The organism is Geobacter sp. SVR (assembly GCF_016865365.1).
Classification (GTDB): Bacteria; Desulfobacterota; Desulfuromonadia; order Geobacterales; family Pseudopelobacteraceae; genus Pelotalea.
In genome coordinates, this window is record NZ_AP024469.1 from 2,644,560 (window position 1) to 2,700,150 (window position 55,591).

Here is a 55,591-nt window from a genome sequence, read left to right on the forward strand (position 1 = left end):
GCCGGTCGATGGAACGGGCGCCCCCCAGGCAGAGAATGCTGCGGCCGTCGATGGTGTAGCGCTCGCCCCTCTGCAGATAGTAGACGTTATCGGCAGCTTTCCCGACAGTGCCGCCAAAGCGCTGCTCCAGGGGGAGCGAACGCAAGCGGGGCATGTGTTCGTGGTTGCCGTCAATGAACAGTGTCGTCCACGGCCTGCGCGACAGCCAGTCGAGCTGCACCTGCTCCTGCCTGGTAAGGCCCCCGTGGGCATAGATCATCTGGAAATCTCCCGCAACGATGATGAAGTCGTCACGATCCAGGACCTCCCCTTCGGGAAAGGATTCCGGGGCAAAACGATGGATGCCTCGTTCACCATGCAGGTCGCCGGTAAACAGAAGTGCCATGCATAATTCCATACCATGACAGGCGTTTCCTTGTCAAAAACAACAGGAGTGCCGGGGATCGGTGGGCAGCCAAGCCGGAGAAATAGCCTGTTCACAATAACCCCCGCCCGGCGTCCCGGGCAGGGGTTATCAGACGGCAGGGATGCAAAAGCCAGTCTACCCAAGCTTCCGGGCAGTTCCGTTATTTGGTCTGCCCGGCCTTTTCCACTGCTACCGCCAGGGCCTGGTAATAACTGATCTCCACCTGATCCCCCTTCTTGATTTCGCCTTTCCGGATCTTTTCCAGGTTCTCAGGGTCGCGTACCTTGACATCCACGCTATTGCCTTCCGGACCCATAAGGGTCACCATGGTGCCGTCATCGGAGATCTTATCGATGGTGGTAACGGCGGTCACCAGCCGCTGAATCGATCTGCCCGGCATCTCTGCTTTGGGCTCACGCCCGGTCGATTCCTGCACCGTTATGCTCGGTGTTGCCTTGGTTTTCCTCAGCTTCACCGTAATCGCCTCCTGATAGGTCGCTTTCACCAGATCGCCCGGCTTTACCCGGTCAAGTGTGGTAACGGACCTCTCCAGGGTTAAGGTGCGCTCCTTTCCGTCGGGCAGAGCCAGAGTGATGGTGCGCTTCTCCGGATCCACCGCCTTCACTGTGCCGGTTACCGATACCGTATCCCGGGAGATAACCTTGCCCGGGTTTTCCTGCGTTCCGTCCGATGCCATTGCAAGGACCGGCAGCGCCAGGATTGCCGCCACACAAAAGCCAGCCGTCAGTGTTTTCATGATTTCACTCCTTTCATTGCCGGGTTTATTCGCGATGAAATTTTTTGACACATGATGTGCATTCCCAAATGCGTGCCAACGCTGCAGAGAAGGAAAAAAATCAGATAATCAATGGATTGGAAGGCTTTGTGAAAGGAGGGAGAAAGAAAGGGACTCTGGCTGGGACGGGATATCGTCTTCAGGACGACATCCCGTCTTCAGCAGCGACAGATGGGTTCCGACCAGCAAGGAGGCATCTTTGCTCGAAGATGGAGATACGAGCGGCACCGGATCAGCGGCAGTCCTTCCGGTTCGCAGTTCAGCGGCCTACAATTCTTCGCCGCTGGTCGTCATCACCAGCTTCCCGTGCTTGACCCCTTTGACACCGATCAGCTCATTGGCGATGCGCTTGACGTCCCGTACGGCGCCCCGCAGCACCAGCACCTCCAGACAGTTATGGGGGTCGAGGTGAACGTGCAGGGAGGAGATGATCCGGTCATGATGCGAATGTTGGTGTTCGGTCAGCTTTTCCGAGAGGTCGCGCACATGGTGATTGTAGACCAGGGTAATCGTGCCGACAGCCTCCTGGTCCTCTGCCTGGCAGTGCTCGTCCACCAGCGAGGCCCTGATCATGTCGCGGATTGCCTCGGAACGGTTCATATAGCTCTTCTGCTGGATAAGCTGCTCAAAACTCTCCAGCAGTTTTTCATCCAGCGACACTCCGAAACGTACCGTTTTCCCCATTGCGACTCCCTCCTCGTTCAATCTCACGGTAAATGTGAATCCATCCGGAAACGATACCGTACCATCGTCTTTTTATATAGCAGGGTCGGGTAAAAAGAGTCAAAGGTTCGCGTTTCGCTTGTAATACTTTTTGATCCGGTGTATGAGTTCAGTGTTACCAATTTCAGTTTCGTAACATTTATATGATATAATTGGCGTCAGATGCCGTGCATCACCGGGCATGTCACCCGATGATTCCGGTTCTATGCGCACCATTTTCTTCTGGGAGGAAACAACGACATGCATATGGCAGACGCTCTCCTGTCACCAACCGTCGGCGGAGCAATGTGGGCGGCAACGGCTGGCGCCATAGCTTACAGCTCGGCCAAGGTCCGCAACGACTTCGACGAGAAGAAGGTCCCGCTGATGGGGGTGCTGGGCGCCTTCCTGTTCGCTGCCCAGATGGTGAATTTCACCATTCCTGCCACCGGCTCCAGCGGGCATCTCGGCGGGGGGCTGCTGCTGTCGATTCTGCTCGGTCCGCATGCCGCACTGCTCACCATTGCCTCCGTACTGGTGGTGCAGGCGCTGTTCTTTGCGGATGGCGGCCTGCTGGCCCTGGGGTGCAACATCTTCAACATGGGCATTGTTCCCGCTTTCATAGTCTATCCCCTCTTCTACCGGAAGTTTGCGGGCACAAGCCCGGGTCCCGGCCGCCTGAAAGCGGCCATAATCGTCTCGGCCCTGATCGGCTTGCAATTGGGCCCCTTCTGTGTCGTGCTGGAGACATGGCTGTCAGGGGTCTCCTCATTGCCCTTTGGCACCTTTTTGCTGTTGATGCAGCCGATACACCTGCCCATCGGCGTGGCCGAAGGGATCATAACCGCCTCGATCGTCTCCTTCCTGCACAAGGCCCGGCCCGAGATCCTGGCAGACTCATCCGGGGAACGGAGCTATTCCTTCCGCTCAATCGCCCTGACCCTTCTGGTTGCTGCCCTGCTCACCGGAGGCGTGCTGTCCTGGTACGCATCGAAGAATCCCGATGGTCTTGAGTGGGCCATCGCAAAGGTGACAGGCACGGAGGACCTCAAGGGGCCGGAGCAGGGGCTGCATGGTCTGCTGGCCTCCATCCAGGAGCGGATCGCCTTTCTCCCTGACTACACCTTCAGAAAGCCCAAGCCGGAGACACAAGGAGCTGCCGCATCACACGGACCGGACAGGAACGGCGAAGGGAACAAACTCGGTACGAGTGCCTCCGGAATCATTGGTGGAATCATCACCCTCACCATCGTTTTCCTGGTAGGGTTCGTGCTGAAGAGACGCTCGCCGGCCCTGTAGTTCCAGCAGCGAGGGTGCCGCCGTCCCCTCCACTGTTTCGCTTGAAAATAAAAGGACCCGGTCGTGTCGGCCGGGTCCTTTTTCGCGCGGTGCCGGATGGCCCCAGTCCAGCCGATCAGCAGGAAAACTTTCGGCGAATCGGAACCAGGCCACTTGAAAAGCGGAGGAAACGCAGTAACCTTTGAACAATCGGCATCAAAAACGAACGTTGGAGGCTATGGATGGCTACCTGCGAATATTCATCTACCTGCTTCTTCTTCAATGAAACAATGGACGAAATGCCCAGAACCGCCGACTTTTTCAGGGAAACCTTCTGCATGGGCAAATCCGCCCGATGCGCCAGATTCAAGCTTTCCAAGTCAGCCGGCATCGAGAAGGTGCCCGACTATCTGGCCCCCTTTTCACTGAGGGGCCCCAAATGCTTTTGCGGGCTGCACTAGTTCCCAATCCACCCGAACAATCCGTCACGGTCCAGGGGGGCGGTTGCTCCCCTGCGTAATTCCCACCTGACCGGAATAAGATTCCCCTCCCCATGTATACCTTCGACAGGCCACAGCTAATTCCCCACGAGAGGCCCGGACATCCACCCATTCAGCGCCTGCCGTTTATCGATCCGGATAAGTAGACCACGCTCACGAAAAGGACCGGCACGGAAGATTTTGCCTACCGTGGCGTGCCGGGTCGCAGAAAAGCAGATTTCAGGTACCCGGACGGAGTCGTGAAAGAGGCGGCCTTGCCCGGAAAAGGGCTGGTGGTATACTAGTTTCAGCGGAGTATCTGTGATGGCACCATATCAGGAGGCGTGGAAGGAGGTCGTCATGAGTCACTCCAGACGGGAAGGAGCCAGGGTCAGGTATTACGAGCAGTACGTGCTCAATTACCATGGTAAAAACTTCAACTGTTTCCTGGAGAACTTCTCAACATCCGGCATGCTGGTGATCTGTGAGCAGATCAGCGATGAAAGCATCGTGCCGGGAGACGACTGCACCGTTACCCTGTCGGTTGCCCCCCCCAGCGAAATCAGATGCAAAGTTGCCCGTCAACACCATAACCAGCTCGGGCTCGAATTTTCCCGGTAACTGCCCGATCATCCCGGAAGTCCGGACAAGGGACTGTCAATCGCCATCCTCGAGCAGGAACGGCGGGCACGGGTACTCGATATCGTCTTCGATGAACTTGATGCCGATACCGGGGATCCGGTTGTTTTTGCCCCAGGGATGACGCCAGCAGACCTCTCCGGACATCACCCGCTCCTGCCCCTTGAACAGAAGCCATACCCGTTCCCCGACCTGCCATTGGCAGGCGCTGTAGACGAAACATCCCCCGTTGGAAATATTCAGCGTCACAACCTTTTCGAAAGGCTCGAAATCGCTGCGTTTCGAGATATACACCCCGGCATGGATGACCACCCTGGGGCTTCTCCGGATAACCCGGGGCTGAATGGACAGGCACTGCCGGAGAAATCCGTCCAGGGTCATGTTCCTGCCCAGCATCTTGATCTCGTTTTCGACCACCTTGAATTTCGCATGGGCATAAAGCTGGATCAGATCGTTGGTTTCCTGCTTTTCTGCTGCCGTGGCTCGAGCGGAGGTGACCATTTCCAGCAGGATTCCCGAGACGGGAGTTTCCCTCAGGAGCCCGGGCAGCTCTGCCAGGGAAGAGAGCGCGATTGCCGCGCCTCCGGCTGCCTCCACCGCCCGCACAACAATCTCCCTGTTCAGCTCGCTTTTTGCTATTACGACCAATGTCGTCATTCAGGCTATTCCGTTTCCAAAACGATGCTGAGGATGAACCATTCCGACTGGACGTCGAACAGGAGCGTGAGCGTATCCTGCGGGTTGCCGACGGATATCACGTATTCCTTGCCGTTCACGACCGACGGGGTGGACAGTCTGACGTCGTTGCCGGCCCGGGTAAGGTGCTGCTTGAAGGAGCCGGCCAGCATATTGGCAATCTCGCCCAATGCATCATTGACATCCGGTCCTATTTCCGTCACTTCCATTCCCAGCATCCGGGAGGTGAAGCTCATGGCCAGGCTGTGCGTTGCATGCAGGCTGACCATGCCGTTATAGGCGCCGGCCAGTCCAACCATGGCAGTGACACAATCGTTGAAATGCTTGACTGGATCGACCACGTGCGGCACATGCAGCACATCATCGATATCCACCATGGTGGTGAACACTTCGCTCACATCAGCCGTTACAAGCCTGATGAGCTCATCTTCGCTGATCCCCAGTGCTGCGGTTATCAAAGGATTGAAACCCATGCCGTTCTCCTTTTCGGTTTGCTGCCCTCGTGCTTTTCAACTGCAATCCGCCTGTTTGTAGCACGAGTTGGTGCCTTGTATCAATATCTGGCGTATCGTTTCCATCAAACATATCATTAAGACAACATACCCATTCGGAGCGCCATGTCGGGTACGGCAGCGCGACGGGATGCTTATGCCGAAAAAAACAAGAGAATGTAGGCTTGGGTGAGGTGTGAGGTGCCGGACCGGGAGTAGTTCGTCACACACTGAAGCACCCCCTGGCCCGGCCTGAACAGCCTGTACCATCGCATCCCCTGTTCAGGGGCACAAAAAGAAAAAGGCCCGGGGTTGCATCAGTGGGCTCTTTGTATCACATCGGATGTTTTTTTTATTTTCAGCTTTGCTCTTGACCACCTCGGAGATTATACGCTATAGTGCCGGAGTTCATCCGTTACGCCGGAGTGGTGAAATTGGTAGACGCACTGGACTCAAAATCCAGCGGGGGCAACCCCATGCCGGTTCGACCCCGGCCTCCGGCACCAAAAGATAGACCAGACAAGGGATCATACAAAAAAAGATTGACACTGCAGAACCGATCTGGTAGTAATAGGTTTCCTTTAAACGTGGGGGTGTAGCTCAGCTGGGAGAGCGCTTGAATGGCATTCAAGAGGTCAGCGGTTCGATCCCGCTCATCTCCACCAAAAATCACAAGGGTTACGCTGACCAGCGTAACCCTTTTTTTTGTGGAAATTATCCATACACCATCACACCGCTTCCACTTCCCTCAAGGCCAATGCCCGGGAACACACTCTTCCCCGGCTTCCGAAAAAACCGCCAAGACAATTCACAACTCAGCTCAGTATATCAGCAGATGCAGCAGGCCGCGTATCACGATCCCCGCTGCCGCTCCGACGATTGCCGGCCGCACCACCGAGGCACAGCGGGCGCCGGCCGAGACGAGCACAGCAACACCGACCAGGTCGCAAGGATTGGTGAGAAAGCCGGCCATGCGATTCAGTTCAAGAGGGGTTATGGCGCCTTCCTTCAGGAGATTCAGCGTGACCCCCATCATGGCAGTGCCCCCTGCCAGGTATTTGGTGGCAAGCGGCAGCACGGCCACGGCCGGGAAACCGATCAGTGCGAACAAGGGAGACAGCACAGTCTCGATCAGTGCAATGGCCCCGGTGGACTTGAGGATGTTCACCAGAAATATGGCCAACACCAGCATCGGAACAGCACCGAGAATCACCTGCACCGCCTCCTGCCCCCCTACGATCATCAGGTTCAGGATTGACGTCCTGCGTCCCGTTTCTCCGGAGGATAAAGGGACACCGGCAGCGACAGCGTCATCGCCCGCCGACCGGGCGAACCAGTAGTAGGTCAGAGCGGCGGCGGCCAACCCGCCGGCAAGGGATGTCAGCAGGATCGTACCGAGGTCCAGCCCCACTGCTATCATGGGAAACACGACATTGGCCTGGGACATGGTCAGGACCATGGCCAGAGTGGCGGCGATCTGCCGGCGGGGGGTGCCGTCCTTCTCCATGATCGTCAGGGTGGCAAGCGGAGCGGCAAAACTTACGAACAGCAGCTGCAGGATCGCAAAGGCTCCCGCGCCGGGAACGCCGAACAGCCGCAACACCGGCCGCACTATCCGCGCGATCAGAGCCAGAAGTCCACGCGCCTCGACCACCTTCATCAGGGCCATCATGACTACCAGCATCGGCAGCAGTATGTAGAGAGCCAGATCGAGGGCCGACTTTCCCGACTGCAGAATTATCTTGATCGCTTCTTCCAAGGCCTTACGACTCCTGCTGCCGTTCCGGGATCTGCATAGACAGCATCTCTTCAGCGCATGTCATACAAAACGACCGATTCGTTGAAATGCCTGCTTCTGATAAAGGCCATCTCCAGGTCGCAGGCCTTGACGTCGAGAGCGGTCATGGCAAGAATGCGCAGCCCCCCATCGATGGTGTTCTCAATGATGCTGAGCGGTCCGGAATGCTCATCGAGTCTCTGTTTCGGCGTCATGCCAAGGTGTACGAAGGTGTTGTCGTACATGATCCCCTTGACGTTGAGCTTCGGATTGGCTGCCTGTTCCGAGCGGTTGCGGATGGCAATCAATCGTTCCGACAGTGCCATTGCCCCCTTGCGCAGCTCTTCCAGCTCCAGGAACGAACAGGCCTGTTTCATGCGAGCGCTGTTTTCCTCCTGCTCGTGAAGCAGCCGTTCGAACTCGGCCATTTCCCGGTAGTCGATGCCTGCATTGAAGGTGGTCTTGACCGATGCCGGCGATCCTGCCTTCTTGGTCTCAATCCCTCCCAGGGCGGTATAGCAGCCCCCCGCAACAGCCCCCCGGTTCACCATGATTTTTCCGAGGGTGCTGACCTGACAATTATGGAGTTCCACATCGATGACCAGGTCCCCGGCGCACTCGACAGTGCAATCGTGTATGAAATTGGCCGTAATCGACCCGCCGCACCGGATGGAGCCCTTCTCCTGCCCGGCCATCCCGCAGAAGGCGATGTCCCCTTCACTGACGATGGAGCAGGCACCGATATTGCCGTTGACGCGCAGTCCTTTGATGGCGGTGATGTTGAAGCCATCGAGCACATCCCCTCGCACCTCGACGAAACCGTTGAACACGATCGAGCCGACCCGGAAATCCACGTCACCCGCAACGACGTACTCCTGGGCAACTGAAATTTCACCCAGAGCAAGACATACCCGGCCGGCAATTTCGGCGATGAGCAGGCTGCCCTCTTCGCTGGTGCGAATGCCGTTGCCCACCTTGAGATCCAGCGCTTTTCCGGGCTGGGATGCAAGCATCTCCCCCGTCACCCCTTTGCCAGGTGTTCCGGGCTCGGGCGGGATGATGCGCGCAATCTCGTCACCGGGCATGACATTAATGAAGGTCTGAACATTATGGAGATCGATGTTGGCGGAATCGTCACTTTCATGGGTATCGACCACCGACGGTTGAGCCAGGTAGGAGAGCCAGCCGTTTTCACCCTTCTCCGGCGTCACCCCTGCGGCTATCAGCACCATGGAAAGCGTACGCCCGGCGCCAGCCTCGGCCAGAAATTCCTCCAGCGCTTCAGGAATGACCCCTTCGGTAATGCCCGCTTCGGTGAGATATCCCAGCAGGGCATCCCTGGTAATACCGCTGTCAGGCCCCTGGGGTACGTAACTGCAGCGGCACTCCAGTCTGCTGCCTGAAATCCAGACATACAGGCGATAGCCGGAGCCCTGGAATTCCCTGCCCGCAATGCTCCTCCGCAGGGCTTCATCCGTATCTGAAAAGGTAGCGGAGAATGGAGTATCCATGAAAGCTCCTTGTGCGGATCTTTGACACGATTTAATTAGCACCAACGACAGCAAAGAAGCAAATTTTTTCGGTCTCAGGCCGGGAGAAACCGAAGCAGCTCCCCAGCCGGGAAAATATATCCACCCACCTCAAATCTAGCTTGACTTGGTCCCATGTTTCAGTATATAGAAAGGGACTCGAATGGTGGCTATGGTGAAGCGGTCAACACTTACGACTGTGACTCGTACATTCGAGGGTTCGAATCCCTCTAGCCACCCCAAAAAATCGAAAGCCACGTCAAACGACGTGGCTTTTTTCGTTTCAGGACCTAGCCCACCTCGGCATAGTCCCGGATGCGGAACTCGGCTCCCAGCGAGTCGGCCAGCCTGCGGCAGGCCTCGATGTCGATTCCCGGCACAGTCACGGCGCTGGCCACCACGGTCGGAATGTGTTGTTGCGCCTGGCGAATGAAATCGCACATTCCTTCGAACCCGGCCTGGCCGAACGGGGTGTTGCACAAACGTTCGTAGGTCTCCGCGTCAGGCGCATTGAGGCTGACGGAGATGCTATCCACCAGCCCCGCCAGCTCCGGCAGGATATTGCGGCCATGCACCAGATTGGCTTGTCCGTCGGTATTGATTCGAACGCGATAGCCGCGCTGCTTCATGGCAGCGGCCACCTGCTTGACCAGATCGAGCCGGATCAGCGACTCGCCGTAACCGCAGAAAACCACCTCGTCGATCCCCTGCGGCTCCCCTATGGCCGCCATCACCTCCTCGTAGGAAGGTTCCCCGTCCAGCAGCAGGTTGTGCCCCTTGACGGTGAAATCATCGAATTTTGCGCAGAAGGAGCAGCGGTTGGAACAGCGGTTGGTGATGTTCAGGTAGAGCGAATTCCTGATCATGTAGGCGATCTTGGTGGACTGGTCCCACAGCCGGATGCCGAACAGGTCGCGCACATTCTTGGTGGTGATGCGGGCCACGTCGGACAGGGTCAGCCCCTTCACCTCGGCCACCCGTTCCGCTGCCAGACGCACGTGGGCCGGTTCGTTGCGCTTGCCGCGATGCGGGACCGGCGACAGGTAGGGGCAGTCGGTTTCCACCAGCATGCGATCGATGCTGGTGGCCCGCACCACCTCCCGCAGCGCGTCGTTGGCGGGATAGGTGACGGTGCCGGGGATGGAAATGTAAAACCCCATTGCAATCGCCTCGGCCGCCATGGCGGTATCACCCGAAAAGCAGTGCAGCACCCCGCTGTTCACCCTCTCCTCCTTGAGACAGGCCAGCACCTGCTCATGAGCATCGCGGTCGTGAACGATGACCGGCTTGTCCAGCTCGCGTGCCAGGCGCAGCAGGCGGCGGAAGACCGTCTCCTGCTCGTCGCGGGGGGAGCGGTCCCGGAAAAAATCCAGACCGATCTCGCCGATGGCCACCACTTTGGGGCTGGAGAGCGCCAGCTCCCGGATCTCGTCGTAGCACTTTTCGGTCACCCCGGCGGCATCATGGGGGTGAATACCGACCGCAGCGTACAGGTGGGGATATTTGTCTGCCAGGGCCACCGACTCGCGGCTCGACTCGATATCCGTTCCGACCACCAGCATGGCAGCCACTCCGGCATCGGAGGCGCGCTGCAGCATCTGCTCGAAATCATCGGCATAATCGCGGTAATAGACATGGGTATGTGAATCAATCAGGGTAATGGTGTCGTTCATGTGGGTACCTATCTATAAATTCTCTTCAAATCTGCCACGGAGGCACGGAGAAAACCAGGGACTGGGGACTGGGGACCGGGGACCGGTAAATTCAAAACAGCTTGAGCCGCTCTCACTTTCTCTGTGTCTCTGTGGTAGAAGTTTTGAAGTTTCAATCAAAAGGCCTTGGTGATCTCCCGGATCACGCTGGTGGCATAGCTCCCCTTCGGCAGGCTGAACTCCAGCAGCATGGTGCCACTCTCCACAGAACAGCGGGGCTCGCCCAGCGGCACCCGCAAGGGGCGGCGCTCACCCTCCATGACCAGCCCCTTGCCGAGATCGAAGACTTCCGGAGACAACCCTTCCTCAGCCAGCAGCTGTTGCTCGTCAGCCAGGATATCCCCCGCAGGCCATTTCATCCTGGTCCCGAAAAGCGGGCCGGTGGCGGATATTTCGAAGCGAGCCGCGCGGGGCGCCTCCCGGGAGGCATCATCCACCAGGAAGCAGGCGCCGTTGTCGTGTTTCCAGGCCAGATCGCCGGCCACCACTTGGTCGATGCCGCTCAGCCTCCGCTCCACGACACGATCGAACAGGCTGGACTGGCAAGCGGACAGGTACAGCTTCTTCAGGCGCGGATGCACGACGGCAAAGGCCTTTTCCCACTCCTGCGGGCGGGTTGCCAGCCGCCTCAGGATATCCCGCTCCCCCTGGCAGTGCCGGGGCATCAGGCGCAGGGCTCCGGCCAGGTCCCCCTGCCGGTAGGCCTCGATGGCGGCTCTCCAATCGGCATCCCGCACCGCCTGTGGCTCTCCCAGCAGGCACTCCACGGCTGCCTGCCAGTCGCGGCGCAGCATGGCCTTGCCGATCAGGTGTGAATTGCCCTGGGCACCATAGCGCTGAAAGCCGAACCGGTTCGGCACACCTCGCTCCTCAAGCAACGCAATGACCGCCGGGGCGGTTTCGGCGGCCGAGGCGATTACATCACGTACGGCGATGCGGAAGCGGTTGCCCTTGAGGTGCCCCAGCCGCAGCTTATTGCCGTGGCGCGCAGCAGCGATCACCCGCACCCCGTTCAGGTCGCGGCCAACAACATCTTCGGGCCGGATGCGCTGCAGGGAAATCATCTGGCGGGTGATGCCGACGCTGTCCTTCATACCGGCATAGCCGATATCCCGCTCCGGAGTGCGCAGTTCCCGGGCCACCCGGCGGATGGCCTCCAGGGTCGTCATGCCGCGCTTCTCGATGGTCAGATAGACATGCTCTCCCTCTCCGCACGGCTCATAGGCCGGAAGCTCGGTGACGACGAAATCCTCCGGAGACTCCTTGATGGTACCGCCGGTCTCGGGGATGCCGGCCGTCAGGTATCCCGCCACGCCCGGCAAAGAATTGCTCTGCGCCGGCATCAGGCGATCCTCCCGGTCTGGCGCAGGGCCTCGTACAGCACGATGCCGGCCGAGGTGGACAGGTTCAGGCTGCGCACGGTATTGGCCGGCATGGGGATGGTGATGGCAGTATCGGGATTGGCGGCAATGACTTCAGCCGGCAACCCCTTGGTCTCCTTGCCGAAGACGATGAAATCCCCCGGCCTGAACCCGGCCGCGAGAAAGCTGCGGGCAACCTTCGTGGTAAGATAGAAGAAGCGGCCATTCGGAAAGGCTGCCTTCAGTTGATCGAGCGACTGCCATATGCGCACCTCCACGCTGGACCAGTAATCCAGGCCGGCCCGCTTCAATTGCCGGTCGTCGATGGAAAAGCCGAGCGGCTCCACCAGGTGCAGGACCGTGCCGGTGGCAGCGCAGAGGCGGGCGATGTTGCCGGTATTGGGGGGGATCTCCGGCTCGACCAGGACAATATGGAAGGGGGATTCGAACAAGGACACATGAACCTTTCTTGCAGGGCGCCGGAAGGCAGACTGCCTAAAAACTGAACGACGGACAACTGGACCCACCCGAGCCGGAAGGGGCCTTGAAGACCGGCGCAGGTACGGAAGCGCCTGATTCGGCACCTGTTCAAAAGTAATACACTCATCGACCTAAATCAACAGCCGAGTGATTCCCGCCAAGGAGAGAAGCCGGCTCCGGCAGCGTAATTCCGGCCCTGAACGCATTGTGCCGCGACACGCGTATACAGGTTTTTGCGCTTCCCTCTCTTGCATTTTTTCGCCCGGGACGCTAGTATGCTCGTTCTTGCAGGCGTACCGCTTACGCATTCGTCAGAACCATTCACTGTCATCACATCGGATATCGGAGAGCGCAATGAAGATTATCGTTACGGATGAAGTATCGGCCGAAGGGCTCGCCCTGCTGACGCAGGAGCCCCGCATTCAGCTCGACGTCAGGCTGGGTCTCGAAAAGGAACAGCTGCTCGAAATCATCGGCGATTACGAGGTCATCATTACCCGCAGCGGCACCACCGTGGACAAAGACCTGCTGAACGCCGGGCGCAAGCTGAAGATCGTGGCCCGGGCAGGTGTTGGCATCGACAACGTTGACGTCGATTACGCCAGCTCCAAAGGGGTGATCGTGGTGAACGCCCCCTTCGGCAACACCAACAGTGCGGCCGAGCATACCATGGCACTGCTGCTCTCCTTCTGCCGCAACGTCACCATTGCCAACTCCAGCCTCAAATCGGGCGAGTGGAAGCGCGCCCCCTTCACCGGTCACGAACTCAAGGGCAAACTGGCCGGGGTGATCGGCCTGGGAAAGGTCGGCGGCCGTGTTGCCACGCGCCTGAAAGCCTTCGAGTGCGAGGTGTTGGCCTGCGATCCGTATATCTCCGTGAAACGCGCCAATGACCTGGGGGTCAAGCTGGTTTCCCACGAAGAGATCTACAAGAACTGCGACATCATCACCGTTCACACGCCGCTCAACGACGAGACCCGCGACATGATCGGCCCCAAGGAATTCAGCCTGATGAAGAGCGGCGTCATTATCCTCAACGTGGCCCGCGGCGGCATCATCAATGAACAGGCGCTCCTGGACAACCTGCTCAACGGCAAGGTCATCGGCGGTGCCGTGGACGTCTGGAGCGAGGAGCCCCCCAAGTCGGAGCATGTAAAACAGCTGATCGCCAGCAACCGGCTGGTGGTGACCCCCCATCTGGGGGCCAACACCTTCGAGGCCCAGGTAAACGTGGCGGTGGATGTTTCCCGCGAAATTATCAACTACCTGGACGACAAACCGCTGGAGAACGCCGTCAACATCCCGCGCTTCGACCTGGCGCTGATGGACCAGATGCGGCCGTTCCTCAACCTGATGAACGTCATGTGCGATTTCGGCGTCCAGATTCTCGACGGAAACCCGGAAAAGCTCACCCTTTCCTACGCCGGTAACATCGCCCACTACGACTGTTCTCCGCTGACCGTCTGCGGCCTCTCCACCCTGCTGAACCGCATGGTGGACCAGGATGTGAACATGGTCAACGCCTCCCTGATCGCCGAGCAGATGGGCATTGTGGTGGAGGAAACCAAAACCACCCACTCGGATGCCTTTTCGAACGTCATCACCCTGATCGCCGAAAGCGGCGGCAAGCGGCGCCTGATTTCGGGCACACTCTTCGAAGGCGCTCCCCGTATCGTGCGCCTGCGCAACTACACCATGGATTTTGCCCCTGAAGAGCACATGCTGCTGCTGCATTACGCCGACCGCCCCGGCATGATCGGCAAAATCGGCACCATCATGGGCACCCACGACATCAACATCGCCTCCCTGAACCTGGGACGCAGCGAAAAGAAAGGGGAGGCCATGGTAATCCTGTCCGTGGATTCGGCGGTACCATCCCATGTCGTCGACGAAATCAGGGCCGCCACCGAAGCAACCTTCATCAGGGCGCTGCACATGCGGGCCGGAGCATGCTCGCGCAGTTGCAGCTGCGGCGCCTAGGCCACATCCGATCATGCAGTTTCCATCAATCGATCCCGTCTTCCTTCGCATCGGCCCGCTCCAGTTCCGCTGGTACGGGCTGATGTACATCCTGGGCTTCATCGCCACCTACTTCATCCTGCGGGGGGAAAGCGCCAGGAAGCGGCTCTCCCTTTCCCGGGACGACATTGCCGACCTGGTCTTCTATGGAGCCATGGGGGTGGTGCTGGGGGGACGGCTCGGTTACATCCTGTTCTACAACCTCGGTTTTTACCTGACCCACCCGCTCAGGGTCTTTGCCGTCTGGGAGGGGGGCATGTCCTTCCACGGCGGGTTCCTGGGGGTCATCCTGGCCTTTGTCCTGTTCAGCCGCCGCAGAAAAGTCCCTTTCTGGACCCTGATCGACATGGCCGCCCTGTGCGCGCCGGTCGGGCTGGGGTTGGGCAGGCTCGGCAACTTCATCAACGGCGAGCTGTACGGCAGACCCACCGATGTTCCCTGGGGCATGGTATTTCCCAACGGCGGCAGTCAGCCCCGGCACCCGTCCCAGCTCTACGAAGCGTTCCTGGAAGGACTGGTCCTGTTCCTGATCGTGCGCTTTGCAGGCCGGAGATCTGCACGAACCGGCGTGGCGGCCTGGTCCTTTGTTGCCGGGTACGGCCTGTTCCGCTTCATCATCGAATTCTTCCGCGAGCCCGACGCTCAACTCGGCATCTTCTGGGGATACCTTTCCATGGGGCAGCTCCTCAGTCTGCCGATGTTCCTGCTGGGCACCTTCATGGTGTTCAGGATTTCCCGCTCCAATCCCTGACAGATCCGTCCTCGTATCAACTCTCGCCGTTGTAATTCAAACTTTTTCTGTCCCTCTCTTATTCGTAGGAGAGGGGTATGTTGCCGGCAGTTCAGCGTCTTTCCGAGATCTTCCTCTGCCCTCGAACCGGGGGAGAAGCGTGAGTTATGCTTCCACAGCCTGCAAAGGATTGAAAACGTCCGGTTAAACGGTATATAATCGCTTTCATGCCTATATAATTGATCGTACCAAGGAGGATGCCCAGCATGATCAGCAAGAAAATGGCCGATGCGATTAACAAACACATGAACCTCGAACTCCATTCCGCCCACCTGTACCTTTCCATGTCATCCTGCGCCAACGCGCTCGGGCTGAAGGGAGCTGCCACCTGGTTCAGCGTACAGTACCGGGAAGAAATGGCCCATTTTTTCAAGTTTTATACCTACCTGATCGACCAGGGGGAGAACATCGAGCTGCTGGCGGGAAAAGCGGTTCCGAATCAATACAAGACGCTGCTGGAGATGGTCGAGAAAACCCTGGTCCACGAGCAGCTCATCACCAAATGCATCAACGATCTGAGCGAGCAGGCGGTCAAGGAAAAGGATCATGCCACCCAGATCTTTCTGCAATGGTTCGTCACCGAGCAGATAGAGGAAGAGAACAACGACCGCGATCTGATAGCCAAGCTGAAGATGGTCGGAGACAACGGATACGGAATCCTGATGATCGACGCAGAAATGGGACAGCGGGTTTTTACTCCCCCTCCGGGAACGACCGTGATGATCTGAGATGAAGATACGATTCTGCGAGCACAACAAAGGCAAAGGCAAGGTTTTCCGGCGGCTTCAGGAAGAATTTCCCGACCTGAACGTCAAGATAAAGAGCTGCGTCAAGCAGTGCGGCGCCTGCCGGGAAATGCCCATGGCAACCGTGGACGGTAAAAAGGTTACCGGTCACGACGGCGACCATCTCTACAAGAAGCTCGTCACGATCCTTTCCGAAAAGCGGAAGAAAGACTGAAGCAGCGGCTGCACAGATTATCCGCACAAACAACGCCGGCAGTCCCCCTCATGGTTCGAGGGTTCCCGGACTGCCGGCACCGCATTGTACACTTCCTAAAACGGCCGGCCGGGGCAAAATCTCCGAGCCGGCCTCAAATCGTCGGCTTATCCTTTTCAACTACCGCGCGCAACAGATGCTCCAGCACCTCCACCACCGTACCGGGAATGATCTGGTAGGTCTCCTTGCTGGGACCATAGTTTACCTTGTTGACGACGTCGATGGCCCGGTCGAGCATGAAACGGTGATTCACGGTGTCGATGCGTTTGGTGGCCAGCACCACTCGCCCGTCCTCGCACAGGCAGCCGTCATTGACCTGTGTCCAACCATTGGTGAGGGGCTTGATGCTCGAGGTATCGACAAAATAGGTGCAGCCGTCCTGGGATTCGCTGTAGGCCTGCCATGATCCCTCTTCAGCGCACACGGTTGCTGCCGTCAGGAGTATGATCGCGATTATCAGCTTCATCCTTCTCTCCTTTCCTGCTGCGGAGAGCAGGGGCACCCCGCAGTGCGAACCGAAAACAGTTCCGATTCGAGAAAAAGAAACGATCGCGCATGAAAAAGGCCGAGCTGCCGGAAAGAGATCTCTCCGGTAGCTCGGCCTCTTCGCAGAAGATCCGGAAGCTTTCCGCACCCCTCTCACGAAGGGTCAGCTTTTCGAAAGATCCAGACTCACGGTTTTATATCAGCGTAACAATTCACCGTCCCGTGTCAATTCGGGGTTAGTCCTGTCTTTGATGTCAATTGCCCGTCGTCTTCACGAACGTGCGTCAACGGAGGCGCCAGTCAGGGGAAAGAGTGGCAGCGGGTAACCTGGGATTTATTTGAGCCGGACGTTATCTGAGTTTGAACGTCGTGCAGTCGGCATGCCCCTGATGCTGGCTAACCTTGATGCTCGGGGCGGAACACTCGAAAGAGCTGTTGAACGAACAATCCTTCACCTTACAGGCCCCCACGCCGCCAGTCATATCCGATACTCCCCCCTTTGGGGAGGCATGCAGGTAGGTATCACAGCGGGCACAGGTCTCCGGACCTCCGACGGTCACCGCCATCGTATGGCACTGCCGGTTTGCATTGTATGCGCAATCTGTCACTTCACACGCAGATATTGTTGGCATTTTCATGGTCATAAGGATCCTCCTCGGCCGCCACTCTTTCACTTACACTTGTATCACCGGCCACAGGCTAGTCAAGGCCCCCTTCCCTTCGTTCCGTTCCGCCCGTCCTGAAATTGACTGTCCCCGGAAGTACGATACACTGAAGCAGGTTGAGGTTAGGGTTGAGGTTAAGATTCCCCCTCTCAACCGTAACCTCAGCCTTAACCTGAATTTCTCCTCCGGAGGTGATCGATGAAGGGACACGAGAAGATCATTGAACATCTGAACATGCGTCTGGCCGAGGAACTGACCGCCATCAACCAGTACATGGTCCATTCGGAAATGTGCGCCAATTGGAACTATGAGCGGCTGCACGAGGTGATCGAAAAACGGGCCATCGAAGAGATGCGGCATGCGGAGAAGCTGATCGCCCGCATCCTGTTCCTGGAGGGGCGCCCCATTGTCAGCGATCTGGGAAGGATGCACATCGGCGACATGGTGCCGAAGATGCATGCAAACGACCTGGATGCCGAAACGATCGCCATCAGGGGCTACAACGAGAGCATCCGGTTGGCTGTCGAACTGGGGGATAACGGTACCCGCGACCTGCTCCAGTCGATCCTGAATGCGGAGGAGGAGCACGTGGACTGGATCGAGGCCCAGCTCGACCAGATCCAGCAGGTCGGGCAGGAGAATTACCTCACGGAGCAGATCGTATAGGAACACCTCCAACGGAACGCGGATTTACACGGATGTGAGGACACCTCCCTATCCGTGTAAATCCGTTCGTATCGGAGACATTTCCCCGGCCTGCTCTTCTTCAGTCGAAATATCAGGGCACGAGCACGATCTTGCCGAACGTGCTTGCCTCGATGACGGCATGATGCGCGGTGGCAGCCTCGGCCAGCGGCAATTCCCTGCTCACCACCGGCCGTAAAGTACCGTTCTCCAGCCCGGCGGCAAAAGCGGCATGCATGCTGGCCAGATCGGCCTTGCTGGCATTGTAGAGCGTCATGCCCAGGATGCTGGCCTCGCGCCCCATGGCTGTGCGCGGATCGATCTCCACCCTGCCGCGGCTGCCGATCACCACCACTCTGCCGCCGGTTGCCACGATATTGAGATCATGGTCCAGATTCACGTTCGCCAGCATCTCGAGGACCACATCGATCCCCTTGCCGCAGGTCAGGTCCTGCAGGTCATCCAGGTATCCCTCTTCGCGATGGTTCAGCACATGATGGGCTCCCTGCGCCAGCACTAACGCCCTTCCCTCCTCGCTTCCGACCGTTCCGATCACCCGCATGCCCGCGCTGCATGCCAACTGCACTGCCGCCAGACCGACGCCGCCGCTGGCGCCATGCACCAGCACCGTTTCGCCGGCACGGGCCTTGGCCCGCTGGAACAGTGCCCGATAGGCGGCGCCATAGGGGACACCGATGGCCGCCCCCTGGGCGAAGCTGACACCATCGGGCAGCGGTCGGGTCTGGAACTCCTCGCACAGCACCTCTTCGGCATAGGTCCCGCTCAGCGACGAGGAGTTGTACACCCGCTGACCGACCGTGCGGTGCTTGATCCCCTCCCCTGTTTTCACGATCACACCGGCCGCATCCTGACCGGGAGTATAGGGCAGTTTGAGGTCGGGGCGGTAGAGCCCGGACCGGATGTAGGTATCGACCGGATTGACGCCAACAGCCTTGACACTGACGACGACCTGTCCCGGACCCGGGGAAAGTTCGGGAACCTCTTCAAGCTTCATCTCTTCGGGTGGACCGAAGGCATGTACGCGAATGGCTTTCATCGCTGTCCTCCTTTGTGTCGACTGATCTCCATTGTATATTGTACCATTTAAATCTCTCTTTCTTCGCGGCAGGAAACCGTTCATCCAGGCTATTGGGGCCGCAGAACGTTTCCGAAGGCTGGTGGTGCAGGAGCCGGTTTCTATTATACTTTTGAAAAGATGCCCCTTTCCGGAACGGAGAGGGGCATCTACCGGATCGGAGAGGAACGATACCATGGACAGGGCAACCTTGATGGACGCAGCGGCAATCAATCTTGGTATCGGCCTGGCAACCGGCCTGATGGCCTTTGCCCACTGCCTTGGCATGTGCGGAGGATTCGTGGTGAACCTGTCGCTGGAACGGGACAGGAGCCGGATGATCGCCGGCCAGCTGTCATGGCACGCCGGCAGGATCTGCAGCTACACCCTGCTCGGCGCCGCAGCCGGGTTTGCCGGGGGGCATATACAGTCTCTGGCCATCGGACATGCGCGTTTTCAGCACCTGTTCGGATACGCGGCCGGAGCAGTGATCGTGCTGATGGGATTGAGCCTCCTGGGGCTGCTGCCGGTCGGCAGGAACGCCGGGAGCGACGAAAGCCTCCTGTCGGCCGTGTGCCGGCGGCTGTTCTCCTCCCCCACTCCGGGAGCGGCATTGCTGATGGGAATAGTGGCCGGCCTGCTCCCCTGCCCGATCTCACTGGCGCTTCTGACCTATGCGCTGCAGTCGGGCTCGGTGGTCGTCGGGATGGCACTCATGGGGGGGCTCGGCATCGGTACCCTGCTGCCGCTGCTGCTGCTCGGCCTGGCCAACCGGCTGGGGGGGCTGCACCGGCGCAGATGGAGCGCCCGGATCGGAGGGGGAGCCCTGGTGCTGATGGGGGTGCTGATCATGGCCCGGGGAACGGGGATCTGCCACCGGCTCCTCGGCTGTCCTACCGGGCCGGCCATCCCCCGATCGATTGCGGCCGGGGAGCACCCTCGGTGCTGCCCCGATACGAAAGCGGTGAACGGCAATGACCGCTGAAGCAGTGGCAGGGGTGTGCGCACAATGCGGCCTGCCGGTGAAGGTGCGCAGCGGCGGTGCGGCGGCGGACATCTTCTGCTGCCATGCCTGCCGGCTGGTCGCGTTGATCGTCGGCAGACAGGAACAGGGAGAGCTGGCCTGGAACCTGCTCCGGCTGGGGGTCGGCACACTCCTGGCCATGAATGTCATGATGGTTTCGCTGCTCTTGTATGCCGGCAGCGTGGCAGAGGAGAACATTCCGGTCTTCCGGCTGGTGCTGCTGGGGCTGTCGGGACTGGCTCTGGCGACCCTGCTGCCCCAGTTCATACGGGGGGCGGCCCGGGAATTGGCTGAAAAGCGGATGAGCCTGGATCTCCTGATCGCAAGCGGTTCCCTGGCGGCCTTTTGCGTCAGCTCGGTCAGCACCCTGCGAGGTAATGGGGAGATCTATTTCGACACCGCCACCATGCTGCCGGTGCTGGTAACCATGGGCCGGATCGTCGAATCCACGGCAAAAACGCGGGCAGGAGAGCTGCTGCACAGCCTTGAGACGCTGCTGCCGGCTGGTGCACTGCGCATGACCGGCACAGGCGCCGTCGAGGTTCCGCTCGACCGGCTGCGCCCCGGAGACCTGATCCGCATCAGGCCGGGCGAGCGGGTTGCGGTGGATGGCCGGATCGTAGAGGGGACCACCACCATCGAGGAGGCCGCCTTTACCGGCGAATTTCTTCCCCGGCATTGCGAACCGGGGGACCGGGTGATTGCCGGCACGGTCAATGGCAGCGGCCCCCTGCTGGTTGAGGCGGAGCGGACCGGGAAAGAGCTCCTGCTCCACGGCATCATCGCCATGATCGACGGCGCCTGGCGTTGCCCTTCCCGGGCGGAGCGGCTGGCCGAACGACTGGCAACGCGCTTCATTCCCCTGGTCCTGGCCGTGGCATGCGGTTCGGCATTGACATGGTGCCTGATGGGGAACCCTGCCCGGGGATGGCTGGCCGCCCTATCGGTACTGGTGGTGGCCTGCCCGTGCACCATGGGCATTGCAACGCCGCTGGCCACTTCACTGGCCATTGCACGGGCCGCCAAGGCGGGCATCGTGGTACGCGGCGGTGCGGTCATGGAACGGCTCGGCAGCCTCGACCTGCTGTTTTTCGACAAGACCGGCACGCTTACCACCGGCCAGCCGGCCATTCTGTCGGTCTGCCGTCTCGATCCGCTGGTCACGGAGGAGGAACTGCTGGGGCGGCTGGCAACACTGGAAAGCGCCAGTGAGCATACGCTCGGCAAGGCAGTGGTCAGGGAAGCACATACCCGTTCGATCCAACTCGGCTCGGTGAGCGATGTACGGACGTATCCCGGTGCCGGCATCTGCGGGCAGGTGCTGTGGCAGGGTAAAACGGCATCAGTAACCGCCGGGAGTGCCGCATTCACCGGTGCTGAAACGGCAGGGGACCCGGCCGCAGCCGGTACCATCATCGAAGTGGCGTGGGACGGCGTCAACCGCGGCCGGATTCTGCTGGCCGATACGGTCCGCACGGATGCCGCGGAATGCGTCAGGGTGCTCCATGAATGTGGCATCACCTGTACGTTGCTGTCGGGCGATCGCCATGCCTCTGCCGCAGCGGTCGCACGCCGGGCCGGTATAACGCAGGTGGAAGCACCCTGCAGCCCGGCCGGAAAACTGGCAGCCATCACGGCTGCGGGTGCGCGGCAGATAGTGGCCATGGTGGGGGACGGCATCAATGACGCCCCGGCCCTGGCTGCCGCCCACGCCGGGATCGCCTTCGGCGGCGGTCCGGACCTGACCCGGCACTCGGCCACTGTCGTCATATTCTCCGACCGTCTTGACCAGGTTGCCTGGCTTATCCGGCTCAGCCGCCACACCCGCGCCATCATCGGCGGCAACTTTGCCTGGAGCTTCGGCTACAACACCGTTGCCATGGCCTCCGCTGCTGCGGGACTGCTTCACCCTCTGTTGGCTGCCGCTGCCATGGTGGTTTCCAGCGTTACGGTGCTGGTGAATTCGATGCGCCTCATGCGCTTTCCGGACCCCAAGCGCTTCATTGATAGCAATTAAAACAGCATGAAGCATATTGGAGCACAATGTCGCGAGATGATATCCGGACACGGATGGGAGGCAATACCGTGTGAAAAACGGGAAGAAGCTGGTCATCCTGACAGCCCTGGCTGCCAACCTGCTGATTGCCGCCACCAAATTCGGCGCTGCCTGGTGGACCGGCAGCTCGGCCATATTGTCCGAGGGGGTCCATTCCCTGGTGGATACCGGGGATCAGGTGCTGCTGCTGTATGGCATGCGGCAGGCACTGCGGCCGCCGGATGAGGAGTTCCCCTTTGGGCACGGCAAGGAGATCTACTTCTGGAGCTTCGTCGTCTCGATCCTGATCTTTTCGCTGGGCGCCGGCATCTCCATCTATGAAGGCATCCTGCACCTTCTGCACCCGGCCCGCCTGGAAAATGCCTCTGTCAATTACGTGATCATCGCCATGGCCATGGCATTCGAAGGCATCTCCTGGCTGGTTTCGCTGCGCCAGTTTCGCCGCGGCAAGAAACCGGAGGTGGGGTATGTTCAGGCAATCATGCAGGGCAAGGACCCTTCGCTGTTCCTGGTGCTGCTGGAGGACTCGGCCGCCATGCTGGGACTCCTGGCGGCGCTGGCCGGCATCATGCTGACGCAGGTGACCTCCAATCCCATCTACGACGGCGGCGCCTCGGTCGTGATCGGACTCATTCTGGGAGGGACCGCCATACTGCTGGCACGCGAAACCAAGGGGCTGCTGGTGGGCGAGGCGGCTGACCGCGAAGCGGTGCGGATGATCAGGGAGATTGTGTCGGCAGGCGAGCACATCGAGCATGTCAACGAGGTGCTGACCCTCCACATGGGGCCGGACTACGTCGTTGCCGCCATCAGCCTCGGCTTCCGGGACGACATCCCGGCCGGCGACGTGGAACAGACCATCAAGAGGCTGGAAGAGACCATCAAGGAGCGGGTCCCGGAGGTGCAGAAGGTATTCATCAAGGCCGAGCCCGACCGCCGCAGACGTACCAGGGTGAGGAAAAAAAGGCGCAACGGTTACCGGCGCGGTATGACAGGTTTCATCCTCGCTTGAGAACGCCCCTTTGGCGCATGTGCGCCTCTCGCGAAGACGCCGAGACAAACAGCCGCTACTGACAGCAGAAGACGCAGCACTGGCTGCGCAGCTCACAGTGATCGCAGCCGCGACTCAGGCCACCTTCTCCAGCTCCTCCGCCTTTCTTTTGATCCGCTCCAGCTCATCGTTGAAGCTGTCCTCAAGGAACTGGTCGGGCCGGACCGTCCCTTCGCGATGCCCTTCCTTCATTTCGAGCATCAGCTTGATATCCAGGTGCAGCGGCGCCATCGGGTTCTGGGTCGAGGTTCCCAGTACCTGGGTGTCGATGGTGCCGACATAGTCGGGATGTTCCAGCAGCTCGCTGTGGATGGTCCAGTGTTCGTCCTCCACGGTGATCCGTTCGCGGATGAGCAGGCCGTCCATGCGCATCTCCCGGATCACGCCGTCCGGAAACCGCTCCAGCACCCGCGACTCGTTCACGCGGGAATCGTACAACTGGGGATGCTCGATCCTGTCCAGCAACAGGTTCCAGACCGTGTCCAGTTGGGCATGCACCACGGTTTTAAGGGATGTGGTCAGCATGGCAATGTCTCCTTTCGTGTTCCAGTTCGTAACTCCCCCTGTCCCCTTAAGGCCCTGTGGGCTCTCTTATCCTAAGAGGGGGGGAAGGTGCTATCGGGACAGTGCCGGAAATTCCGTCGGGAAGCCCGCCGAAGCGTTCCTCCCCTTGGGCTAAGGGGAGGACAGGAGGGGTTACGACCCCGTTTTCCCACTCCCCAGCCACCGCACGTACTGCACCAGGTACCAGCGGTGCCCCGGCGGCACCACCCGCTCCAGCACCGGCTCATGCCCAATGCCGGTCAGCATGGCCCGCAGCAGTTGGCCGTCGCCATACCGGCCGATCCTGGCGGAATGGAGGTCGGCCGGCACCGGCTGATAGCTTTGGCCGACCGGACCATCGCCAGCCCCTTGTTCGCCGTGGCAGAACACGCAGTAGTAATGATAATAGATCCGGCCCCGCTCCCGGTTGGTGCTGCTGCTCTCCAGCGGGCTTACGTCCCGGGCCGCCTGCCCGGCCTCGGGCAGACGGTCAGGGGGCTCCACGGTGGCCACCCCGGCCGGAAGGGGGGGCAGGATGGCCTGAAAGGCGCGGATGTGCGGCTGCACCGTCATGCGGGGGCCGTTGTACAACACGACCGCGTAGAGCCCGGCCAGGAACAGGACAAACAGCGCCACTACTGCGAGAATGGCTTTTTTCATCGGTTCGGACCCTGTTCGCCCGGTGGCTCGGCGCCAGGCCGGGACGGGTTGAGCGGTTGCGCCTCCGGCAGTTTGTGAATCTGGCGCGGAGGCTTGGCATTGCTCCGCGGAAGGTCGGTGGAGTAGATCGACTCTGCCGGCGTATCGGGCAGTTGCCCGAAATCCCAGATACGGACGGTGTCGGGCACCACATGATAGACCAGCAGCCCATAACCGGCCAGCGCAGCGCTGAACAGCACAATGATTACCCATTCCCACGGATGGGGCAGTTCCTGGTCTTCCTCGTACCGTTTCGGCTCTTCCATGACACCTCCAGGAGAAGCAGGTTGAGAAAAATCCTTAACCTTAACCTGCCTCTCACTCACCACGTCGGTGCATGCCGTCCTGCCGAGCAGAGATACAGCAGGGTAAAGGCACTGCAGGCAATTATCAACAGGACGATGGTCCAGGGCATGAAGCTCGTGAGCCATCTGACAAAGCTGACCGGCCCGGTGATACGCAACTTTTCGGCTTGGGCCTCCTGCTGCCGGGGTCGCCACAGGGCGGTGCAGTTCAGCCAGAACAGCAGCACCAGGGCAGCGCCCGACAGCAGGGCCACCACAATCCACTGGTGCTGCTGCACGTACAGGTTGAGCATCATCGTAATCCCCTCCCCTCTGAGGCACTTCCGGCCATGTCCCGCGCCACTGGGATCCCGCTCTCCAGTGCCAGGTAGCGCGCCCGTTCCTGGTCCGTGAACTGCCGGCTGCGCACCGCCCAGACCAGGATGCCGGCGATGCTGACGATCATCAGCGCCAGGAAACCGATCCAGATGCAGAGGATAAGTGTTTCTTCCATGGTGTCCCTCGTGAGATCAGGGTGAGGTCAAGGTTGAGGTTGAGGGAAATTCTTAACCTTAACCTCAACCTTAGCTTCGTCCTCTCCCTGTCCTTTCCGGTCCGGTGGCCGGTAGGGGTTCCGCCACTCCTCCTCGTAGGAGGCGTCGATGCCGCGCGGTTCCATGTTGGCGTCGGTATATCCCAGAAACGATACCCCCAGATAGTTGGCCAGATCCCAGATCTTCTCCGATTCCAGGTGCGTCTTGAAGTAGGGCATCCCGGTGCCGGTGATGCCGTTCATGATCTGGTAGTAGAATATGCCGCCGATATAGCGGTTCTCCACCAGGTTGCGGCGCAGGGTGGTGAAATTGAGCGGCGGGGGGCTGAGAAAGCGGGCTGCCGGCCCCTGGCCGTCACCGATGGGGCCGTGGCAGTTGATGCAGAACTCCTGGTAGATCCGCTTGCCCCGCTGCAGGCCGGCCTGGCTGGCCGGATAGGGATTCGGCATCCGCTGCCATACCTCGGGCACCTGGCTGTGCAGCCAGGCGATGTTCCGATCCGGCCCGGCATTGAAGGCCGCCACGGCCGGCTCTTTCCAGGTGGCCTGCCGGGTGGTGCGCACGTCGGCCATCCTGCCCCCCAGGTACTGGACATAGGCGGTCAACTGCCGGATCCGCTCATCGCCCAGGAATTCCCAGGAGGGCATCAGCGAGATCGGACCGGTGAAGCGGGGATTGGTGAAATGCGCCCTGTGCCAGTCGTCCGGATGCTCTCCCCCCTGTTGGGAAAGGTCCGGTCCGGTCCGCTCGGAACCGAGAATGGCAGGCTCCTGGCCGACATAGTCGCCGCTTTGGGCAATGCGCTCGGCACCGATATCCCAGTCGTTGACCCGTATGTAGAGCGAATGGCAGTAGCTGCAGCCGTTCTGCACATACAGCCGGTGCCCGGCCTGCTCTTCCGGCGTCATGGGGCGCCAGATCTCGGAAGGGGTCTCCTTCATGGTCAGGGCCGGCAGACCGGCAATGATGAAGGCCGAAGCCCAGAAGACCAAGAGAGCGCCGACAATCAGCAGACCGGGGGTCATCTTCATGCGGCCTCCTCCACCTGCACCTCGTCCAGGGCCGGCTCCCTTCCGCCGATGAGCGTCATGACCACGTTGTACAGCCCGACCAGGGCTCCGCTCAGGATAAAGAGCCCCAGCGCCGCCCGCGAGACATAGTACGGTGCCAGGAGCGGCAGCACCCGGTAGACCGTCTCACCGTTGTTCCAGGAGCCCCCCTGGACCAGGCCGGCTGCTGTCAGCACCAGGAAGAAGCCGGTCAGGCCGAAGGTGATCAGCCCGAACTGCAGGCTGACCAGCCGGTTGGAATGGAGCGGTCGGCCGGTGACGAGCGGCAGGATGTGCCACATGGCCCCCAGGGCGATATAGCCCCCGAATCCCAGCATGGCGATGTGGGCGTGGCCCACGGTCCAGTTGTTGAAATGGGTGACCCGCTGCAGGTAGGGCAGCGATTGCAGCGGCCCCTGGATGCAGGTGAGCAGGTACCAGGCAATGCCCCCCATCACCAGCCGCCCGGCCGGATCGGCCCACATCTGCATCCCCTTCTGACGGGTCGTCATCCACAGGTTCAGCACTACGATGGAAACCGGCACCACCATGGCAATGGAATCCACCACCGAAACCGCCTTGAGCCAGTTCGGAATGGGCGACTGCAGCACGTGGTGCCCGCCGATATGGGTGTAGAGCGCCACCAGCAGCCAAAAGCCCAACAGCGACAGAGTGTGGGAATTCAGCGGAGTGCGGGCCACCCGCGGGATCACAAAATATGCGGCCCCGGTGGCCAGGGGGGTGATCAGCAGGCCGGGCAGGTTGTGCCCCCAGAACCAGAGGAAGATGGAATCGATCAGCCCGGGCATGGCCCCGGTCTGGGGGTGCCACATGACATTGCCGATGGGGTAGTTGCCGGCGGTCCACAGGAAGGTGGCCATGAAATACCAGACCGAAACGTACAACTGGTCCTCGGTGCGGTTGACGATGGTCATGACCAGGTTGTAGATCAAGAGCACCACTGCCAGCATCAGCGCCACATCGGCCCACCAGACGTACTCGTTGTATTCCCGCCCCTGGGTATAGCCGAAGGAGAAGCAGAGCGGCCCGCTCAGTATGACCAGGTTCCAGAGCGCAAAGCTGACCCAGGCCAGCGGCTCGGACCAGAGCCGGGTCTTGAGCAGGGCCGGAACGTAGTACAGCCCGCAGCCGATCAGCATGGTGCCGACAAAGCCGTACAGCATGGTGTTGACATGGATCGGCCGTTCCCGTCCGAACACTAGCCAGGAGATGTTGGAGAAGAACTCCGGCGACACCAGGTGGATGGCAGACACCATCCCATACAGTGCCCCCACCACGAACCAGACCGCGCCGGCCAGCATGAAGCCGATTGATACAGATTGAGGCTTATTGAGCGTGATCATTTGAAAATCCTTGGAAAAACGTATGACAAATCCACGTAGAAAACCAAACTGCAATGGAACGCAGAAACGGCGGTACAGGCGGATACAGTCAGATCATGAACTGGTTGTTTGTAAAGCATCAATCTGCCTTTTCCAGCTTTTTCCGCCTGTACCGCGTTCCATTCTCTTTGCTTTTTCTTCATTTTCCCACCTCACCGATGACAGGTGAAACAATCATGGGTCGCCTTGTTCTCCCGGTGGCACTGGATGCAGAAGCCCATCTCGAACTTCTGCGCCGGCACCACCCGGTCCATCAGGGCCACGTTGCCGTGGCAGCGGCTGCAGTCGATCCCCTTGACCAGGTGCACGGCATGGTTGAAGTAGACGAACTCCGGCAGCCAGTTGACCCGCTGCCAGACCACCGGACGGCCGCTGCGGTAATGCTCCCGCAGCAGGGCGATGTACGGATGGGTCCTGATGATCCTGCTGTGGCATAACAGACAGGTCTCCAGCGGAGGAATGCCGGCCCGTGCCGTGCTCAGCACCTGGGAATGGCACATCAGGCAGCTGATGGTCTTGGTGTGTGCGTGCACGCGATGGCTGAAGGGGATCGGCTGACGCTGCCCCAGGTCGACCGGATACAGCCGGTCCAGCAGCATCAGGGCGCTCAGCGCACCCAGCAACAGTACCGCCAGCGCGGCCAGGGGGCGTCCCCAGGAACTCTCATGCTGTCTGCCCTTACGGTCAGAGGCCATCTCGTCGGTCCCCGCACAGGTACTCCGGCGGCATGCGCCGCTGGAACTGATCCAGCCCCAGGGCCAGCAGTCCGGCAAACGCCGCTGTCGTTGCACACTCCAACAGGCCGAAGCGCAGCTCCGGTTCAAAGGTGGGAGCCACCAGCCACCAGCGCTCGATCCACATGCCGGCCAGCACCAGCAGCGCGATGCACCCCAGGGAGCAGCGGTTGCGCTTGGCCCATTCGGTCAGCAGCATCACCAGCGGCCCCAGATAGACCACAACCAGAAGCAGATAACCGACCGACCTCCAGCCTCCGGAGCCCATCCGAGCCAGGGGAAAACGCACCTCGTGCGGCAGGTTCTCGTACCAGATCGGCATCAGATGCGAGTACATCAGGTACACGGTCATCAGGCTGAAGGCCACGATCAGCTTGCCCAAGTCGTGGCGCTGCTGCTCGTCGGCATCCGGCAGCAGCACTGACAGGAAGGCCCAGCCGGTGACGGCGATATACAGGCCTGACATGAAAAAGTATCCCCCTGCCAGGGTGCTGTACCATTTCGGGTCGAGCGCCATCACAAGATCCATGCCCAACAGGGAGAACACCAGGCTGTAGACCAGCACCAGGATTCCCCCGGTCACGCGCGCCCCCTGCGCCGCTCCGACAGATAACGCCAGGCAATTCCCCAGAACAGGCACAGCAGCGCCAGATCGCGGCCGAACACAAAGGTGTTGTGCAGCCATAATCCCTGGTGATGGCCGACGGCATGCCAGGGGGACCAGCGCGGGCTGCCGGCCCAGAGCAGCACCAAAGCCAGGATCGACGGAATCGCAAAGGAGACCCCCGCTGCGGCGATCCGTTCCAGCGAAGCATGCCAGCGGCCGTTGCAGGCCCGGACAATGGCAGGCCAGACCACCAACCCTCCGGCCAGGGAGGTGAAGAAGATGAAATTCACCAGCAGCACGCGCCAGGCCCGCGCTTCATCCTGGCCGGTGACCTCCAGCAGCCAGACCACCCCTCCCCCCAGCACCACCAGGCTCCAGACCAGGTTCCTGAGCGCATATGGACTGCCGGCCGGCTCATTGATGGACATGCATCTCCTCCGGCGAATAGTTCTCCAGCAGCCCCGGCAGCAGCTCCAACTGGACCGGGGTGCAGCGGATCAGCAGTCCGAAGCGGTCGCGGCTGAAGCGAGGGTCGTAGAACGGGGACAGCGTCCGGCGGTACAGCCGGGCATGCAGCACCAGGCCCAGTAAGTTGGCTAGGCAGCCCAGCAGGATCGTGCCTTCGAAAGCGATCACGCAGAAAGGGATCAGCGAGACCGACGGCTTGCCCCCCACAATGAGGTTGTTGACCTGAGCAGTGCCGATCGCCAGCCAGAATCCGCCTGCCAGCCCGGCCAGCGCCCCTGCCAGGGTCCAGAAGCGCACCGGGCTTTTGGGCCTCCGCATGACCCGCTCCACCTCCTCAAGCTTGACCGGTGAAAATGTCTCCATATCCCGGTATCCGGCATCGCAGGCCCCTTTCACCGCTTCCAGCACCCGGCCGGCGTTGGAAAAGATCGCCATCACCGACGGATGAGGAGTATCCGCACCCTCTCCGATCCGCACCTGGCAGCAATCCGTGGCGCTGGTCTCGCGTTCCACGAGCCGTGTCTTGAGCTCGCTCAAGGGAATGGTGGGGAGAAATTTGCTGAATCCGAAAAACCACAGGGAAAAGAAGCCGAACGCGCCAAGGGTTATGCTCAGCTCCACCCAGGTGGGCTGATAGCTGCCCCAGTTCTGCGGCAGGAAGTCATGCACCAGGGAGGTGAAGATGATGAACAGCCTCTCGAACCACATGCCGACATTGATCAGGAGCGAGAAGCAGAACAGGAAGACATAGCTGGTGCGTATTTTTTTGAACAGGAACAGCCAGGGGACCAGGACGTTGAACGTTACGGTCATCCAGTACATCCAGGAGGGGGAGCCGGTCATGCGCCACCGGTAAAACTGCCATTCGAAGCGGTCTCCCGAGTACCAGGCGATAAAGGCCTCCATGGCATAGGCATAGCCCACGATGGTGGCGGTCAGGATCAGGGTCTTGGCGATCATCTCGAAATGGTGCAGAGTGATCAGCCGTTCCAGGTGCAGCAGCTTGCGCATGGGGATCAGCAAGGTCAGCACCATGGCCAGCCCGGAATGGATCGCGCCCGCCACGAAGTAGGGGGGGAAGATGGTGCTGTGCCAGCCAGGCAGCAGGCTGGTGGCGAAGTCCCAGGAGACCACCGAATGGACCGAAACCACCAGGGGGGTGGCCAGGGCCGCAAAATAGAGGTAAGAGCGGCCGTAATGGAGCCACTGGCTCCCCTGCCCAGCCCACCCCAGTGCCAGGATGCCGTAGATCCTGGTGCGGATATGGTCCGGTCCCAGGGTCTGCGCGTAGCGGTCCCGGGCCGCTGCCAGGTCCGGGATCAGCCCCACCCCCCAGAAGATCAGACTTACCGTGAAATAGGTACTGACCGCGCAGACATCCCATACCAGTGGGCTGTAGAAATTGGGCCAGATCTGGCGCTGAGAGGGATAGGGAATGATATAGTAGAAGGCCCACAGCCGTCCCAGGTGGATCATCGGAAAGAGCCCGGCGGTCATCACGGCAAAGATGGTCATGGCCTCCGAGGAGCGCGAGACCGGGTCGCGCCAGTGGGCGCGCAGCAGGTAGAGAATGGCTGAAATGAGGGTGCCGGAATGGGCGATCCCGACCCAGAACACGAAGTTGGTGATATAGACCGCCCAGCCCACCGGCCGGTTCAGTCCGGTCACTCCCATGCCCTGCTGCAGCTGGTAGACCCACACCAGAGCCGCATAGCCGACGATCCCGGCAAGCACCAGTACCGCTATCAGGTACGGCCGGCGCGGCTTGCGCATGGCATTCAGGACATCGTCGTTTATGTCGCCGTAGCTGAGACCTTCCACCGGCACCTCCGGGGTAACGAGAAACGTCCAAGTCCCCCTTTAAAAAAGGGGGATTTAGGGGGATTTCGCCTTTGATCATAAATCCCCCCCAGCCCCCCTTTTTCAAAGGGGGGAGTGTGTATCATGCCTCCAGATCCACCTTCCGCAGATAGGTCACCGCCGATTTGGTGTTCAACTCCTCCAGCACGTGATAACGTCGCGGATCGCTGCGGGTCAGCCGGGACACCCGGGACTGGGGATCGAGCAGATCGCCGAAGGCGAAGACCTTGGTTGGACAGGACTGCATGCAGGCAGTTTCGATCTCGCCGTCGCGGATTTTACGGTTCTCACGCTTGGCGCGGTACTCGGCCCGGCGGATGCGCTGCACGCAGAAAGTGCATTTTTCCATCACCCCCCTGCTACGCACCGTTACCTCGGGATTCAACTGCAGATCCAGCGGGGGGCGCCATTCTATGTTGATCCAGTTGAACCGGCGCACCTTGTAGGGACAGTTGTTGGAACAGTAGCGCGTACCGATGCAGCGGTTGTAGATCTGGGCATTCAGCCCCTCCTCGTTGTGCATGGCTGCAAAGACCGGGCAGACCGGCTCGCAGGGGGCTGCATCGCAGTGCTGGCACAAAAGCGGCAGCCAGCCGTAGCGCAGGGAGCTGTCCGGCTTGCGGTAGGGGGCTACCCGCAGCCAAGCCATTTCCCGGCCGTTGCCCACCCCCTTGCCAACCCCTTCCCTTCCGATCACCGGGATGTTGTTCTCGGCGTAACAGGCCACCGCACAGGCCCCGCAGCCGATGCAGCGCTGCAGGTCGATCACCATTGCCCAGCGGTGTTTCAGATACTCCCGCTTGGGATACATGTCCCTGTCGGCACGATAGCCCTCGGGCAGCGGCAGGACCAGTTCCTCCCCCTCCCCCGGCTTCATGCCGCTCACCACCGAGAGCGGCATCCATTGGAGGATCTGCCGGTCGAACTGTTCCCGGACCGGTACGGTGTGAACCGGCGCATTCTCGCTCAGCGCTCCCACCCGGCTGATGCGGCAGATACCGAAGGTGCCCATGGCGGCGACAGGAGCAAGGCTGAAGGCATTTACCCCGATGTCCCGGGCAGTGCCTCCCAGTGCCTGGTGCCCCTGCCCGAAGGCCAGGGCCGCCGTGTGCCGGGTCACCTCATGGCTGATCCTGACCGATGCGCGGACCGTTCCGGCCGGGGTGGCGAGTTCTACCAGGTCCCCTGCTTTCAGCCCCAGAGCAGCCGCTTTTCCGGGATGGATATCGATCCAGCTGCCCCACACGAAGGAGGTGATCGGGTCAGGGGCCTCCTGCAGCCAGCCCCGGTTGGCAAGCCGGCCGTCGTACAGCATCAGCGACGGCCACAACCAGAGCTCGGCCGTCCCCTCCTCGTTGGCCCCGGTGGAGCTCGTCGTCTCAGCCGCAAAAAGACCGACTGCCGAGGGTTTCGGAGCGACCGCCGCTGCCGGAGGGGGAGTTTTCCATGCTCCTCCGTTGCGCAGCACATCGGTAAAGAAGGTTCCGGCCGGAACCTGCGGCGCCAGCTCGTTGCGCATCCCCTCCCAGCGCTGCCGCAGCCAGCTCTCGAAGCTGGCCGGGCGTCGGCCGGAGGGGCTCCGGGAGAGCGGCCTGCCGGCCCGTCTCGCCAGGTCGAGCAGTATGTCGCCGGCCGAGCGCGTATCGTACAGCCGCCCCATGGTGGGCTGCATGATACCATGCATGTCGCGGTGCGGCTCATAATCTCCCCAGGATTCCAGAGGGCTGTCCACCGGCAGGACCCACTCCGCCATCCGGGCTGTTTCGTCCAGCATGGTGCCCAGGTGCACCACCGTTCCGACCCGTTCCAGGAGCGGGATCGAGGCAGGCCGGGTGTAGGCCGGGTTGGTATCGTGCACGAACAGGATGTCGCGCGGCCCGAGAGAGTCCAGAAAGCCTTGCAGGTCCGCTTCAACGGCAGCATTGGACAGGGCGTGGGGACGGGAAAAATCGACGGTCCGACCGATGCGGCCGGTGGCATAGTTCAGCAGGGCCGCAGCACCGGCGGTCTGGACTGCAGGCGCTCCGGCGCTGCCGGTGGGGCCGGCCAGGGCCACCGCCCCGCCGGCCTCGGCGAAACGCCGGGCAAGCTGCGTCACTGTTCGATTGGAAATGCCGGGAATGCTTCCTCCGGCGGACAACAGCTTTTCGATAGCCGGCTTCAACGACGAGAGATCGTTTTTGCTCCAGCCCTGCTCGATGATCTCCCGGAGCAACGCCGCCGCAACCAGCCGCTCGCAACCGGGGGGGACCTGGATGAATTCATCGGCATTGGCAGCGGTCATGGAAAGCCGCGGTCCCACGTACACCATTCGCCCCGGACGCGCTGCCCGGCCGGAAACGTTCTGCTGCTCCAGGTAGGCATGCATAGCCGAAAACTGGGCGGCAAAGGATACCGGAGAGATCCAGGTTTCCAGGAAATCGGCAGCCAGGCTGAGCACCAGATCGCATTTCTCTATGTCGTAGTACGGGATCAGCGGGAGACCAAAGAGCTGCTGGTGGGCGGTTTTGAGCGGTTCGAAACTGAAGGGTTCGTAAAACAGCAGGCGATCCGAACCAAAGGCAGCGGTGAATCGCTGCATCACCTCTGCCAGGGCTCCGGTCTGCAGGCTGGAAAGCAGCGCCACGCGGCCCCCGGCTTTCAGCCTGCCGGCAATGGCCGACAAGGCCTCTTCCCAGGTGCTGCTGCGGAACTCCTTGCCATGGCGGCCGATGACCCCCTGTACCCGGTCCGGGTCGTACAGTCCCTGCAGGGAGGATTGTCCGCGAGCGCACAGACCGCCGCGGTTGACGGGATGGGACGGGTTTCCCTCGGCCTTGGTGACCCGGCCGTCGCGATGCCACAGGTGCGTGCCGCAGCCGGCCGGACATTCGCGGCAGGTGGTGGCAAACAACGTCCACTCTCCGGGAACGGTATGCTCGGCGGGGATCACCTGGGGGATCAGCGTGTTGACCACTTTGCGCTGGGGGGTAGTTGCCAGCGCAATGCCGCTTCCTCCGGTAAGCCACAGAAAGGTGCGTCGGGAGATCTTGCTCATCGGCTGCTCCTGGCCGAACGGTTCCGAGTGTAGCGATCGATGGAAGTGTGAGCGGATCTGTACCGGAAATGCTTATTATTTTCTTAGCAAGTTACCCGGGGATGTCAACCTAGGAACCGGCAGCCGATCGGAGAACGATTGACAGGGAGCCCCCACGGCTTAGACTTTTAGTAACGCTGAGAGGCGGGTGCAAAAAACTGTGCCCGAACGGGGGAATCGAACATGGCAACCACAAGCGACTATCTGGTACAGCGGCTGTACGACTGGGGAGTGCGCAGGGTGTACGGATATCCCGGAGACGGTATCAACGGCGTGATGGGAGCCTTGGGGCGGGCCGTGGAAAAGGTGGAGTTCGTCCAGGTCCGCCACGAGGAAGAGGCGGCCTTCATGGCCTGCGCCCATGCCAAATTCACCGGCCAGGTCGGCATCTGCATCGCAACCTCCGGTCCGGGGGCCATCCATCTCCTGAACGGCCTCTACGATGCCCGGCTGGACCACCAGTCGGTGGTGGCCATTGTCGGCCAGCAGGCCACCAGCGCCATCGGAGCCGATTTCCAGCAGGAAGTGGACCTGCTCTCCCTGTTCAAGGATGTTGCCGGCCAGTACGTACACATGGCCAGCAACCCGGCCCAGGTGCGGCACCTGATCGATCGCGCCCTGCGGATCGCCCTGGCCGAACGGACCGTCACCTGCGTGATCCTGCCCAATGACATCCAGGAGATGGATGCGATCCCCTCTCCGGAACGGAAACACGGCACCACTTTTACCGGGCTCGGCTTCAGCAGGCCGGAGATCGTACCGAAGCGCGACGATCTGCGGAGGGCGGCGGAGGTGCTCAATTCCGGCAGCAAGGTGGCCATCCTGGTGGGTGCCGGAGCCCTGGGAGCGGCGGAAGAGGTGATCGAAACTGCGGAGCGGCTGGGGGCCGGAGTGGCCAAGGCCCTGCTCGGCAAGGCGGTCCTGCCGGACAGCCTCCCCTTTGTTACCGGGTCCATCGGGCTTTTGGGCACCAGGCCGAGCTGGGACATGATGTCGGAGTGCGACACCCTGCTGATGATCGGCAGCGGTTTCCCCTATGCCGAGTTTCTCCCTCGGGAAGGCAGGGCGCGCGGCGTCCAGATCGATATAAACCCGCGCATGCTCGGCCTGCGTTATCCGATGGAAGTGAACCTCCAGGGAGATGCCATCCTGACGCTCAGGGCCCTGGTGCCGCTGTTGGAGCGGAAAAACGACCGGCAGTGGCGCGAATCGATCGTGAAGAATGTCTCCGAGTGGTGGCAGATCACCGAGGCACGCGCCATGGCCGAGGCGAACCCCATCAATCCCCAGCGGCTGTTCTGGGAGCTCTCTCCGCAGTTGCCGGACCGGTGCATTCTCACCTGTGATTCCGGCACCGCGGCCGGGTGGTTTGCCCGGGACCTGCGCATCAGGCCCGGCATGATGGCCTCCCTGTCAGGGGGACTGGCAACCATGTGTCCGGGGGTGCCCTATGCCATTGCGGCCAAGATGAATTATCCCGACCGGCCGGTAATCGCCCTGGTCGGTGACGGTGCCATGCAGATGCTGGGCATCAACGGGCTGATCACCATTGCCAGGCAGTGGAAGAACTGGAGCAACCCCAGCTTGGTGATCATGGTGCTGAACAACCTGGATCTCAATATGGTGACCTGGGAGCAGCGGGTTATGAGCGGAGCCCCCAAGTTCAGCAATTCACAGGAGGTGCCCCCTTTCAACTATGCCCGGTACGCGGACATGCTCGGTCTGGAGGGGTTGGAGATAACCAAGCCGGAGCAGATCGCCGCGGTATGGCAGACCGCCCTGTCCGCCCGGCGGCCGGTGGTGATCGATGCCCACTGCGACCCGGATGTGCCGCCGCTGCCGCCGCATGTCACCATGGAGCAGGCCAGGAGCTTCATGATGTCGATTCTGAAGGGGGATCCGAACCGGGGGGGCATTGTCAGGCAGTCGGCCCGGCAGATTGTGGCCGCCCTGCTGGCCAGCAGGGAAAAATAGCGCCATTAAACCCTGGATAAAACATTACCGCGATTGTTCTTTTGCAGTGATCGGCGGCTGCGACGGGCTGCTCGTATCCGGCGATTTTGCCATGAGCCGGACCGATCGTCATTCGTTGGCAGCCTCGGCTGCCGTATCGGAGGGGGGCGGAGGTGTTCGTGCAGTTCTTCGGTGGCCAGACCATGGACGCTGCCCTGCTGCTCATGCCGATGACCGGCTTCATCGCCTTTGGCGATCCGCGCATGGTGCGCACCGTGGACGCCATCCGGGAAGAACTGTGTCAAAACGGCTTTGTGCGGCGGTACGGCCCGGCTGCTGCAGGCCTGCCGGAGCCGGAAGGGGTATTTCTGGCCTGTTCGTTCTGGCTGGCCGAATGCCTGTCCCGGCAGGGGCGCATGAAGGAGGTACATGAAGTCTTCGACCGGGCGCTCTCCACCGGCAATGAACTGGAGCTGTTTTCCGAGCAGTTCGATCCCGTGACCGGGGAACTGTGCGGCAATTTCTCCCAGGGACTGACCCACCTCTCGCTGATATCGGCAGCCATGGCCCTGGACAGGATATCCGTCGCCTGGAAATAGCCGGTCCGCCCCGGGCGGCCTTCAGATCATTTTTCCACCTCTGCCCCGCTCATCGCATTCACCGTAAAGACGCTGCGCCATTCGATCCCATTATCGTCTCCGCCGCCGTCGCTTCCGCGGTAATGGAGCATGAACCGGAGCGTATCCCCCTGACTCATCGCCGCCACATTGGGCAGTTTCAGGCCAAAGGGGACCACATCGTCCTGTCGGGAATACTGCGGGACCGGGAACACGGTGGCATGCGAACGGTCTTTTCCGTCCGGTGCGACCAGGTCCACCGTCACCTCGATCTCATCGATGGAGGCATAGCGGACATTGCGCAGCAGACCGTCGATGACGACGCCATCGCCGGGCTGAGAGGTTTTCCAGGCCACATGATAATCGAAATCCCGGTGATTGAACGGATAGGCGCCGAGATCCCGCTGCACCACATATTGTGTACTGCAGGCCTGGAGAGCGAACATTGCCAGCATCAACAGTATTGTAATGATCCTCATGGTGAATGACCTCCGTGACTTCAATTGTATCATTCCATAACGGTAAAACGAGAGAGAAGGCCTTTTCACTTCCTGACCGTTTCATTCTCTTGTCATTCCCGAACCCGGATGAGATAATAAAGCAGAACAGGGTCCTGCCTGAAGGAGGCTTCATATGGGTTCGCGCAGACATGGCGAAAGAATCAACAGTTTCGAGAAATGCGTCTTAAATCACAACGGCAGGAGTATCCAGTGTTACCTGGAGGATATCTCCATTTCCGGCGTGCTGGTGAATTGCTACGACGTCTCGATGGAAAACATCCGTCTGGGAGATGTGTGCACCATCGATCTGGCCGATGATCCCAAAATCACCCATCGCGAGGTCAAATGCAGCGTTACCCGCTTCACAACCACCCAGATCGGGTTGCAGTTCACCTACTGACGGTATCCGCGCGGCCGGAAAGGTCGCGGTGCGCATGATACGGACGAACCCAGGGTCTCTGTGAGGATTTGTGCATCACCACGAAGAACAGGCCGCTTTTCCTGCAAAAGCGGCCTGTTTGCGTTACGAAAGAGCCAAACCGGCAGAGAAATTGCTGCCGTTATAGCGGAACGTCTCCCGCTGAAGGTCCAAGCGGCACGAACTCACCCGGTTGCGCCCCTCCTTTTTGGCGGCATACAGGGCCTGATCCGCCTGCTCGGCTATGGCAACGTACGACTCTCCCGGCGAGGGGGTCATGCTGGCCACACCGACGCTGATGGTTACCCGGCTCGATACTTCCGAAGACTCGTGCGGTATCTGCAGGGCCTCCACCTCGTGGCGCAACTCTTCCGCCACCAGCAGGGCCCCGGCGGCATCGGTTTCCGGCAGGATGCAGGCGAACTCCTCCCCTCCGTAGCGCGCCGCCATGTCCGAGGGCCTTTTCAGGGTTTCCACAAGCTTCAGCGCAACCTTCCGCAGACATTCGTCGCCGGCCACATGCCCGTAGCCGTCATTGAAAAGCTTGAAATAATCGATATCGATCATGACCAGTGAGATCGTTGTTCCCGAGCGCAGAGCCCGCCTCCATTCCTGATCGAGATACTGGTCGAAGCGTCTGCGGTTGGCCACGCCGGTCAGGCCGTCCGCCAGGCAGATGTTTTCCAGCAGGTCGCGATGCCGTTTCAGCTCCAGATGATTGCGGATCCTGGCCCGGACTATGGCCTGGTTGATCGGCTTGTTGACGTAGTCGATGGCCCCGATCTCCAGCCCCCTGGCCTCGTCTTCCTCGTGGTTCATGGCGGTCACGAAGATCACCGGTATGGACCTGGTGAGCGGGTCCTGCTTAAGTCTGGAGCAGACCTCGTAGCCGTCCACATCCGGCATCATGACATCCAGCAGGATCAGGTCCGGCAGTTGCGAACAGGCGAGTTCAATGCCGTCCGTTCCGTTCAGCGCGAACAGCACCTCGCACTCCCCCCCCATCAGTTCGCCGAGTATCTCGATGTTGACCGGCGTATCGTCGATTATCAGCAGTTTTTGCCGTCTGTTCAGCATTCCTTCTCTCCTATCCCAGTTCCAGTCCGAGCGCGCCGGCCACTTTCTCGACGGTTCCGCGGGCACTCACGAAATCAAGTTTTGCAAGGCAGGTCTCGATCTGCCGCATTTCCTCCTCCAGGTGTGTCCCCAGCAGTTCCCCGGACAGGGCAGCCGCCTGTTTCCTCGCTTCCATGCTGTTCCGCTTCAGGAGGGCGTAAAAGTCGCTCAACAGGGGACCGAGGGTATCCGGGTCCACGGTCCGCCGTTCCTCTCCCGCATCCTTCTGCAGGGAAGGCTCCTCCGGCAATCCGCTCCCCTCCAATGGCGGCAGTGCTTCCATCATCTCCTGCATGGCGTAGTCCAACTGCTCCAGAAGCTGGGGCGCATCCGTCCCTCCGCGCTCCAGAGCCTCTTCCAGCGCCGCAGCTGTCTTGTAGATCTCACCTGCGGACAGGTTGCCGGCAATCCCCTTCAGGGTGTGGATCATGCGGCGGGCAGCCATACGATCTCCTCCCTTCAGCGCGCCACGGATCTCCCCGGCTGCCGTGCCGTGGCTTTCGCGGAAATCGTGCAGCAGTTTCACGCACAGCGGTAGATTTCCACGCAGCCGCTCCAGCAATTCGGCCCAGTCGATGCCCGGCACGGACATCGGCAGTCCCGGCTCCTTCGGTGTTTCAGCAGTGCAGGGGCACGCGCCATGCCGGCTGTCGGAAGTACCGGTCCAGCGCAGCAGGGCTTCGGTCACGCGGTCGACATCGATCGGCTTGGAAAGATGGTCGTTCATGCCGGCGGCCAGGCACCGTTCCCGTTCCTCCCTCATGGCATGGGCGGTCATGGCAATGATTGGGAGGTTCTGGCCTCCGGCCTCTTTCCTGATGCGGCTGGTGGCCTCGTAGCCGTCCATGACCGGCATCTGGATGTCCATCAGGACAGCGGCGAAGCGGGAGGGGTCGCTGCCGATCATCTCAACCGCCTCGCGGCCGTTGACCGCCGTAACAACGATGATACCCATGGCTTCCAGTATCTCCTGGCCCACCTGCATGTTGATGGGATTGTCCTCCACCAGCAGGATGCGCTTCCCGGCCAGTCCCGTACTATCGGGCGCCTCCCCGGGAAACCTGCTGCCGGCGGGGTCCCGCTGTGACCGATGGGGTGCGCCGTAGAACAGGTCGCTGATAGTATCGAACAGTACCGATTGATTGACCGGTTTGATCAGAAACCCGTCGATGCCGGCATCCTCGGCGCGCCGAATCAGTTCTTCCCGTCCGAAGGCGGTAACCATGATCACCGTGGGGGGATCGAGCAGCCGGGGATCGGATTTGATCCTGATGGTGGCTTCGACTCCGTCCATGCCCGGCATGCGCCAGTCCATGAATACCAGCCGATAGCCGCCGTCTCCCTCCGCAGCATAGGCTACCCTTCTAAGCTCCTGTAGCGCTTCGGCCCCGCTCGCCACCGTGGTGACCCTGAAGGACATGCAGGTCAGGTACGACTTGAGGATCTCGCGGGCACTCTCGTTATCGTCCACCACCAGCACCCTGGCACCCTGCAGTTCGACCGGGGGCTGTTGTACGCGGCCGGAAGGAAGCATATGCCGGCCGAAGACGGCGGTGAACGTGAACTCGCTCCCCCTGCCCGGCTCACTGCGAACCGCGATCTCGCCCTGCATCATGTGGACCAGTTGTCTGCAGATGGAGAGTCCCAGCCCGGTGCCGCCGTACTTGCGGGTCGATGAGCTGTCCGCCTGGCTGAAAGGACGGAACAGCCGCGCCGTCTGTTCCTCGGTCATACCGATGCCGCTGTCGCGCACGGTGAAGCGCAGGATCACGGGACCAGCCCCCCCTTCTTCGCGCTCCAGCCGGACGGCAATCAGGATCTCGCCCTGCTCGGTAAACTTGATCGCGTTGCCGGCCAGATTTATCAGCACCTGTCCGAGCCGCAGCGGGTCGCCCAGCAACTGGTCCGGCAGGCGCGGGTCCAGATCGAACAGCACCTCCAGTCCCTTGGCGTGGGCCTTTTCCCCCACAACGCCAGCCAGATTCTCCAGCACGTCATCCAGACGGAAAGGGACCGACTCCATCTCGAGTTTTCCGGCCTCGATCTTGGAAAAATCCAGGATGTCATTGATGATGGTGAGCAGCGACAGGGCTGCGGACTGGATCTTGGAGACATAATCCCGCTGCTTGGCATTCAGATCGGTCCGGAGCGCCAGGTGCGACATGCCGATGACGGCATTCATGGGGGTACGGATTTCATGGCTCATGTTGGCCAGAAATTCGCTCTTGGCCCGGTTGGCAGCCTCTGCGGCATCGTGGGCCCGCCGCAGTGCCTCCTCGTCCTGTTTGCTCCGTTTCACGTTGCGCCGCACAATCAGCAGCGAGAATGAGCCAAACCCCAGAAAAGCCGCCAGAGCCACACCGACGAATATCTTCGTATAGTCGGCAAGCCGGGCATTTGCCCTGCTGCGCTGCAGCAGAAGGGTATTTTCCTCCCTCCGCATGGCATCCACGATCCTGTCCACCTCGTCCATCACCTTTTGGGCCTCGCCGCTTTTGACGGCGGCCACGGCAGCTTCGAGACCGTTCTGTCTCCGCAGGACAATCCTGTCGTGCAACGCCTCCATCTCCCGTGAAATCACCGGCACGAGCAGTTCCAGCCTCGCCTGCTGGCCTTTGTTGTCCTTGGTCAGCGTGCGAAGTTCCTTCAGCCGGAGTGGGATTTTGTCCGTGGAAGCGCGGTAAGGCGCCAGATAGGCCTCGTCTCCGGTGATGATGTAGCCGCGTTCACCGCGTTGGGCATCCTTGAGCAGTGAAAACACCTCTTCGATCTCTCTCAGCACCTCGTGGGTATGCTCGACCCACTCGGCGGTTTCGATCAGACGAATGGTGCTGTAACAGGAGACCAGGGCCGTGGCGATGATGATGGCAAAGGCCACACTGTAGGTGAAGAGTATCTTGTTGTTCGTTGAAAGGTTCATGGGCCACCGTGATCGCCCGTTCAGGGCGTTATTGCCGCTCGTAATACGCATGTGCGCTTCCCCGTCCATACCGGACAAGGCTCGCTACAAAACGGCGATGAATTAATGAGAAAGGGAAGTTTATGACATTTCGAAAAAAAAAGACAGGAAAACTACGGTGATGCCGCTGCGGGGCCGTGCTCGAAAGGTACCGGGGATCAGTGGCTGGTATTCACAGGCGCTTCAATGTCAGACTCCCTCCTGCGATCGGATATCGGAACTGCCCGACAAGGCGCGCAGCCCGCGGCGTGTTCATCCTGCCGGGGCGCCACTCAGAAGGAAAAACGATCGAAAATCCCGGTAATTTGGCTCAGCCGGAATCCCTTTCTGATCTTTCGGTCTGGCCGGCCAGTTCTATTCTGAATTCCGCCCCCTGACCGGTATTACGTACCGTCAGGCTGCCATGCATGTTTTTTTCAATGATGGTTTTGGACATGAACAGGCCGATGCCGGTGCCTTTCTCGTCACCCTTGGTAGTGAAGTAAGGATCGAAAATCCGCTTGATGATCTCTGCCGGTATGCCTCCGGCGTTGTCGGCCAGCGTTACCACTGTCCGGCCCAGCTCGCTGAAGGCCCTGATGGTGATCACCGGTTCGGGCACCTGGCGTTCAGCCAGGGCGTCACATGCATTCGTCAGGAGATTCAGGACAGCCTGGGAGAACTCGTTGGGAAAACCACCCGCCTGAAGCCCCTCCTCGCACTGCAGATCAACCGTCACCCGTTGTTCCCTGAGACCGGCCTCCGCCATGGAAAGGCTGATTTGCAGCAAGCGCTTCAGATCGAAAACGACCCAGGCCTTGTCCACCTTGAAGAATTCCCTGAAATCGTCGATGGTCCGGGACATGTGGGCGATGACTTTCATGGCGTGGCTGACCATCTCGTCCAGAAACTCCTTGGTGAAGGAGCCCATCTCGTACTCCATCAGCAGGCTCTGGAACATCAGGCCGAGGCCGTTCAGTGGCTGGCGCCACTGATGAGCGATGTTGCCGATCATCTCTCCCATGGCGGCCATTCTGCTCTGCTGCAGAAGCAGTTTCTCCTGCAGGCGCAGCTCTTCCGCCCCTTTCAGGCGTTGCTCTATCTCACTGCTCAGCTCAGCGGTCCGCTCCTGCACGCGGGTCTCCAGATCCTCCTTGACTGCCTGCAATTCCCGCTCGGTCCGTTTTCGGTCGCTGATGTCGATTACCGCAGTCCGGTAAAGAGTCGAGCGGCTACGGTAATCGGCCACCGATGTGCTGGAAAGTTCCACATCCATTTCACTCCCGTTTTTGTGCCTCAGACGCACCTCGGTCACCACCCGCTGATGGCTCCTGCTGCAACGGCCCAGGTGTTCCAGGAAGGGACTGAGCTGTGAAGTGGAGGCCAGGATGCCGGTAAAGGGCGTTTCCATCAGGAAGCGCTGGTCATGGCCGACCATCCGGGCGAAGGTACTGTTGCTCTCCCGGATCAACCCATTGCGGGTCAGGGTCACATAGCCGAGGGGTGCATAATCGTACAGGTCGGCGTAACGGTCGCGGGATTCCTCCAGCAGGCGCTGGGTCTCTCTCAGGTGCCGGGTGAGTGTCTCCAGTTCGGCTTCATGATCGCCCGTTCCGAACGGGGTTTCCTCTGGAGCGCCGGGAGAAAGCGCCCTCCCTTCCACTTTTTTGCCGTTTCGCTGTGCCATTAGCTTAGCTGCTCCTCGTCGATGGCAATCAATATCTTTTCGGCCCCCTCGGCACCCTGAATCCTTCGCCCGTTGATCAGCACGCGCCTGTTCCCTATCTGCATGATGAAATTATCAAATGAGGACTTTTCCGGAAGCACCTCATCAAGCAGCCTGCGCAGCTGCGGATCGTACCATTGCCCCTGCTGCAGTTTATAGAAGTAGTTCCCGGTCGTCTCCTGGGGGGTGGTATGGAAGCGCTCATAATAGGCACGATTGGCCCTCTCTACCTTCAGGTCGGGGGTAAGCAGCAGCAAAGACTCCCGCAGGGTCTCGAAGACCGCATCCATGAACAGATGCTGCTCCTGCATATGCTCCATGCTTTGCTTCATCTCACTGATGTCCACCAGGGACATGACCACCCCGTCGAGCCTTCTGTCCACGGTCAGGTAGGGGCGCAGCCTGAGCTGGAACCAGCGCCCCCCTCCCCCCTGCACCTCCAACTCCCGCGCCTCCAGTGTCTCCACCACACTGCCGATCTGCCCCTCCAGATCCGGAAAGGTCGTGCTGAGTCGCAGATCGGAGAGCGGCCGTCCCACGTCGGACGGTATCAGGTTGAGGAGCTTTTCTGCAGTCGGATTGAAGCGTCGGATGCGCAGGTCGGTGCTGAGCATGATAACCGGCAGACTGACGTTGTTCAGCACATTCAGAAGATCGTTGTTGACCTGGCTCAACTCCATATTGCGCGTCTGCAACTCCTCGTTGACCGTGATCAACTCCTCGTTGGTGGACTGCAGTTCCTCCTTGGCGGTCTCCAGTTCCTCGTTGGTCGACTGCAGTTCTTCGTTGCCGGACTGGATCTCCTCTACCGCGGCCCGGAATTCCTCATTCATCGATTCCTTTTCCTCCAAGGCCGACTGGAGATATTCCCGCGTGGTCTGCAGTTCATGGCGCAGGTGCTCGATCTGTCGCTGCTCGCGTTTGCGGTCCGATTTCGGCTCTTCCCGGGCCACCACGGCCGACAGGGATTCGCGGAACACCACCAGAAAGTAGCGCGGCTTGGCGACATTGGGTGGACGGACCGGCACCACGTCCAGATCGACCCTCCGCTCGCTCCCATCCATCTGCATCACGACATCCCTCTGGTGAACCGGCAGGTTCTGCTTGCGTGCCCGGGCCACCAGTGAGTGCACTGCCAACAGAAGCCCTTCCCGCAACATTTTGGCCAGGTTCAGACTGGCAGCCCCGGAAACCGGCTCGATGAACGAGCCGGTCTTCCCCCGAAACTGGATGATGTCCATCTGGTCGTTGATCAGCACCGTGGCCGGGGCATAGGAGCCGAGTATGATCCGGTCGGCTTCCCGCTGTACGTCGAATTCGGTAGTCAAAGTCCCGGCCGGCTTCTTACCCGGTCCGGGACGTTCCTCGTAAAGGGGGGGCTGAAACTCGTGCTTGCCGCGATAGTCGACCGCTTTTTTCTGATAGATCTTGAAACGCCTGTCCATCAAAGTGAAGATGTTTCCGAATCCACCAGTGCTTTCGGACGAACCGAGGACCAGAAATCCGTCGTGATTGAGGGCGTAGTGAAAGGTGGGAAGGATCTTCTTCTGCAGCGCAGGCATCAGATAGATCAGCACATTGCGGCAACTGATCAGGTCCATCCTTGAAAACGGGGGATCCCTGGTCAGGTCCTGGCGGGCGAAGATGCACAGGTCGCGCAGATTCTTGCTGATCTGGTAACCTCCTTCGCACCTGATGAAAAAACGGTTGAGACGTTCCTTGGAAACTTCGTTGGTAATGCTTTCCGGGTAGATGCCGGTGCGAGCCCGCTCGATGGTCTGATCGCTGACATCGGTGGCAAATATCTGGATCGGGTTGCGCAGCGATAATTCATCCGCCACCTCCAACAGACAAATGCCCAGCGAATAGGGTTCTTCCCCGGTCGAACAGCCCGGCACCCAAACTCTGATCGGGCTACCCGCCGGTTTCCGCCTGAGCAAATCGGGGAGAATTTTCTCTTTCAGCGTCTCGAAGATTTCCGGATCGCGGAAAAAACTGGTGACGTTGATCAGCAGGTCATTGGCCAGTGCCTCCTGCTCGGAAGTATTCTTCTTCAGAAAGTTGATATACGCGGTCAGCGTCTCGATCCTGGCCACCATCATTCGGCGGGTGATCCTGCGATGGATGGTGCTCGGCTTGTAACTGGAAAAATCGATCCCGCTGATCGCCAGCAGCATCCTGAAAATGGCAGCCGTATCGGCATCGGGCTTGGATGGCAGTTCTTGGTCCTGCTCATCCGGCAGGAGCATTGGATATTTGGCGACCCGGGCCAACTCCTGGGCAATTCGTGCCGGAGTCAGTACAAAATCAACCACGCCGGACTGGATCGCACTTTCGGGCATGTCGGGATAGTGGGCGTTCGTGGGATCCTGGGCGAAAGTCAGCCCTCCGGCGCCCTTGACCTCCTTCAGCCCGAGGGTGCCGTCGTTGGCAGTACCGGACAGGATCACACCGATGGAGCGGTTTTTCCACCAAGCCGACATGGTTTTGAAAAACAGGTCGATCGGCATGAACTTGCCGCTTCCCTGCTCACGCGAAAGCAGCGACAGCTTGCCGTCAATAATGGTCATATAGCGGTTGGGAGGGATCACGTAAAGATTGTCCGGCTCCAACCGCATCCCATCCTGGGCCTCCTGTACCGTGATAGCGGTCTTGCGCTGGAATATCTGGCTGAGCATGCTCTCGTGGGTCGGGTCCAGATGCAGGATGAAAATATAGGTCATGCCGGTTTCGCCGGGCAACGCCTCGATCAGTTCGCTGAAGGCCTCGATGCCGCCGGCCGATGCGCCGATACCGACGACGTAGGAGGGATGTCTGAAGTCATTGTCGGACGTTGCCGCTTCAGGAGCCTTCTTGGGTACCGTTTTTTTGCCATTGCTGGCATGCTTCCTGATCATCGTTTCCCCTTCTTTCCATGATACCAATTAAATTGAAAAAAGGCATGAGCGGCAGGTTGAAATCCCGCTGCGTCGCCCCCTTGAGCGGATTCAAAAATAACATACCTAATCAAACCGCTTTTTCTTTTGCAACTAAAAAGCAGGGGAGCATGACCTTTTCCTAAAGAGTGATAGGCTTTAGATGGAAGGATCTCGAATCGGGAGGGGAGGCATGAAGGGAATTCAGCTGTTTCCAGTTACGGTACTGCTTGGCGCGGCGCTGGCAACGCCAGGTATTGCCGCCGTCGACACCGGCCAAGGCTTCGGCAGTTACAGCGGCGATGCCGGAAGGCGCGGCGGAAGCGAGCGTGAAAAGGCCTGCGCCTGCTGCAGGGACTGCCGCTCCGCCACCCGGGATGTCAAACCGCAGCATAACGGCGTACCTGCAACCAACGGCTGCCGCGACTGCTGTGAAAAATGCGGACCGGAAAACCTGCCGACCGATAAGGAGAGAATTCCGGAAAAGATGAAGCCCGATACGCAATGATCCCCCAAAACCACATACAAAGGGGACGCGGAAGAGGCCGGATCTGAACGGATCTACGCACGATTCGACGGTGCGATCCGAACCCGGCCCGCCTGCCCCTCCTCCCCGTATACCCGATAATGCAGCGGCAGGAACTGGCTGGCCACCCACAGGTTGGTCAGCAGGTGTCTGGTGATGCAGGAGGTGCTGAAGGAGGATTCGCCGCGCGCGAGCGCCAGGTACGGCACCACCTGGTCCGTCAGATGCGGGTCGAGTACCGCCCCGCTCGACAGATGCCGGAGCAGTTTGGTCGCTGCCTCGCTGCCCACGGTTTCGGCCGGCTTGCCCCGGGCCCCCAGTGCCGTGAATCCCGCCTGAACCCCTCCCCGCTCGGCACGCAGGAACAGAAAAGTTCCCTGGCCCGGACCGGGTACATTCATGGCCTCGATCCTGGCCGGATGCAGGTCGTCTCCGCACTTCTCCGCCAGCATCGCCAGAGCCGCTGCCCGCTGGCGCTCGGCAATGGCCTGCGGCAGATTGCAGACCGCGGAGACACCGCTGATGCGCAGCGGACCAGACGGCGCGCCCGGATTATACGGTTTAAGATCGGCTTCCGGTATGATCTCCGCCGTGATGCGGCCGCCGCCGTGGGGGTAGAAGCCATAGCCGTCAATGGACAAGCGCAGCTTGGCGTTCAGGTGATGCAGCATCGGCGTAAATACCTGTGTCACATAGGTCATTGAGGGGCTGCCTGGCACATGGGTGCCCCCCGTCAGAGTCAGGCGGCTGGGGTGGCCGGCCTGCAGCAGGGGCGGGATCAGGGTCTGCAGCACCAGCGACACGGAGCCGGCCGTGCCGATGTCGAAGGAGAAGATGCCTCCCCGCAAGGAGACGGGGTGAAAGGTGAGAAAGGTCGAACCGGGTCTGGCCCCTTCCACGCTGGCGTTCGAAATGGCCTGGGCTGCCCGCACCGCCGCCAGATGCTGAGGCATCAGCCCCGGTTTGTCGCGCTGCCGGCGGATATGAGCGATGCTGAAGGGGCGCCCGGTCAGGCAGGAAAGCGACAGGGCCGTGCGCAGTATCTGTCCGCCCCCCTCGCCGTAACTGCCGTCGATTTCAAGCATGTCAGCCTCCCGGCTCATTGCCATCGCAGCACCAGGGTGCCGTCCTGCTCCATCTCCACCCTGGTGCCGAATCGTTTCCCCTCCCGGTTCAGCATGTCTCTGAGCCACAGCGTTTCATCACGGTCTGCCCACTGGACCTGGAAGCGCCTGATCCGGGTTGGCTTCATTTTCAGACCGGCCAGTCGGCCGGTGTCGGTTTCCACCCGCAGGAAGTACATCAACCCCAACTCACCGCGGAAGTGCTCGTTCCCGCCAATGCCCTCGTAGTCGTTGATGAAATCGCCGCAACCGTAGATGATCGGCCGGCCGCCGTATACCTCGATCCCCAGGGGGTGGTGTGACGAATGCCCATGTACGGCATCCGCTCCGGCCCGGTCGATCAGCCCATGGGCAAACGCGATATGCTCGACGGGAATCGCATAGCCCCAGTTGCCCCCCCAATGGATCGAGACAATCACCACATCTCCGGGGCGCTTCACCGCCTGCACTGATGCGCCGATTTCAGCCACTGTTCTGCCTGTCAGGTCAGGCAGCAGGTTTACGCCGGGCTTGTCGCGTTCCGCAGCCCAGGCGGAAGGAATGCCGCTCGTCTCTGAACCGTAACTGAACACGACTACCCTCTTCTTTCCCGGCACTTCGACAATGGCCGGGCCTGCTGCCTCCGCCGAGGTAAGCCCCGCTCCTGCCGATTTCAGACCCGACCTTTTCAGCACCCGAAGCGTTTCGGACAAACCGGCATAGCCCCAGTCGATGACATGGTTGTTGGCCAGACTGACGACATTGATCCCGGCAACGGTCAGGCAGGAGACATTGGCCGGATGCATGCGGTAATTGATCCCTTTGCCGTGCCAGTAGGCCTCACTGGTGGTGATGCTGGTCTCGAGATTGATGATCCCGGCATCGGGCGGATTTTCCGCGAGGATATCCCGGGCATATCCCCAGACAGTGGCGGGGTCGGTTGCCCGGGGAATCGGCCCGTTGAGATCCTCGGCCAGTTCCACGTACGTCCTGGCATCGCGGACATACGGTTCGTGAATGCCCGGCGCAGAGGGATGAGGCATGATCTGGTCGATCCCCCGGCCGGTCATGACGTCGCCGCACATGAAGATCGTTATTGCCGTTCGGGAGAAGGTCCTGTTCATGTTCCCACTCCACCGGGGTCTCTGGCCCTGAGAGAACAGCCGGCGACAGGTACAAAAAGACGGAGATACGGAGCGCGATCCCACTCACATTGTATCACCCCGTATCCCCGTGTCTCGATGGCATGACGCTTGAGGAGGTCAGTGGTGGCGCATGCCCCCCCTGGTTATCATCCTCACCATGCCGACGCTGCCTCTCAGTGCATGCTTGAGCCCGGCTACCGTCCGGCGTGTCATGGGGTCCCCCTTACCTGCACGAAACTGACTGGAAACGACCTGATCCCACGTGTGTCCGTTCGACCTGGTGACAGTGTTCATCCTTGCCTCCTTGTCATTGTGTGATACCGGCAACAGTTGCAGGCAGCTCTTCATCAGTATAACTCGGATGCGGCAATGCGCATCCCATCACCCGATTTTGTCCTATGCAGGGAGCAGTTCCGCCGGGCTCGGCCGGAATTTGACCGTTTCCGCTTCCGCAGTACAATTTGAATCATGGTTCAGACCTTCCAAAAAGGAGCGGATCATGGAGAAAAGTATGAGCAGAATCGCCGAATGCGATGTCACCGACTGCGCCTATAACAAGCACAATTCATGTCATACGCTGGCGATTACCGTAGGGGGGCCGGAAGAGTGTCCGCAGTGCGACACCTATGTCGTCAGCGCGCACAGCGGCGGTATTCCGGATATGCATGGGGGGGTAGGAGCCTGCAAGGTCGCTTCCTGCAAGCATAACGAACTGCTGGAGTGCAATGCCTTCACGGTCAAGATCGGCTGGCACCAGAATCATCCGGACTGCAGAACCTTCGAACACAAGTGACGGTGCAGGCCCGGTTCACGGTCCGAGTGCGGCCCTTGTTCCGCATGCCAGACCATCCGGTGAAGCCGGGCTTCAGAGCTGTTCCGACTCGGCAGCGGTGTAGGCCGGTAGCACCTGTTCGGGCGTTTCGTCCGGCTCATGATGGGTGCGCATGAACTGGGCCGCTGCCAGCGACACGACTCCCAGCGCCGCACCGGCCAGGAAGGGAATGCGGTAGTTGATCATCCACAGGTAGCCCCCCAGGGCGGGCAGGAACACCGCTGCGATATGGTTGATGGTGAACCCCACCGCCATGGAGGAGGCGATGTCCTGTGGTTCGCCGATCTTCTGGAAATAGGTGCGGATGGCCACTGCAAAATTGAAGAGGATGTTGTCCAGAATGTACATGGCAGCGGCAACGAACCGGGAATCAGTGTAGGCGTAGGTCAGGAATATCACGATCACACCGGCGTATTCGATCGATGAGATGCGGCGCTCGCCAAAGGAGACGATGGCCTTGCCGATCAACGGATTCAGCACCCAGGCCACGGCATTGTTGATGATGAACAGCAGGGTCATCTCACGCACCGAAAAGTGGAACATCTTGACCAGCAGGAAGATCGAGAAGACCATGAAGATCTGCCGCCGGGCCCCGGACAGGAAGGTCAGTACATAGTAGAGCATGTATTTGCGTTTGAGGACCATCCGCTGCCGCTGGGGCGCCACATCGGGATGGGTCGGGTCCTGCAGCATACCCCACACCCCGGCCAGGAACACCAGCCCCCCCACCACCAGGAACGTCCCCCGGTACTCCAGGAACAATCCCAATATCCAGATCAGGATGCCGGACGCGATGCTGGAAGCGGCGGCCAGGCTGCGCAGGCGGCCCATGATGAGCGGTGAGATCCCCTGGGAGAAGTACTGCAGGGTCAGCGACTGGTTGGTGGTTTCGTAATAATGAAAGCCGAAGCTCATCACTAAAGTGGTGAAGGCCAGACCGGCAAAGGAGGGCAGCAGGCCGGTGATGCCGGTGCCGATTCCCAGCAGGGCGATGGAGAGCGCCGACAGGCGGTGTTCCTTGATGACCAGCATAACGAACACCGCCAGAAGCGCCAGAAAGCCCGGCACCTCGCGGATGGACTGGAGCAGCCCGACCCCGCTGCCGTCCAGCCCGATCACCTCGACCGCGTAGTTGTTGAACAGGATGGTGTATCCCTGCAGCCCGATCATGGAGGCGGCAGTCATCACAGCCAGAAAGCGGAGCATCGGTTTTTGTTCTGCAGTCAGCATGGAGGGCCCTTATGGTGAGAAGTATTCCGCTCCGTAAAGAGCGGGCTTCATCGGCATTAGCACAAATACTTCCTGCGCGTCAAGCTGCGTTGGCAGCATTACTACCAGCGCATTTCGCCCGGAAAGCGGCCAACCTTGAACCAAGCGACCCAGCCTCATCAAGGCATCATACGGCGCAATACCTGTCAGCACCCGAGTTACCGGAGATCGGAAAGGAGACACCACCATGACAACGGACAGAATTCTGAACGGCGTGAATGTCGATCAGTTCCAGCGTAACGATAGAGCAGGTCAGGCAGCAGCCGGAACTGGCAAAATTCATATTTCGCGCATCCAACAGCTGGATGGGCGGCACCCACAACAGAGCAACGGTTGAAGGCTTTTACGGCGCAGGTAAGGAAGACACGAGCCGGGCACCCACACATTTTGACATGGACGAACCCCCTATCCTGCTGGGCGAGAATCGCGGCCCCAACCCGGTGGAATATCTCCTCGTCGCATTGTCCGGTTGCCTCACTACAAGTCTTGTCGCTGTGGCCTCTGCCAAAGGCGTCAGGCTCGACAGGGTTTCATCCCGGTACCAGGGAACTCTGGATCTGCGCGGTTTTCTCAACATTGCCGATGACGTGAAGGTGGAATACGAAAAGATCACGATCCTGTTCAAAATCGAAGGGGATCTCTCCGAATCCGCGAAGGATGAACTGATTAAAGAGGCTCAAAAATTCTCTCCCGTTTTCAATAGCCTGGCGAAACCAGTGCAATTGGCGGTGCAGTTGGAAAGGCGCTGAGAGTCTGAAGAGGGACGGATTGCCCGGCTCGCCTGCCGCCTCTTTCACAGGAGCCGTCAGCAACGCCGATATCCTCTGTCGTCGCAGGCCTGAACAAGGTGGCAAAAAAACACAAAGGGACAAGGAGAAGGTTGTCAGTGAAAGGAGTGATTAAGTCGAGGCGAAAGCCTCTGTACAGCTCTGTATCATGAACGAAACAAGGGGTTACGGCAATGCCGTAACCCCTTGTTTTTATGGTCGGTGCGACTGGATTCGAACCAGCGACCACTAGACCCCCAGTCTAGTGCGCTACCAGGCTGCGCTACGCACCGAAACTATTGCTGCAGTTGATTTTTCAATGCCTGCAGATCAGTTTTGATTTCTCTCAACAGGCCGATGGGATCGGCGTGGCGAGGGGGTGGGGAAATTTCTTCCGCGAGCAGTTTCCCCCGCGGGGTGATTCTTTGTTTTACACCTGAGATAGTAAATTTTTCGGCATACAGCAGCCGTTTTACTTCCAGAATCAGGGCGACTTCTTTTTTAGTATACAGCCGTTGTCCGGTACTGCTCTTTTCAGGCTTCAGAAAATCGAATTCGCTTTCCCAGAAGCGAAGAACCGATGTTTTTACGTCCGCCAGCTGTGCAACTTCTCCGATCTTGAAATACAACTTATCGGGCAGTGCGATGTTCATATCTCTTCGGCTCAGGCAGCCTCGTCGGTGATGTCGGTGCCGTTGATGGCGTTTTTGAGGACCTGGCTCGGCTTGAACGTCAGGATGCGACGGGCAGCGATGGTGATGGTTTCACCGGTCTGGGGGTTGCGTCCCCTGCGGTCTGCCTTCTGTTTTACGACAAAGTTGCCAAAGCCGGCAATCTTGATTTTCTCGCCTGTTTCCAGTGTATTTTTAATGATACTGAAAACGGTTTCAACCATTTCGGCCGATTCTTTTTTCGAAAAACCGATTTTCTGGTGAATTCTCTCGACGATGTCTGCTTTGGTCATACCATCCTCAATCTGCAGCGTTTTCTTGGCAGTGAACGAAAAGGTGGATTATATAACACAGGGAGACTGGTTGTGCAACAGTTTTTATCTTATTGACAGGTTCAACTTGTTCAGCAGCGCGCTAACTACCTTGCCGTGCAGCGTTTCAATTTCGCTGTCGGTGAGCGTACGCTCGTAGGAACGGTAGCGGATGCGTACGGCAATGCTCTTGAAACCTTCCGGAATACCGGTCCCGCGGTACAGGTCGAAAATCTCCACCTGTTCGATCTCCTGGGCCTTGATCCCCTTGATGCAATCGATGATGGTCCGTGCCGCTACATCATCAGGAGCCAGCAGGGCGATATCGCGGCTAGTGTCCGGAAAGCGCGACGGAGCCACGATAGCACGTCCAGAACGCCCCAGGGCGACCAGCTTTTCGAAATCCAGCTCAAAGCAGTACACCGGCTTTTCCAGCTCAAAGATTTCCTGCACGGTGGGATGGATCTCACCGACCGAGCCGATACGCTCCCTGCCGGCCATGATGCTGCAGGACTTGCCCGGATGATAGAAGCTCTCCGGCGTGTCGCTCACCCATTTGACGTTCTCTATATGCAGCGTGTCGAACAGATTTTCCAGGATCCCTTTGGCATCGAAGAAATCGACCGCTCCACGCGCATTACTCCACCCTTCCGGCTCGCGGGAGCCGGTCAGGGCGCCCACCACAAAAATCGGCTCCCGGGGCATTTCTTCCTGTGTCGGCAGATAGACCCGGCGCATTTCGAACAGCCGCAGATCGGTGGAACGGAAACTGACGTTATGGGCCACTGCCTGCAGGAGCCCCGGCAGAAGACTGGTCCTCATGACCGATTGCTCTTCCACCAACGGGTTGGCAAGCTGGATCACCGCTCTGCGCGGATCGTCCGCGGGCAGCAGCAACTTGTCGGCCGCATCGGGGGTGGTAAAGCTGAAATTGATGATCTCGTTCATGCCGTGGGACACCAGCACGTCCCGTACGGTGCGCTCCAACCGCTGATGCGGCGTGGGACGATCGGAAATGATCTGCGCCGTGGGCATGGTGGCGGGAATCTTGTCGAAACCGTTCAGTCGGGCGATCTCTTCCACCAGATCGATCTCGCGCTCGATGTCCACGCGATAGCTGGGGGGCACGACCGCCAGAGTCCCGTCGGCCTGTTCTTGCACGTCGCACTCCAGACGGCGCAGTATATCGATGGTTTCAGCCGGGGACAGGTCAATGCCGATCAGGGCATTGGCCCTGCCGGGACGCAGCGTGATAGCCTGAGATTCCTTCCGGCCCGGGTATGCATCGAGAACGCCGCGTGAAACGGTGCCGCCGGCCAGTTCGGCAATCAGCGCCGCAGCACGGTCCAGAGCCCGGACCACCCCGCCGATATCGGTACCACGCTCAAAGCGGTGGGAAGACTCGGTATGCAGGCCAAGCCGTTTGCTGGTGGTGCGGATGGCTGCGGGTTTGAACCAGGCGCTCTCCAGCAGGATATTCGTCGTGACATCGGAGATCTCCGAGTTCTGTCCCCCCATGATGCCGGCCAGGGCTACCGGCCGCTCGGCATCGCAGATCATCAGGTCGCCGGAGGTCAATATGCGCTGCTGGCCGTCCAGCGTGGTGAAGGGTTCCCCTTCGGAAGCGCGGCGCACAACGATGCGCCGACCGGCCAACTGGTCGCAGTCAAAGGCATGCAGGGGCTGCCCCAGCTCCATCATCACCAGATTGGTGACATCCACCACATTGTTGATGGAACGGATGCCAACGGCTGCCAGCCGTTTCATCAGCCACGCCGGCGAGGGAGCGATGCGGCAGCCGGAGATGTGGCGCGCCGCATAGCGAGGGCAGAGTTCGGCATCTTCGACGGTGACGCCGATGATGCCGTCGGCCGGTTCGTTGCCCTCGGGCACGGCAGCCTCGGGCAGGCGGATGGCTTTGCCGAGCTTGGCGGCGATTTCGCGGGCAATGCCGATGGCGCTCAGGCAGTCGGCACGGTTGGGAGTCAAACCGATCTCCAGCAAGGTGTCCTTGAGCCCCAGCGCTTCAAATACCGGCGTGCCCAGGGGGAGTCCGGCCGGGAGCACCAGTATGCCGGCGCTTTCGTCGGCCAGACCCAATTCCTTTTCGGAACAGAGCATGCCGCAGGACTCCTCGCCGCGGATCTTGGAGCGTTTGATCCGGAAGTCGCCCGGCAGCACGGCTCCGATCTGGGCCAGCGCAACGGTATCCCCCGCCTTGAAATTCTGGGCGCCGCAGACCACATCCAGCACCTCGGTGCCGTTGTTGACCCGGCAGAGCGAAAGCTTGTCAGCATTGGGGTGCTGCCGCT

The 55,591-nt window shown here is 60.2% G+C and carries 55 protein-coding genes and 4 tRNA genes (2 of these 59 only partly in view); 20 read left to right on the plus strand and 39 right to left on the minus strand.

Annotated features, from left to right (window positions below; genetic code table 11):
• The 3 genes from GSVR_RS12325 to nikR form a co-directional block, all read right to left on the minus strand.
• Positions 1-385, minus strand: the beginning of a protein-coding gene (locus tag GSVR_RS12325) for a metallophosphoesterase (protein ID WP_173199963.1). The gene continues 512 nt to the left of window position 1, outside the view; 385 of the gene's 897 nt are visible here — the first part of the coding sequence; the start codon lies at positions 383-385; the stop codon falls past the left edge of the window.
• Between the two features lie 181 nt (positions 386-566).
• Complete coding sequence (locus GSVR_RS12330) at positions 567-1,163, minus strand: hypothetical protein (RefSeq protein ID WP_173199961.1); 597 nt, start codon at positions 1,161-1,163, stop codon at positions 567-569.
• A 306-nt stretch (positions 1,164-1,469) separates the two neighbouring features.
• The gene (gene nikR / locus GSVR_RS12335) at positions 1,470-1,886 is read right to left on the minus strand and encodes a nickel-responsive transcriptional regulator NikR (protein ID WP_173199959.1); all 417 of its coding nucleotides are present in this window, start codon (positions 1,884-1,886) and stop codon (positions 1,470-1,472) included.
• A 279-nt stretch (positions 1,887-2,165) separates the two neighbouring features.
• Between nikR and GSVR_RS12340 the strand changes: the two genes are divergently transcribed.
• The 3 genes from GSVR_RS12340 (at position 2,166) to GSVR_RS12350 (ending at position 4,282) form a co-directional block, all read left to right on the plus strand.
• Positions 2,166-3,203 (plus strand): energy-coupling factor ABC transporter permease, encoded by a 1,038-nt coding sequence (locus tag GSVR_RS12340; protein ID WP_173199958.1) that lies wholly within the window; start codon positions 2,166-2,168, stop codon positions 3,201-3,203.
• 221 nt (positions 3,204-3,424) lie between these two features.
• Positions 3,425-3,643, plus strand: coding sequence for a hypothetical protein (locus GSVR_RS12345; protein ID WP_173199956.1), 219 nt, complete (start codon positions 3,425-3,427; stop codon positions 3,641-3,643).
• Positions 3,644-4,021: 378 nt separating this feature from the next.
• Entirely contained in the window at positions 4,022-4,282 is a 261-nt protein-coding gene (locus GSVR_RS12350) for a PilZ domain-containing protein (protein ID WP_173199954.1), read from the plus strand.
• A gap of 36 nt (positions 4,283-4,318) precedes the next feature.
• Here the strand turns inward: GSVR_RS12350 and GSVR_RS12355 are convergent, their stop codons facing one another.
• The gene (locus tag GSVR_RS12355; RefSeq protein WP_173199952.1) at positions 4,319-4,957 is read right to left on the minus strand and encodes a PilZ domain-containing protein; all 639 of its coding nucleotides are present in this window, start codon (positions 4,955-4,957) and stop codon (positions 4,319-4,321) included.
• A 5-nt stretch (positions 4,958-4,962) separates the two neighbouring features.
• Positions 4,963-5,469, minus strand: a complete 507-nt coding sequence (locus GSVR_RS12360; protein WP_173199950.1) for a chemotaxis protein CheX — start codon at positions 5,467-5,469, stop codon at positions 4,963-4,965.
• Positions 5,470-5,906: 437 nt separating this feature from the next.
• On the opposite strand from GSVR_RS12360, the gene GSVR_RS12365 reads away from it, so the two are divergent.
• Both GSVR_RS12365 and GSVR_RS12370 read left to right on the plus strand, forming a co-directional pair.
• Positions 5,907-5,993 (plus strand) — tRNA-Leu (locus tag GSVR_RS12365).
• 83 nt (positions 5,994-6,076) lie between these two features.
• Positions 6,077-6,152: transfer RNA gene (locus GSVR_RS12370), tRNA-Ala, on the plus strand.
• A gap of 155 nt (positions 6,153-6,307) precedes the next feature.
• On the opposite strand, the gene GSVR_RS12375 is transcribed toward GSVR_RS12370, so the two are convergent.
• Together GSVR_RS12375 and GSVR_RS12380 are read right to left on the minus strand one after the other, a co-directional pair.
• The gene (locus GSVR_RS12375; protein WP_173199948.1) at positions 6,308-7,246 is read right to left on the minus strand and encodes a nucleoside recognition domain-containing protein; all 939 of its coding nucleotides are present in this window, start codon (positions 7,244-7,246) and stop codon (positions 6,308-6,310) included.
• A 50-nt stretch (positions 7,247-7,296) separates the two neighbouring features.
• The gene (locus GSVR_RS12380; protein ID WP_173199946.1) at positions 7,297-8,775 is read right to left on the minus strand and encodes a DUF342 domain-containing protein; all 1,479 of its coding nucleotides are present in this window, start codon (positions 8,773-8,775) and stop codon (positions 7,297-7,299) included.
• A gap of 184 nt (positions 8,776-8,959) precedes the next feature.
• Between GSVR_RS12380 and GSVR_RS12385 the strand changes: the two genes are divergently transcribed.
• Positions 8,960-9,035 (plus strand) — tRNA-His (locus tag GSVR_RS12385).
• Between the two features lie 48 nt (positions 9,036-9,083).
• Here GSVR_RS12385 and GSVR_RS12390 read toward each other — a convergent pair.
• The 3 genes from GSVR_RS12390 to GSVR_RS12400 form a co-directional block, all read right to left on the minus strand.
• Complete coding sequence (locus GSVR_RS12390) at positions 9,084-10,466, minus strand: TatD family hydrolase (protein ID WP_173199945.1); 1,383 nt, start codon at positions 10,464-10,466, stop codon at positions 9,084-9,086.
• 155 nt (positions 10,467-10,621) lie between these two features.
• Positions 10,622-11,827: a tRNA pseudouridine(13) synthase TruD gene (truD, locus tag GSVR_RS12395; RefSeq protein WP_370552079.1), complete on the minus strand. Its 1,206-nt coding sequence runs from the start codon at positions 11,825-11,827 to the stop codon at positions 10,622-10,624.
• Positions 11,828-11,847: 20 nt separating this feature from the next.
• Positions 11,848-12,318, minus strand: a complete 471-nt coding sequence (locus tag GSVR_RS12400) for a tRNA (cytidine(34)-2'-O)-methyltransferase (RefSeq protein ID WP_173200032.1) — start codon at positions 12,316-12,318, stop codon at positions 11,848-11,850.
• 382 nt (positions 12,319-12,700) lie between these two features.
• Between GSVR_RS12400 and serA the strand changes: the two genes are divergently transcribed.
• From serA to GSVR_RS12420, 4 genes are all read left to right on the plus strand, one after another.
• Positions 12,701-14,326 (plus strand): phosphoglycerate dehydrogenase, encoded by a 1,626-nt coding sequence (gene serA, locus GSVR_RS12405; protein WP_173199941.1) that lies wholly within the window; start codon positions 12,701-12,703, stop codon positions 14,324-14,326.
• 13 nt (positions 14,327-14,339) lie between these two features.
• Positions 14,340-15,116, plus strand: coding sequence for a prolipoprotein diacylglyceryl transferase (gene lgt / locus GSVR_RS12410; protein WP_173199939.1), 777 nt, complete (start codon positions 14,340-14,342; stop codon positions 15,114-15,116).
• 245 nt (positions 15,117-15,361) lie between these two features.
• Positions 15,362-15,883, plus strand: coding sequence for a ferritin (locus tag GSVR_RS12415; RefSeq protein ID WP_173199937.1), 522 nt, complete (start codon positions 15,362-15,364; stop codon positions 15,881-15,883).
• A 1-nt stretch (position 15,884) separates the two neighbouring features.
• Positions 15,885-16,115: a DUF1450 domain-containing protein gene (locus GSVR_RS12420; protein ID WP_173199936.1), complete on the plus strand. Its 231-nt coding sequence runs from the start codon at positions 15,885-15,887 to the stop codon at positions 16,113-16,115.
• 133 nt (positions 16,116-16,248) lie between these two features.
• Here GSVR_RS12420 and GSVR_RS12425 read toward each other — a convergent pair whose 3' ends face one another.
• Both GSVR_RS12425 and GSVR_RS12430 read right to left on the minus strand, forming a co-directional pair.
• Positions 16,249-16,620, minus strand: a complete 372-nt coding sequence (locus tag GSVR_RS12425) for a hypothetical protein (protein ID WP_173199934.1) — start codon at positions 16,618-16,620, stop codon at positions 16,249-16,251.
• Positions 16,621-16,990: 370 nt separating this feature from the next.
• Positions 16,991-17,284, minus strand: coding sequence for a DUF1540 domain-containing protein (locus GSVR_RS12430; RefSeq protein ID WP_173199932.1), 294 nt, complete (start codon positions 17,282-17,284; stop codon positions 16,991-16,993).
• Between the two features lie 219 nt (positions 17,285-17,503).
• Between GSVR_RS12430 and bfr the strand changes: the two genes are divergently transcribed.
• Positions 17,504-17,971, plus strand: a complete 468-nt coding sequence (gene bfr, locus GSVR_RS12435) for a bacterioferritin (RefSeq protein ID WP_173199930.1) — start codon at positions 17,504-17,506, stop codon at positions 17,969-17,971.
• A 112-nt stretch (positions 17,972-18,083) separates the two neighbouring features.
• Here the strand turns inward: bfr and GSVR_RS12440 are convergent, their stop codons facing one another.
• Entirely contained in the window at positions 18,084-19,046 is a 963-nt protein-coding gene (locus GSVR_RS12440; RefSeq protein WP_173199928.1) for an NADPH:quinone reductase, read from the minus strand.
• A gap of 214 nt (positions 19,047-19,260) precedes the next feature.
• Here GSVR_RS12440 and GSVR_RS12445 point away from each other — a divergent pair, with 214 nt between their 5' ends.
• From GSVR_RS12445 to GSVR_RS12455, 3 genes are all read left to right on the plus strand, one after another.
• Positions 19,261-20,049: a sulfite exporter TauE/SafE family protein gene (locus GSVR_RS12445; RefSeq protein WP_239077316.1), complete on the plus strand. Its 789-nt coding sequence runs from the start codon at positions 19,261-19,263 to the stop codon at positions 20,047-20,049.
• Positions 20,039-22,105, plus strand: coding sequence for a cation-translocating P-type ATPase (locus tag GSVR_RS12450; protein ID WP_173199926.1), 2,067 nt, complete (start codon positions 20,039-20,041; stop codon positions 22,103-22,105). Before GSVR_RS12445 ends, GSVR_RS12450 begins: the two co-directional genes overlap by 11 nt.
• A gap of 70 nt (positions 22,106-22,175) precedes the next feature.
• Positions 22,176-23,156 (plus strand): cation diffusion facilitator family transporter, encoded by a 981-nt coding sequence (locus GSVR_RS12455; protein ID WP_173199925.1) that lies wholly within the window; start codon positions 22,176-22,178, stop codon positions 23,154-23,156.
• A 114-nt stretch (positions 23,157-23,270) separates the two neighbouring features.
• On the opposite strand, the gene GSVR_RS12460 is transcribed toward GSVR_RS12455, so the two are convergent.
• The 13 genes from GSVR_RS12460 to GSVR_RS12520 form a co-directional block, all read right to left on the minus strand.
• Entirely contained in the window at positions 23,271-23,720 is a 450-nt protein-coding gene (locus GSVR_RS12460; RefSeq protein WP_173199922.1) for an AtaL-like protein, read from the minus strand.
• A gap of 171 nt (positions 23,721-23,891) precedes the next feature.
• Positions 23,892-24,398, minus strand: coding sequence for a cytochrome C (locus GSVR_RS12465; protein WP_173199920.1), 507 nt, complete (start codon positions 24,396-24,398; stop codon positions 23,892-23,894).
• Positions 24,395-24,703 carry a hypothetical protein gene (locus tag GSVR_RS12470; RefSeq protein WP_173199918.1) on the minus strand — a complete coding sequence of 103 codons (309 nt, stop codon included), beginning with the start codon at positions 24,701-24,703 and terminating at the stop codon, positions 24,395-24,397. The genes GSVR_RS12465 and GSVR_RS12470 overlap by 4 nt, the downstream gene beginning before the upstream one ends.
• 56 nt (positions 24,704-24,759) lie before the next feature.
• On the minus strand, positions 24,760-25,038 hold the full coding sequence (locus GSVR_RS12475) for a hypothetical protein (RefSeq protein WP_173199916.1): 279 nt from the start codon (positions 25,036-25,038) through the stop codon (positions 24,760-24,762).
• On the minus strand, positions 25,035-25,235 hold the full coding sequence (locus GSVR_RS12480; RefSeq protein ID WP_173199914.1) for a hypothetical protein: 201 nt from the start codon (positions 25,233-25,235) through the stop codon (positions 25,035-25,037). The genes GSVR_RS12475 and GSVR_RS12480 overlap by 4 nt, the downstream gene beginning before the upstream one ends.
• A 27-nt stretch (positions 25,236-25,262) precedes the next feature.
• Positions 25,263-26,306 carry a cbb3-type cytochrome c oxidase subunit II gene (locus GSVR_RS12485; RefSeq protein ID WP_173199912.1) on the minus strand — a complete coding sequence of 348 codons (1,044 nt, stop codon included), beginning with the start codon at positions 26,304-26,306 and terminating at the stop codon, positions 25,263-25,265.
• Positions 26,303-27,688 (minus strand): cbb3-type cytochrome c oxidase subunit I, encoded by a 1,386-nt coding sequence (locus tag GSVR_RS12490; RefSeq protein ID WP_173199910.1) that lies wholly within the window; start codon positions 27,686-27,688, stop codon positions 26,303-26,305. The genes GSVR_RS12485 and GSVR_RS12490 overlap by 4 nt, the downstream gene beginning before the upstream one ends.
• The gene (locus GSVR_RS12495) at positions 27,685-27,870 is read right to left on the minus strand and encodes a hypothetical protein (protein WP_173199908.1); all 186 of its coding nucleotides are present in this window, start codon (positions 27,868-27,870) and stop codon (positions 27,685-27,687) included. Before GSVR_RS12495 ends, GSVR_RS12490 begins: the two co-directional genes overlap by 4 nt.
• 9 nt (positions 27,871-27,879) lie before the next feature.
• Positions 27,880-28,422, minus strand: coding sequence for a cytochrome c3 family protein (locus GSVR_RS12500; RefSeq protein ID WP_173199906.1), 543 nt, complete (start codon positions 28,420-28,422; stop codon positions 27,880-27,882).
• Positions 28,412-29,044, minus strand: a complete 633-nt coding sequence (locus tag GSVR_RS12505; protein WP_203978659.1) for a hypothetical protein — start codon at positions 29,042-29,044, stop codon at positions 28,412-28,414. Before GSVR_RS12505 ends, GSVR_RS12500 begins: the two co-directional genes overlap by 11 nt.
• Positions 29,041-29,496: a hypothetical protein gene (locus GSVR_RS12510; RefSeq protein WP_203978660.1), complete on the minus strand. Its 456-nt coding sequence runs from the start codon at positions 29,494-29,496 to the stop codon at positions 29,041-29,043. The genes GSVR_RS12505 and GSVR_RS12510 overlap by 4 nt, the downstream gene beginning before the upstream one ends.
• A complete protein-coding gene (locus GSVR_RS12515) occupies positions 29,483-31,357 on the minus strand; it encodes a quinol:electron acceptor oxidoreductase subunit ActD (RefSeq protein WP_173199902.1) in 1,875 nt (624 codons plus the stop codon). The genes GSVR_RS12510 and GSVR_RS12515 overlap by 14 nt, the downstream gene beginning before the upstream one ends.
• A 121-nt stretch (positions 31,358-31,478) precedes the next feature.
• Positions 31,479-34,433 (minus strand): molybdopterin dinucleotide binding domain-containing protein, encoded by a 2,955-nt coding sequence (locus GSVR_RS12520; RefSeq protein ID WP_173199900.1) that lies wholly within the window; start codon positions 34,431-34,433, stop codon positions 31,479-31,481.
• A gap of 222 nt (positions 34,434-34,655) precedes the next feature.
• On the opposite strand from GSVR_RS12520, the gene GSVR_RS12525 reads away from it, so the two are divergent.
• Positions 34,656-36,446 (plus strand): thiamine pyrophosphate-requiring protein, encoded by a 1,791-nt coding sequence (locus tag GSVR_RS12525; protein ID WP_173199898.1) that lies wholly within the window; start codon positions 34,656-34,658, stop codon positions 36,444-36,446.
• A 158-nt stretch (positions 36,447-36,604) separates the two neighbouring features.
• Positions 36,605-37,024, plus strand: coding sequence for a glycoside hydrolase family 15 protein (locus GSVR_RS12530; RefSeq protein WP_173199896.1), 420 nt, complete (start codon positions 36,605-36,607; stop codon positions 37,022-37,024).
• Between the two features lie 26 nt (positions 37,025-37,050).
• On the opposite strand, the gene GSVR_RS12535 is transcribed toward GSVR_RS12530, so the two are convergent.
• Entirely contained in the window at positions 37,051-37,521 is a 471-nt protein-coding gene (locus tag GSVR_RS12535; protein ID WP_173199894.1) for a hypothetical protein, read from the minus strand.
• A 154-nt stretch (positions 37,522-37,675) separates the two neighbouring features.
• Between GSVR_RS12535 and GSVR_RS12540 the strand changes: the two genes are divergently transcribed.
• Positions 37,676-37,942, plus strand: a complete 267-nt coding sequence (locus tag GSVR_RS12540; protein ID WP_173199892.1) for a PilZ domain-containing protein — start codon at positions 37,676-37,678, stop codon at positions 37,940-37,942.
• A gap of 123 nt (positions 37,943-38,065) precedes the next feature.
• Here the strand turns inward: GSVR_RS12540 and GSVR_RS12545 are convergent, their stop codons facing one another.
• The 4 genes from GSVR_RS12545 to GSVR_RS12560 all read right to left on the minus strand — a co-directional run bounded on the left by GSVR_RS12545 (position 38,066) and on the right by GSVR_RS12560 (position 46,637).
• Positions 38,066-39,037 (minus strand): diguanylate cyclase, encoded by a 972-nt coding sequence (locus tag GSVR_RS12545; RefSeq protein ID WP_173199890.1) that lies wholly within the window; start codon positions 39,035-39,037, stop codon positions 38,066-38,068.
• A 10-nt stretch (positions 39,038-39,047) separates the two neighbouring features.
• The gene (locus tag GSVR_RS12550; RefSeq protein WP_173199888.1) at positions 39,048-41,996 is read right to left on the minus strand and encodes a response regulator; all 2,949 of its coding nucleotides are present in this window, start codon (positions 41,994-41,996) and stop codon (positions 39,048-39,050) included.
• A gap of 349 nt (positions 41,997-42,345) precedes the next feature.
• Complete coding sequence (locus GSVR_RS12555; RefSeq protein ID WP_173199886.1) at positions 42,346-43,701, minus strand: ATP-binding protein; 1,356 nt, start codon at positions 43,699-43,701, stop codon at positions 42,346-42,348.
• Positions 43,701-46,637, minus strand: coding sequence for a CheR family methyltransferase (locus tag GSVR_RS12560; RefSeq protein WP_173199884.1), 2,937 nt, complete (start codon positions 46,635-46,637; stop codon positions 43,701-43,703). Before GSVR_RS12560 ends, GSVR_RS12555 begins: the two co-directional genes overlap by 1 nt.
• A 211-nt stretch (positions 46,638-46,848) precedes the next feature.
• Here GSVR_RS12560 and GSVR_RS12565 point away from each other — a divergent pair, with 211 nt between their 5' ends.
• Positions 46,849-47,163 carry a hypothetical protein gene (locus GSVR_RS12565; RefSeq protein ID WP_173199882.1) on the plus strand — a complete coding sequence of 105 codons (315 nt, stop codon included), beginning with the start codon at positions 46,849-46,851 and terminating at the stop codon, positions 47,161-47,163.
• 53 nt (positions 47,164-47,216) lie between these two features.
• Here GSVR_RS12565 and rtcA read toward each other — a convergent pair whose 3' ends face one another.
• From rtcA to GSVR_RS12580, 3 genes are all read right to left on the minus strand, one after another.
• Positions 47,217-48,266, minus strand: coding sequence for an RNA 3'-terminal phosphate cyclase (gene rtcA / locus GSVR_RS12570; protein ID WP_173199880.1), 1,050 nt, complete (start codon positions 48,264-48,266; stop codon positions 47,217-47,219).
• A 14-nt stretch (positions 48,267-48,280) separates the two neighbouring features.
• Complete coding sequence (locus GSVR_RS12575; protein WP_173199878.1) at positions 48,281-49,408, minus strand: CapA family protein; 1,128 nt, start codon at positions 49,406-49,408, stop codon at positions 48,281-48,283.
• Positions 49,409-49,546: 138 nt separating this feature from the next.
• Positions 49,547-49,723, minus strand: coding sequence for a hypothetical protein (locus GSVR_RS12580; protein ID WP_203978661.1), 177 nt, complete (start codon positions 49,721-49,723; stop codon positions 49,547-49,549).
• Between the two features lie 217 nt (positions 49,724-49,940).
• On the opposite strand from GSVR_RS12580, the gene GSVR_RS12585 reads away from it, so the two are divergent.
• On the plus strand, positions 49,941-50,222 hold the full coding sequence (locus GSVR_RS12585) for a DUF1540 domain-containing protein (RefSeq protein WP_239077317.1): 282 nt from the start codon (positions 49,941-49,943) through the stop codon (positions 50,220-50,222).
• 72 nt (positions 50,223-50,294) lie between these two features.
• Here GSVR_RS12585 and GSVR_RS12590 read toward each other — a convergent pair whose 3' ends face one another.
• Positions 50,295-51,491 (minus strand): MFS transporter, encoded by a 1,197-nt coding sequence (locus tag GSVR_RS12590; RefSeq protein ID WP_173199874.1) that lies wholly within the window; start codon positions 51,489-51,491, stop codon positions 50,295-50,297.
• 257 nt (positions 51,492-51,748) lie between these two features.
• Between GSVR_RS12590 and GSVR_RS12595 the strand changes: the two genes are divergently transcribed.
• On the plus strand, positions 51,749-52,279 hold the full coding sequence (locus GSVR_RS12595; protein ID WP_239077318.1) for an OsmC family protein: 531 nt from the start codon (positions 51,749-51,751) through the stop codon (positions 52,277-52,279).
• Between the two features lie 234 nt (positions 52,280-52,513).
• On the opposite strand, the gene GSVR_RS12600 is transcribed toward GSVR_RS12595, so the two are convergent.
• The 4 genes from GSVR_RS12600 to pheT all read right to left on the minus strand — a co-directional run.
• Positions 52,514-52,590: transfer RNA gene (locus GSVR_RS12600), tRNA-Pro, on the minus strand.
• A gap of 3 nt (positions 52,591-52,593) precedes the next feature.
• The gene (locus GSVR_RS12605) at positions 52,594-52,950 is read right to left on the minus strand and encodes a MerR family transcriptional regulator (protein ID WP_173199873.1); all 357 of its coding nucleotides are present in this window, start codon (positions 52,948-52,950) and stop codon (positions 52,594-52,596) included.
• 11 nt (positions 52,951-52,961) lie between these two features.
• On the minus strand, positions 52,962-53,261 hold the full coding sequence (locus tag GSVR_RS12610) for an integration host factor subunit alpha (protein ID WP_173199871.1): 300 nt from the start codon (positions 53,259-53,261) through the stop codon (positions 52,962-52,964).
• Positions 53,262-53,345: 84 nt separating this feature from the next.
• A protein-coding gene (pheT, locus tag GSVR_RS12615; protein WP_173199869.1) for a phenylalanine--tRNA ligase subunit beta crosses the window boundary here: on the minus strand, positions 53,346-55,591 show its 3' portion. The gene runs 157 nt beyond the window's last position; only the last 2,246 of its 2,403 coding nucleotides appear in the window; the start codon falls outside the window, past its right edge — the gene reads right to left on this strand; it ends in the stop codon at positions 53,346-53,348.

Excerpts from the sequence above, each read along its gene's own strand:
- GSVR_RS12420 (WP_173199936.1), top strand. The coding sequence starts at position 15,885 with ATGAAGATACGATTCTGCGAGCACAACAAAGGCAAAGGCAAGGTTTTC.
- bfr (WP_173199930.1), top strand. The coding sequence starts at position 17,504 with ATGAAGGGACACGAGAAGATCATTGAACATCTGAACATGCGTCTGGCC.
- GSVR_RS12330 (WP_173199961.1), bottom strand. The coding sequence starts at position 1,163 with ATGAAAACACTGACGGCTGGCTTTTGTGTGGCGGCAATCCTGGCGCTG.
- GSVR_RS12535 (WP_173199894.1), bottom strand. The coding sequence starts at position 37,521 with ATGAGGATCATTACAATACTGTTGATGCTGGCAATGTTCGCTCTCCAG.
- GSVR_RS12425 (WP_173199934.1), bottom strand. The coding sequence starts at position 16,620 with ATGAAGCTGATAATCGCGATCATACTCCTGACGGCAGCAACCGTGTGC.
- nikR (WP_173199959.1), bottom strand. The coding sequence starts at position 1,886 with ATGGGGAAAACGGTACGTTTCGGAGTGTCGCTGGATGAAAAACTGCTG.
- GSVR_RS12445 (WP_239077316.1), top strand. The coding sequence starts at position 19,261 with ATGGACAGGGCAACCTTGATGGACGCAGCGGCAATCAATCTTGGTATC.
- GSVR_RS12595 (WP_239077318.1), top strand. The coding sequence starts at position 51,749 with ATGTCGATCAGTTCCAGCGTAACGATAGAGCAGGTCAGGCAGCAGCCG.
- rtcA (WP_173199880.1), bottom strand. The coding sequence starts at position 48,266 with ATGCTTGAAATCGACGGCAGTTACGGCGAGGGGGGCGGACAGATACTG.
- GSVR_RS12555 (WP_173199886.1), bottom strand. The coding sequence starts at position 43,701 with ATGGCACAGCGAAACGGCAAAAAAGTGGAAGGGAGGGCGCTTTCTCCC.
- GSVR_RS12560 (WP_173199884.1), bottom strand. The coding sequence starts at position 46,637 with ATGATCAGGAAGCATGCCAGCAATGGCAAAAAAACGGTACCCAAGAAG.
- GSVR_RS12430 (WP_173199932.1), bottom strand. The coding sequence starts at position 17,284 with ATGACCATGAAAATGCCAACAATATCTGCGTGTGAAGTGACAGATTGC.
- GSVR_RS12340 (WP_173199958.1), top strand. The coding sequence starts at position 2,166 with ATGCATATGGCAGACGCTCTCCTGTCACCAACCGTCGGCGGAGCAATG.
- GSVR_RS12355 (WP_173199952.1), bottom strand. The coding sequence starts at position 4,957 with ATGACGACATTGGTCGTAATAGCAAAAAGCGAGCTGAACAGGGAGATT.
- GSVR_RS12480 (WP_173199914.1), bottom strand. The coding sequence starts at position 25,235 with ATGGAAGAAACACTTATCCTCTGCATCTGGATCGGTTTCCTGGCGCTG.
- GSVR_RS12475 (WP_173199916.1), bottom strand. The coding sequence starts at position 25,038 with ATGATGCTCAACCTGTACGTGCAGCAGCACCAGTGGATTGTGGTGGCC.
- GSVR_RS12345 (WP_173199956.1), top strand. The coding sequence starts at position 3,425 with ATGGCTACCTGCGAATATTCATCTACCTGCTTCTTCTTCAATGAAACA.
- GSVR_RS12450 (WP_173199926.1), top strand. The coding sequence starts at position 20,039 with ATGACCGCTGAAGCAGTGGCAGGGGTGTGCGCACAATGCGGCCTGCCG.
- GSVR_RS12605 (WP_173199873.1), bottom strand. The coding sequence starts at position 52,950 with ATGAACATCGCACTGCCCGATAAGTTGTATTTCAAGATCGGAGAAGTT.
- GSVR_RS12575 (WP_173199878.1), bottom strand. The coding sequence starts at position 49,408 with ATGAACAGGACCTTCTCCCGAACGGCAATAACGATCTTCATGTGCGGC.
- serA (WP_173199941.1), top strand. The coding sequence starts at position 12,701 with ATGAAGATTATCGTTACGGATGAAGTATCGGCCGAAGGGCTCGCCCTG.
- GSVR_RS12415 (WP_173199937.1), top strand. The coding sequence starts at position 15,362 with ATGATCAGCAAGAAAATGGCCGATGCGATTAACAAACACATGAACCTC.
- GSVR_RS12585 (WP_239077317.1), top strand. The coding sequence starts at position 49,941 with ATGAGCAGAATCGCCGAATGCGATGTCACCGACTGCGCCTATAACAAG.
- lgt (WP_173199939.1), top strand. The coding sequence starts at position 14,340 with ATGCAGTTTCCATCAATCGATCCCGTCTTCCTTCGCATCGGCCCGCTC.
- GSVR_RS12380 (WP_173199946.1), bottom strand. The coding sequence starts at position 8,775 with ATGGATACTCCATTCTCCGCTACCTTTTCAGATACGGATGAAGCCCTG.
- GSVR_RS12525 (WP_173199898.1), top strand. The coding sequence starts at position 34,656 with ATGGCAACCACAAGCGACTATCTGGTACAGCGGCTGTACGACTGGGGA.
- GSVR_RS12460 (WP_173199922.1), bottom strand. The coding sequence starts at position 23,720 with ATGCTGACCACATCCCTTAAAACCGTGGTGCATGCCCAACTGGACACG.
- GSVR_RS12495 (WP_173199908.1), bottom strand. The coding sequence starts at position 27,870 with ATGAAGAAAAAGCAAAGAGAATGGAACGCGGTACAGGCGGAAAAAGCT.
- GSVR_RS12485 (WP_173199912.1), bottom strand. The coding sequence starts at position 26,306 with ATGAAGATGACCCCCGGTCTGCTGATTGTCGGCGCTCTCTTGGTCTTC.
- GSVR_RS12565 (WP_173199882.1), top strand. The coding sequence starts at position 46,849 with ATGAAGGGAATTCAGCTGTTTCCAGTTACGGTACTGCTTGGCGCGGCG.
- GSVR_RS12470 (WP_173199918.1), bottom strand. The coding sequence starts at position 24,703 with ATGGAAGAGCCGAAACGGTACGAGGAAGACCAGGAACTGCCCCATCCG.
- GSVR_RS12500 (WP_173199906.1), bottom strand. The coding sequence starts at position 28,422 with ATGGCCTCTGACCGTAAGGGCAGACAGCATGAGAGTTCCTGGGGACGC.
- GSVR_RS12360 (WP_173199950.1), bottom strand. The coding sequence starts at position 5,469 with ATGGGTTTCAATCCTTTGATAACCGCAGCACTGGGGATCAGCGAAGAT.
- GSVR_RS12390 (WP_173199945.1), bottom strand. The coding sequence starts at position 10,466 with ATGAACGACACCATTACCCTGATTGATTCACATACCCATGTCTATTAC.
- GSVR_RS12610 (WP_173199871.1), bottom strand. The coding sequence starts at position 53,261 with ATGACCAAAGCAGACATCGTCGAGAGAATTCACCAGAAAATCGGTTTT.
- GSVR_RS12545 (WP_173199890.1), bottom strand. The coding sequence starts at position 39,037 with ATGCTGAACAGACGGCAAAAACTGCTGATAATCGACGATACGCCGGTC.
- GSVR_RS12520 (WP_173199900.1), bottom strand. The coding sequence starts at position 34,433 with ATGAGCAAGATCTCCCGACGCACCTTTCTGTGGCTTACCGGAGGAAGC.
- GSVR_RS12590 (WP_173199874.1), bottom strand. The coding sequence starts at position 51,491 with ATGCTGACTGCAGAACAAAAACCGATGCTCCGCTTTCTGGCTGTGATG.
- GSVR_RS12465 (WP_173199920.1), bottom strand. The coding sequence starts at position 24,398 with ATGAAAAAAGCCATTCTCGCAGTAGTGGCGCTGTTTGTCCTGTTCCTG.
- GSVR_RS12440 (WP_173199928.1), bottom strand. The coding sequence starts at position 19,046 with ATGAAAGCCATTCGCGTACATGCCTTCGGTCCACCCGAAGAGATGAAG.
- GSVR_RS12350 (WP_173199954.1), top strand. The coding sequence starts at position 4,022 with ATGAGTCACTCCAGACGGGAAGGAGCCAGGGTCAGGTATTACGAGCAG.
- GSVR_RS12550 (WP_173199888.1), bottom strand. The coding sequence starts at position 41,996 with ATGAACCTTTCAACGAACAACAAGATACTCTTCACCTACAGTGTGGCC.
- GSVR_RS12490 (WP_173199910.1), bottom strand. The coding sequence starts at position 27,688 with ATGATCACGCTCAATAAGCCTCAATCTGTATCAATCGGCTTCATGCTG.
- GSVR_RS12540 (WP_173199892.1), top strand. The coding sequence starts at position 37,676 with ATGGGTTCGCGCAGACATGGCGAAAGAATCAACAGTTTCGAGAAATGC.
- GSVR_RS12510 (WP_203978660.1), bottom strand. The coding sequence starts at position 29,496 with ATGTCCATCAATGAGCCGGCCGGCAGTCCATATGCGCTCAGGAACCTG.
- GSVR_RS12580 (WP_203978661.1), bottom strand. The coding sequence starts at position 49,723 with ATGAACACTGTCACCAGGTCGAACGGACACACGTGGGATCAGGTCGTT.